This is a genomic window from Actinocorallia aurea, assembly GCF_054783995.1.
Genome location: NZ_BAAGPQ010000002.1, coordinates 562489 through 618883 on the forward strand (window position 1 = coordinate 562489; position 56395 = coordinate 618883).

Annotated in this window: 53 protein-coding genes (2 of these 53 running past the window's edge); 26 read left to right on the forward strand and 27 right to left on the reverse strand. The window is 70.2% G+C overall.

Going from position 1 to position 56395, the window contains the following annotated elements:
* The 3 genes from ACYVOM_RS02845 to ACYVOM_RS02855 form a co-directional block, all read left to right on the forward strand.
* Positions 1-606, forward strand: partial view of a DEAD/DEAH box helicase gene (locus ACYVOM_RS02845; RefSeq protein WP_460301602.1) — the 3' portion only. It extends 936 nt beyond the left edge of the window; the window shows 606 of its 1542 coding nt (coding positions 937-1542); the start codon falls outside the window, past its left edge; its stop codon occupies positions 604-606.
* Between the two features lie 249 nt (positions 607-855).
* Positions 856-1650, forward strand: a complete 795-nt coding sequence (locus ACYVOM_RS02850) for an alpha/beta fold hydrolase (RefSeq protein WP_460302338.1) — start codon at positions 856-858, stop codon at positions 1648-1650.
* A gap of 129 nt (positions 1651-1779) precedes the next feature.
* Positions 1780-2685, forward strand: a complete 906-nt coding sequence (locus ACYVOM_RS02855) for an oxygenase MpaB family protein (RefSeq protein WP_460301603.1) — start codon at positions 1780-1782, stop codon at positions 2683-2685.
* Here ACYVOM_RS02855 and ACYVOM_RS02860 read toward each other — a convergent pair.
* From ACYVOM_RS02860 to ACYVOM_RS02870, 3 genes are read right to left on the reverse strand one after another with little or no spacing between them, the layout of a single operon-like run.
* On the reverse strand, positions 2682-3569 hold the full coding sequence (locus ACYVOM_RS02860; RefSeq protein WP_460301604.1) for a RecB family exonuclease: 888 nt from the start codon (positions 3567-3569) through the stop codon (positions 2682-2684). The two genes, ACYVOM_RS02855 and ACYVOM_RS02860, sit on opposite strands and share 4 nt — an antisense overlap.
* Positions 3570-3572: 3 nt before the next feature.
* Positions 3573-4271, reverse strand: coding sequence for an MBL fold metallo-hydrolase (locus tag ACYVOM_RS02865; protein ID WP_460301605.1), 699 nt, complete (start codon positions 4269-4271; stop codon positions 3573-3575).
* Between the two features lie 60 nt (positions 4272-4331).
* Positions 4332-4982: a DUF6758 family protein gene (locus ACYVOM_RS02870; RefSeq protein WP_460301606.1), complete on the reverse strand. Its 651-nt coding sequence runs from the start codon at positions 4980-4982 to the stop codon at positions 4332-4334.
* 80 nt (positions 4983-5062) lie between these two features.
* Between ACYVOM_RS02870 and ACYVOM_RS02875 the strand changes: the two genes are divergently transcribed.
* Together ACYVOM_RS02875 and ACYVOM_RS02880 are read left to right on the forward strand one after the other, a co-directional pair.
* Complete coding sequence (locus tag ACYVOM_RS02875; protein WP_460301607.1) at positions 5063-5434, forward strand: NUDIX hydrolase; 372 nt, start codon at positions 5063-5065, stop codon at positions 5432-5434.
* 42 nt (positions 5435-5476) lie between these two features.
* Entirely contained in the window at positions 5477-6181 is a 705-nt protein-coding gene (locus ACYVOM_RS02880) for a hypothetical protein (RefSeq protein WP_460301608.1), read from the forward strand.
* 5 nt (positions 6182-6186) lie between these two features.
* Here ACYVOM_RS02880 and ACYVOM_RS02885 read toward each other — a convergent pair whose 3' ends face one another.
* Both ACYVOM_RS02885 and ACYVOM_RS02890 read right to left on the reverse strand, forming a co-directional pair.
* On the reverse strand, positions 6187-7818 hold the full coding sequence (locus ACYVOM_RS02885; protein WP_460301609.1) for a lysostaphin resistance A-like protein: 1632 nt from the start codon (positions 7816-7818) through the stop codon (positions 6187-6189).
* A gap of 34 nt (positions 7819-7852) precedes the next feature.
* Positions 7853-8797 carry an HpcH/HpaI aldolase/citrate lyase family protein gene (locus ACYVOM_RS02890; RefSeq protein WP_460301610.1) on the reverse strand — a complete coding sequence of 315 codons (945 nt, stop codon included), beginning with the start codon at positions 8795-8797 and terminating at the stop codon, positions 7853-7855.
* Between the two features lie 109 nt (positions 8798-8906).
* On the opposite strand from ACYVOM_RS02890, the gene ACYVOM_RS02895 reads away from it, so the two are divergent.
* The 3 genes from ACYVOM_RS02895 to ACYVOM_RS02905 are packed head-to-tail and all read left to right on the forward strand — an operon-like array spanning position 8907 to position 11222.
* Positions 8907-9422, forward strand: a complete 516-nt coding sequence (locus ACYVOM_RS02895) for a hypothetical protein (protein WP_460301611.1) — start codon at positions 8907-8909, stop codon at positions 9420-9422.
* 34 nt (positions 9423-9456) lie between these two features.
* Entirely contained in the window at positions 9457-10725 is a 1269-nt protein-coding gene (locus tag ACYVOM_RS02900) for a magnesium transporter MgtE N-terminal domain-containing protein (RefSeq protein WP_460301612.1), read from the forward strand.
* A complete protein-coding gene (locus ACYVOM_RS02905) occupies positions 10722-11222 on the forward strand; it encodes a DUF1003 domain-containing protein (RefSeq protein ID WP_460301613.1) in 501 nt (166 codons plus the stop codon). The genes ACYVOM_RS02900 and ACYVOM_RS02905 overlap by 4 nt, the downstream gene beginning before the upstream one ends.
* On the opposite strand, the gene ACYVOM_RS02910 is transcribed toward ACYVOM_RS02905, so the two are convergent.
* Complete coding sequence (locus ACYVOM_RS02910) at positions 11198-11680, reverse strand: MarR family winged helix-turn-helix transcriptional regulator (RefSeq protein WP_460301614.1); 483 nt, start codon at positions 11678-11680, stop codon at positions 11198-11200. The two genes, ACYVOM_RS02905 and ACYVOM_RS02910, sit on opposite strands and share 25 nt — an antisense overlap.
* Positions 11681-11794: 114 nt before the next feature.
* On the opposite strand from ACYVOM_RS02910, the gene ACYVOM_RS02915 reads away from it, so the two are divergent.
* Positions 11795-12931: an Mrp/NBP35 family ATP-binding protein gene (locus tag ACYVOM_RS02915; protein WP_460301615.1), complete on the forward strand. Its 1137-nt coding sequence runs from the start codon at positions 11795-11797 to the stop codon at positions 12929-12931.
* Positions 12932-13012: 81 nt separating this feature from the next.
* Here ACYVOM_RS02915 and ACYVOM_RS02920 read toward each other — a convergent pair whose 3' ends face one another.
* The 4 genes from ACYVOM_RS02920 to sigE form a co-directional block, all read right to left on the reverse strand.
* Positions 13013-13372 carry a sec-independent translocase gene (locus tag ACYVOM_RS02920; protein WP_460301616.1) on the reverse strand — a complete coding sequence of 120 codons (360 nt, stop codon included), beginning with the start codon at positions 13370-13372 and terminating at the stop codon, positions 13013-13015.
* A 106-nt stretch (positions 13373-13478) separates the two neighbouring features.
* Positions 13479-15047 (reverse strand): S1C family serine protease, encoded by a 1569-nt coding sequence (locus ACYVOM_RS02925; protein WP_460301617.1) that lies wholly within the window; start codon positions 15045-15047, stop codon positions 13479-13481.
* A gap of 87 nt (positions 15048-15134) precedes the next feature.
* A complete protein-coding gene (locus ACYVOM_RS02930; RefSeq protein ID WP_460301618.1) occupies positions 15135-15677 on the reverse strand; it encodes a zf-HC2 domain-containing protein in 543 nt (180 codons plus the stop codon).
* Positions 15674-16279 carry an RNA polymerase sigma factor SigE gene (sigE, locus tag ACYVOM_RS02935; protein WP_460301619.1) on the reverse strand — a complete coding sequence of 202 codons (606 nt, stop codon included), beginning with the start codon at positions 16277-16279 and terminating at the stop codon, positions 15674-15676. The genes ACYVOM_RS02930 and sigE overlap by 4 nt, the downstream gene beginning before the upstream one ends.
* Before the next feature lie 136 nt (positions 16280-16415).
* Here sigE and ACYVOM_RS02940 point away from each other — a divergent pair, with 136 nt between their 5' ends.
* Together ACYVOM_RS02940 and ACYVOM_RS02945 are read left to right on the forward strand one after the other, a co-directional pair.
* On the forward strand, positions 16416-17036 hold the full coding sequence (locus ACYVOM_RS02940) for an O-methyltransferase (RefSeq protein ID WP_460301620.1): 621 nt from the start codon (positions 16416-16418) through the stop codon (positions 17034-17036).
* Entirely contained in the window at positions 17029-17664 is a 636-nt protein-coding gene (locus tag ACYVOM_RS02945) for a hypothetical protein (protein WP_460301621.1), read from the forward strand. The genes ACYVOM_RS02940 and ACYVOM_RS02945 overlap by 8 nt, the downstream gene beginning before the upstream one ends.
* 38 nt (positions 17665-17702) lie before the next feature.
* On the opposite strand, the gene ACYVOM_RS02950 is transcribed toward ACYVOM_RS02945, so the two are convergent.
* The 4 genes from ACYVOM_RS02950 to ACYVOM_RS02965 form a co-directional block, all read right to left on the reverse strand.
* A complete protein-coding gene (locus ACYVOM_RS02950; RefSeq protein ID WP_460301622.1) occupies positions 17703-19088 on the reverse strand; it encodes a leucyl aminopeptidase family protein in 1386 nt (461 codons plus the stop codon).
* Positions 19089-19207: 119 nt separating this feature from the next.
* Positions 19208-19375, reverse strand: a complete 168-nt coding sequence (locus ACYVOM_RS02955) for a DUF3117 domain-containing protein (RefSeq protein WP_460301623.1) — start codon at positions 19373-19375, stop codon at positions 19208-19210.
* Between the two features lie 122 nt (positions 19376-19497).
* Positions 19498-20067, reverse strand: a complete 570-nt coding sequence (locus ACYVOM_RS02960; RefSeq protein ID WP_460301624.1) for a DNA-3-methyladenine glycosylase I — start codon at positions 20065-20067, stop codon at positions 19498-19500.
* On the reverse strand, positions 20064-20555 hold the full coding sequence (locus ACYVOM_RS02965) for a YciI family protein (RefSeq protein WP_460301625.1): 492 nt from the start codon (positions 20553-20555) through the stop codon (positions 20064-20066). Before ACYVOM_RS02965 ends, ACYVOM_RS02960 begins: the two co-directional genes overlap by 4 nt.
* Positions 20556-20594: 39 nt before the next feature.
* Between ACYVOM_RS02965 and ACYVOM_RS02970 the strand changes: the two genes are divergently transcribed.
* The gene (locus ACYVOM_RS02970) at positions 20595-20900 is read left to right on the forward strand and encodes a hypothetical protein (protein ID WP_460301626.1); all 306 of its coding nucleotides are present in this window, start codon (positions 20595-20597) and stop codon (positions 20898-20900) included.
* 9 nt (positions 20901-20909) lie between these two features.
* On the opposite strand, the gene ACYVOM_RS02975 is transcribed toward ACYVOM_RS02970, so the two are convergent.
* Positions 20910-22238, reverse strand: coding sequence for an alkaline phosphatase PhoX (locus tag ACYVOM_RS02975; protein WP_460301627.1), 1329 nt, complete (start codon positions 22236-22238; stop codon positions 20910-20912).
* Between the two features lie 85 nt (positions 22239-22323).
* Complete coding sequence (locus tag ACYVOM_RS02980; protein ID WP_460301628.1) at positions 22324-22896, reverse strand: LOG family protein; 573 nt, start codon at positions 22894-22896, stop codon at positions 22324-22326.
* Positions 22897-23149: 253 nt separating this feature from the next.
* On the opposite strand from ACYVOM_RS02980, the gene ACYVOM_RS02985 reads away from it, so the two are divergent.
* Together ACYVOM_RS02985 and ACYVOM_RS02990 are read left to right on the forward strand one after the other, a co-directional pair.
* The gene (locus ACYVOM_RS02985) at positions 23150-24226 is read left to right on the forward strand and encodes a class I SAM-dependent methyltransferase (protein ID WP_460301629.1); all 1077 of its coding nucleotides are present in this window, start codon (positions 23150-23152) and stop codon (positions 24224-24226) included.
* Between the two features lie 112 nt (positions 24227-24338).
* The gene (locus ACYVOM_RS02990; protein WP_460301630.1) at positions 24339-25535 is read left to right on the forward strand and encodes a homogentisate 1,2-dioxygenase domain-containing protein; all 1197 of its coding nucleotides are present in this window, start codon (positions 24339-24341) and stop codon (positions 25533-25535) included.
* A gap of 78 nt (positions 25536-25613) precedes the next feature.
* Here the strand turns inward: ACYVOM_RS02990 and ACYVOM_RS02995 are convergent, their stop codons facing one another.
* Positions 25614-26105, reverse strand: coding sequence for a MarR family winged helix-turn-helix transcriptional regulator (locus ACYVOM_RS02995; RefSeq protein WP_460301631.1), 492 nt, complete (start codon positions 26103-26105; stop codon positions 25614-25616).
* Positions 26106-26163: 58 nt separating this feature from the next.
* Positions 26164-27618: an MFS transporter gene (locus ACYVOM_RS03000; protein WP_460301632.1), complete on the reverse strand. Its 1455-nt coding sequence runs from the start codon at positions 27616-27618 to the stop codon at positions 26164-26166.
* A gap of 217 nt (positions 27619-27835) precedes the next feature.
* On the opposite strand from ACYVOM_RS03000, the gene ACYVOM_RS03005 reads away from it, so the two are divergent.
* Both ACYVOM_RS03005 and ACYVOM_RS03010 read left to right on the forward strand, forming a co-directional pair.
* A complete protein-coding gene (locus tag ACYVOM_RS03005; RefSeq protein WP_460301633.1) occupies positions 27836-28756 on the forward strand; it encodes a TY-Chap domain-containing protein in 921 nt (306 codons plus the stop codon).
* Between the two features lie 105 nt (positions 28757-28861).
* Positions 28862-29431 (forward strand): TetR/AcrR family transcriptional regulator, encoded by a 570-nt coding sequence (locus ACYVOM_RS03010; RefSeq protein WP_460301634.1) that lies wholly within the window; start codon positions 28862-28864, stop codon positions 29429-29431.
* 40 nt (positions 29432-29471) lie between these two features.
* Here the strand turns inward: ACYVOM_RS03010 and ACYVOM_RS03015 are convergent, their stop codons facing one another.
* Together ACYVOM_RS03015 and ACYVOM_RS03020 are read right to left on the reverse strand one after the other, a co-directional pair.
* Positions 29472-29807, reverse strand: coding sequence for a nucleotide pyrophosphohydrolase (locus tag ACYVOM_RS03015; protein WP_460302339.1), 336 nt, complete (start codon positions 29805-29807; stop codon positions 29472-29474).
* A gap of 59 nt (positions 29808-29866) precedes the next feature.
* On the reverse strand, positions 29867-30451 hold the full coding sequence (locus ACYVOM_RS03020; RefSeq protein ID WP_460301635.1) for a fasciclin domain-containing protein: 585 nt from the start codon (positions 30449-30451) through the stop codon (positions 29867-29869).
* A 376-nt stretch (positions 30452-30827) separates the two neighbouring features.
* Between ACYVOM_RS03020 and ACYVOM_RS03025 the strand changes: the two genes are divergently transcribed.
* A complete protein-coding gene (locus ACYVOM_RS03025) occupies positions 30828-31433 on the forward strand; it encodes a hypothetical protein (RefSeq protein ID WP_460301636.1) in 606 nt (201 codons plus the stop codon).
* Between the two features lie 72 nt (positions 31434-31505).
* Here the strand turns inward: ACYVOM_RS03025 and ACYVOM_RS03030 are convergent, their stop codons facing one another.
* The 4 genes from ACYVOM_RS03030 to ACYVOM_RS03045 all read right to left on the reverse strand — a co-directional run bounded on the left by ACYVOM_RS03030 (position 31506) and on the right by ACYVOM_RS03045 (position 39908).
* Complete coding sequence (locus ACYVOM_RS03030; protein ID WP_460301637.1) at positions 31506-35348, reverse strand: NACHT domain-containing protein; 3843 nt, start codon at positions 35346-35348, stop codon at positions 31506-31508.
* 185 nt (positions 35349-35533) lie between these two features.
* Entirely contained in the window at positions 35534-35881 is a 348-nt protein-coding gene (locus tag ACYVOM_RS03035; RefSeq protein ID WP_460301638.1) for a nucleotide pyrophosphohydrolase, read from the reverse strand.
* Between the two features lie 23 nt (positions 35882-35904).
* Positions 35905-37695, reverse strand: coding sequence for a DNA/RNA helicase domain-containing protein (locus ACYVOM_RS03040; RefSeq protein ID WP_460301639.1), 1791 nt, complete (start codon positions 37693-37695; stop codon positions 35905-35907).
* A gap of 218 nt (positions 37696-37913) precedes the next feature.
* Complete coding sequence (locus ACYVOM_RS03045) at positions 37914-39908, reverse strand: DNA/RNA helicase domain-containing protein (RefSeq protein WP_460301640.1); 1995 nt, start codon at positions 39906-39908, stop codon at positions 37914-37916.
* 361 nt (positions 39909-40269) lie between these two features.
* Between ACYVOM_RS03045 and ACYVOM_RS03050 the strand changes: the two genes are divergently transcribed.
* The 4 genes from ACYVOM_RS03050 (at position 40270) to ACYVOM_RS03065 (ending at position 45958) form a co-directional block, all read left to right on the forward strand.
* Positions 40270-41556: an AAA family ATPase gene (locus ACYVOM_RS03050; protein ID WP_460301641.1), complete on the forward strand. Its 1287-nt coding sequence runs from the start codon at positions 40270-40272 to the stop codon at positions 41554-41556.
* Positions 41553-42521, forward strand: coding sequence for a hypothetical protein (locus ACYVOM_RS03055; RefSeq protein WP_460301642.1), 969 nt, complete (start codon positions 41553-41555; stop codon positions 42519-42521). Before ACYVOM_RS03050 ends, ACYVOM_RS03055 begins: the two co-directional genes overlap by 4 nt.
* Positions 42522-42531: 10 nt before the next feature.
* Entirely contained in the window at positions 42532-44262 is a 1731-nt protein-coding gene (locus tag ACYVOM_RS03060) for a DUF262 domain-containing protein (RefSeq protein WP_460301643.1), read from the forward strand.
* A gap of 280 nt (positions 44263-44542) precedes the next feature.
* Complete coding sequence (locus tag ACYVOM_RS03065) at positions 44543-45958, forward strand: hypothetical protein (protein WP_460301644.1); 1416 nt, start codon at positions 44543-44545, stop codon at positions 45956-45958.
* 188 nt (positions 45959-46146) lie between these two features.
* On the opposite strand, the gene ACYVOM_RS03070 is transcribed toward ACYVOM_RS03065, so the two are convergent.
* Both ACYVOM_RS03070 and ACYVOM_RS03075 read right to left on the reverse strand, forming a co-directional pair.
* The gene (locus tag ACYVOM_RS03070) at positions 46147-46338 is read right to left on the reverse strand and encodes a hypothetical protein (RefSeq protein ID WP_460301645.1); all 192 of its coding nucleotides are present in this window, start codon (positions 46336-46338) and stop codon (positions 46147-46149) included.
* Positions 46335-46577 carry a hypothetical protein gene (locus ACYVOM_RS03075; RefSeq protein WP_460301646.1) on the reverse strand — a complete coding sequence of 81 codons (243 nt, stop codon included), beginning with the start codon at positions 46575-46577 and terminating at the stop codon, positions 46335-46337. Before ACYVOM_RS03075 ends, ACYVOM_RS03070 begins: the two co-directional genes overlap by 4 nt.
* A 320-nt stretch (positions 46578-46897) precedes the next feature.
* On the opposite strand from ACYVOM_RS03075, the gene ACYVOM_RS03080 reads away from it, so the two are divergent.
* Positions 46898-47923 carry a hypothetical protein gene (locus tag ACYVOM_RS03080; RefSeq protein ID WP_123661998.1) on the forward strand — a complete coding sequence of 342 codons (1026 nt, stop codon included), beginning with the start codon at positions 46898-46900 and terminating at the stop codon, positions 47921-47923.
* Positions 47924-48574: 651 nt separating this feature from the next.
* On the opposite strand, the gene ACYVOM_RS03085 is transcribed toward ACYVOM_RS03080, so the two are convergent.
* On the reverse strand, positions 48575-48805 hold the full coding sequence (locus ACYVOM_RS03085) for a hypothetical protein (protein ID WP_460301647.1): 231 nt from the start codon (positions 48803-48805) through the stop codon (positions 48575-48577).
* Between the two features lie 288 nt (positions 48806-49093).
* On the opposite strand from ACYVOM_RS03085, the gene ACYVOM_RS03090 reads away from it, so the two are divergent.
* The 4 genes from ACYVOM_RS03090 to pglX all read left to right on the forward strand — a co-directional run.
* Positions 49094-49918 (forward strand): helix-turn-helix domain-containing protein, encoded by an 825-nt coding sequence (locus ACYVOM_RS03090; RefSeq protein ID WP_460301648.1) that lies wholly within the window; start codon positions 49094-49096, stop codon positions 49916-49918.
* Positions 49915-50109: a DUF397 domain-containing protein gene (locus ACYVOM_RS03095; RefSeq protein ID WP_460301649.1), complete on the forward strand. Its 195-nt coding sequence runs from the start codon at positions 49915-49917 to the stop codon at positions 50107-50109. Before ACYVOM_RS03090 ends, ACYVOM_RS03095 begins: the two co-directional genes overlap by 4 nt.
* Positions 50110-50319: 210 nt before the next feature.
* Positions 50320-54609, forward strand: a complete 4290-nt coding sequence (gene pglW / locus ACYVOM_RS03100; RefSeq protein WP_460301650.1) for a BREX system serine/threonine kinase PglW — start codon at positions 50320-50322, stop codon at positions 54607-54609.
* A gap of 4 nt (positions 54610-54613) precedes the next feature.
* A protein-coding gene (gene pglX / locus ACYVOM_RS03105) for a BREX-2 system adenine-specific DNA-methyltransferase PglX (RefSeq protein WP_460301651.1) crosses the window boundary here: on the forward strand, positions 54614-56395 show its 5' portion. Its footprint extends 1863 nt past the window's final position; the window shows 1782 of its 3645 coding nt (coding positions 1-1782); it begins with the start codon at positions 54614-54616; the stop codon falls past the right edge of the window.

Genomic DNA, 56395 nt, shown 5'->3' on the forward strand with positions numbered 1-56395 from the left:
GCTGCGCGCGGCCTCGACATCGACGACGTCACCCACGTGGTCAACTACGAGTGCCCCGAGGACGACAAGACCCACGTCCACCGGATCGGCCGCACCGGCCGGGCCGGCAAGGAGGGCATCGCGGTGACCCTCGTGGACTGGAACGACCTCCAGCGCTGGAAGCTGATCAACAAGGCTCTCGGACTCGACTTCGCCGACCCGGTGGAGACCTACTCGACCTCCGACAACCTCTTCGAGGCGCTCTCCATCCCCACCACCGCCAAGGGCACGCTCCCGAAGGAGCAGCGCGAGCGGGAGGGGCTGAACGCCGAGAAACTCGAGGACATCGGCGAGACGGGCCGCCAGCGCAGCCCCAGGGCCAAGACCGAGCGCGAGCCCAGGCCGCGTCGGGAGCGCAGCCGTACCCGCACCCGCCGCGGTGTGGCGGTCGACGACGCGGTCGACCCGGCGGCGCCGACCGCCGCGGAGGCCGTGTCGGCTCCGGAGACGAAGGCCGAGGCGATCGAGCCGGTGCGCAACGAGTCGGCCGAGGCCAAGCGCCCACGCCGCCGCCGGACCCGCACCCGGCGCACCGCCGGTGAGGGCCAGGTGTCGGAGAACACCTGACCGGTCACTCGGTGGGTTCTTTAGGAATCCGCTTGATCCCCTTTCCGTATGGGATCAGGCGGATTCTTTGCATTTACTGACGCCTCAACGGACCCTTCGGACGTGCCCGACGCCAACCCCTTCCCTTTCGGGGACACGCAACGCGCCGCCCGGTTGGTAGGTTGAATCACCGTGAGCACGCCCCGGTTCCTGGAATTGCCCCCCGTCGTTCGCCGTACGACCCTGAGGACGACGCGCGGCGAGTTCGCCGTGCTCGAAGCCCTCCCGGTCGGAGAGCCCGAGCGTCAGCCGGCGCTTCTGGTACCCGGATACACCGGGAGTAAAGAGGATTTCCTCGGAATTCTGCAGACGCTGACGCGTGCGGGCCGGCGTGTCGTCGCCATGGACATGCGCGGGCAGTACGAGAGCCCAGGCACCCCCGACGACCCCGCGGCCTACCGGCTCGCCGCTCTGGGCGCCGACATCCGCGCGGTGGCCGAGCAGCTCGGCCCCGAACCCGTCCACCTCGTGGGCCACTCCTTCGGCGGCCTGGTGGCGCGGGAGGCCGTCCTGGCCGATCCGATGTCCGTCTCGTCGTTCACCCTGATGTCGTCGGGGCCCGGTGCGATCGGCGGCCAGTCGGCGGAGCGCGCGACCATGCTCCGCGAAGCCCTCGGCGCCCTCGGCATGAACGACATCTGGGAGATCAAGCTCGGCCCGGACGCGGTGGCCGCAGGCCGGCCGGGTCCGGTGATCTCGTTCCTGCGCGAGCGGGCGGTGCGCACCTGCCCGCGCGGCCTGATCGAGATGTCCCGGGAGCTGACCAGCGCGCCCGACAAGGTCGAGGACCTCTGCAAGGTCTGTGACGACGCCGACCTGCCGATCATGGTCCTGTTCGGCGAGGACGACGACGCCTGGGACCCGCGCGTCCAGGCGGCGATGGCCGACAGGCTGGACGCCGTCAGGGTCGTCATCCCGGGCGCGGCCCACTCCCCCGCCTGGGAGGCCCCGGAGACCACCGCGCACGCCCTCACGGACTTCTGGAACTCCGCCGAGCGCCACTGACGCTCCCGTGCCCGTCACGGCCCCGCGCCTCACGGTGCGGGGCCGTCGTCGTCTCCGGGAGGCACGTCCCCTGTCGCGGTCGTGGGCATAACGATACACTTACCTGACTTTGTCTCATGGAGGTGTGGGATGGCGGCTTCGGTGGCGGCTCCGGAGAGCGTGACGTGGCGAGTGCACATCGACCGGTCGATGTGGATCGGCGGAGTGCGGAGCCTCATGCTCCAGGCTCTGCACCCCATGGCCATGTGGGGTGTCTGGCAGAACTCGAACTTCCAGGAGGACCCCTTCGGACGGCTCCAGCGGACCGCCGACTTCGTCGGGGTGGCGACCTTCGGCAGCCCCGCGGAGATCGAGACGCTGGCGGCGCGGGTCCGGGGCATCCACCGCAGCCTGCGCATCCTCAACCACGACACCGGCAAGCGCGAACGGCTCGACCAGCCCGAACTGCTGCTGTGGGTGCACTGCGCGGAGGTCTACTCCTACCTGGAGACCGCCCGCAGGGCCGGACTTCCCCTTACTGACGCCATGGCCGACCGCTACCTCGACGAGCAGAGGCACACCGCCGAGCACGTCGGCCTGCACGCCGAGGACGTGCCGGGCAGCGTCAAGGAGATGGAGGCCTACTTCCGGGAGATGCGGCCCCAGCTCCGCGCCACCCGGGAGGCGCTGGAGACCGTGAAGTTCCTGGTCTGGCCGAACCTGCCGGAGAACCTCAGGTTCCTGGCGCCCGGCAAACCGGCCTACTTCCCCTTCGGCGCGCTCTGCTACTACACGCTGCCCAAGTGGGCGCGCGAGATGTACGGGACGCTCCCGGAGGTCCCGCAGCCCCTGGTGACGACGGCCCTGCGCTCGTTCCGGCTCGCCATGAACTCCGTGCCCGAGAACGTCCACGACTACGCGTTCATGAAGCCGACCCGCGAGATGCTGGAGCGCACCCGGCAGAACCTGGCGGCCGAAGGCTACGACCTGTCCAAGGGCCTCATCGGGCTGCGCGACCCGCGCCGCTGGCCCGCCGGGCGGCTCGCCCACGCCTAACGGGCGGCGGGCGCGTCCTCCAGAGCCGCCCAGGGCTGCTTGCGCGGCCCGGCGGCCTGCCCCTCGGGGCAGTGCCTGGCGTAGTCGCACCAGCCGCACAGCGGCCCGGGGCGGGGAGGGAAGACCTCGTCGTGACGGGCGTGCTCCACCCCGCCCTCCGGCGACCTGCGCGGCGCCGGTATGCGGGTCTTGTACGCCTCGTCGGCGTCGGCGCACTCCATGGCGAGCTGCTCCGCGCGCTGAAGGTGCCGGCCCAAGGACTCCTCGGTGTGGTCCCACGCCGCGACCGTGCCCGTGGGCAGGTGGTGGAGCTCGACCGTCCGGCAGGGCCGCCGCAGCACCCGGGAGGCCGCGATGGCGTACAGGGCGAGCGCCAGCGAGCCGCGGGCGTCGTCCGGGGTCAGGGGGCGGCGGCCGGTCTTGTAGTCGACGACGGCCAGGGCCGCGCCCCGGTGGTCGAGCCGGTCGATCCGGCCCGACACCGCGATCACCTCGGTGCGCGTGGCCACGGTCCGCTCGACCCCGGCCGGTTCCTGCGCCGGGTCCAGGCCCGCCGCGTAGTCCTCGACCATCGTGCGGGCCCGCGTGCGCCACTCCTGCGCCTGCGCGGCGTCACGGAAGCCGTCGGTGAGCCACCCGCGCGCCAGGAGGGCACCCGCCGCCTCGGGCGTGCGCTCGGCCTCAGGAAGCCGCCAGTAGGCGGCCAGCGCGTTGTGCACGGCCGCCCCGACGCTGTTGTGCGCCCAGGGCAGACCCTTGGCCGGTTGCGGCCGGTCCAGATACGTCATCCGGTAGCGGCGCGGGCAGTCCAGCCAGGTGTTCAGCCTGGACGGGGTGCACGGGTAGAGCCGCCGCGGCATGCCTTCCAGGCCGAGCTGCTCCACCCGTCAGGACTCGTCGGTCTCGGTGTCGGTGCGCGACAGCTCGTACCAGGACTCCCAGCGGTCGGCCTCGTCACCGACGGTGGTCTCCGCACCCTGGCCGGGCAGCACGCGGGTGTCGCGCGGAAGCTGGCCGTACTGGGCGCTGATGGAGTTCAGCTGGGTGTGCAGTTCGGCGTAGACGTCGCCGTACACGCCCGGACGGCCGCGCCACAGGGTGTTGCCCGAGAACAGCACGGACTCGCCCTCGCCGTACAGCGAGATGCTGCCGCCGGTGAAGCCCGGCGTGTGCAGGACCTCGAGCTGGACGTCGGCGATCTCGAACGCGCCACCCTCCTCGAGGTACTGGTCCGGCTCCAGCGAGCGGAGGTCGTCGTCCTCGGTCTCCTGCGCGAGCTTGCGGAAGTAGGTGCGCCACAGGGGGCGGTCGGCACGGTGCAGCATGATCGGCGCGTCGCCGCGCTCCTCGTCGGCGGAGACCTCCAGCACCGTGGACAGGACGTTGTCGCGTCCGTGCGTGCAGACCACGGCCATGACCTCACGCCCGTCGACGGCCTTGAGAATCGCCTCGGCGTCGTTGGCCGGGTCGATGACGATCACCGCCTCGTCGTCGCCGACGATCCATGTGTTCGCCTCGACGGTCAGGGTCTCGTCGTCGACCGTCACCGGTCCGCTGGTCACCACAGATTCAATGCGCGCAGTCACGGCGGAAGCCTATCCCGCCTTCGCCCGGAAAAGCACGGTCTCCGGGGGCTCTCGCGGGGGTCAGCCGCGGTCCTTTTTCTCCGGGGAACCGGTCAGACGCGGGCACGGGGCGCCGAAGGGCAGGTCTATCTCGATACCCGGCTCGCGCAGGTCGATGAGTTGGAGGCGATCAAGGATCATGACGCCCGCCTCGGCGGGCCACAGCACCGCCCAGAGCCATCGGCCCATGGCCTCTCCCGCGTACACGGCGCGGTCCGATGGGGCGTCCACGGCCCACAGAGCCACCGGACGGCCCTGCGCGGCCACCTTCGCCAGCGAAGGCCCCTCGTCGAAGGCGGGGCCCGGATCGGGCCCGTTGAGGCCCGCGCAGAAAGCGCCGAGTCCGACGCCCACCTCTTCAGCGATGAGGACCATGTCCGCCGGGCCGGCGGCGAGGCCGGGACCGGAGAGCGCCACCCCTGCCGCGCGGGTGCCGGAGTGCTCGTCTCCGGCCTTCAGGAAGCCTGTGACGAGCCAACCGGACGGCAGGGGCCAGGGGAGCCAGACCGGCACCTCCGCGTCCCTCCTGACCTCTGCCAGGCCCTCCTCGCTCGGCGGCAGCGGCGGGGCCAGCGGCAGGACCGGCCCGTGCGCGACGCAGGTCCACTCCCCGCCCGACCCGGGCGGGACCGCAGTTCCGCCGCAGCGGGGACAGAAGCGTTCAGATCCCACGACTACCCACGGTCGCCGTTCAGCGTCGGTAAGTCAAGAATGATTGCCTATCGAGTCCGGAAAGTCTTCTACTGGGGCGTATGCGATGCGTGGGGGCGGTGATCGTCCAGGACGGGAGGCTGCTGCTGGTGCGCCGGGGCCACCCGCCGGGCGAGGGCCTGTGGTCGATCCCCGGCGGACGGGTCGAACCGGGCGAGACCGACCACGACGCCGTCGTCAGGGAACTCGCCGAGGAGACCTCGCTCGTCGTGGAGCCCGGCGACCTGCTCGGATCCGTACGGATCGGCCCCTATGACGTCTTCGACTACCGGGCGCGGATCCTGGCCGGAGAGCCCCGGGCGGGCGACGACGCCGCCGATGTCCGGTGGATCCCCCTCGACCGCCTCGACGATCTTCCACTGACGGACGGATTGCGCGACGCGCTCCTGCTCTGGAAAGTCATCTCCGGGTAAAATCAGACGCCCACCGAAACGTTCCACAAGGGGGCACCGCCGATGCAGCGTCTGGAATTCCGGGCGGAACTGCCGCAGCGCAGGATCTACCTCGTTCTGGCCGGGGTTTATGTGATCCTCGGCCTTCTTCAGTTCACGGTCTCGGCCCCCGGCCTCGGCATCTTCTTCCTCCTGCTCGCCGGGGTGTTCGTCTTCTATTACTTCAAGTACGCGCAGTTCGGTCTCACCCTGACGCCCCAGGGCATCACCATGAACGGCTGGCAGACCCACACCTACGCCTGGCACGAGGTCGCCGCGGTCGACGGCGGCAAGTTCTGGTTCGCCGACCGCGTCACGCTGCGCCTGCACGACGGGACGAAGCGCCGCGCCTGGGCGCCGATGAGCGCCATCGGCATGGTCGACGCGCAGTTCCCGCTCAAGGTCCAGGGCATCCAGCAGTGGCACGCCCAGTTCGCCGGGGTCGCCCCGCAGGGGCCGCCCGCCGGGCAGCAGGGCCGGCCGCCGATCGCGCCGCAGCACGCGTTCGGGCAGCAGTTCGGCCAGCCGCAGCAGGCCCCCCAGGCGCAGCAGCCGCAGTACGGCCAGCAGCCCGGCCAGTTCGGCCAGCCGCAGCAGATCCCGCAGGGCCAGTACGGGCAGCAGCCCCAGTACGGACAGCCCGGCCCTCAGGCGCCGCAGCAGGCCCCCCAGCCCGCCGGCGAGTGGACCCAGGTGTTCGGCGTGCCAGGCCCCGACGAGCGCCGCTGAGCGCCTTACAGGCTCGGCTGAGGGGAGGTCGGCGCCCACACCGGCGGGGGAAGCTGCTTGCCGGGGGTGACCTCGGCGATGCCCATCCTGCGCCGCAGCCAGAGCACCGCCCCGACGAAGAAGACCAGCGAAGGGATGTCGGCGAGCAGGACGTACGCCGGCATCCCGCCCTGGACCAGCGCGTCGTCGAGTTCCCCCGCGAAGACCGGGGCGGCGAAGGCGACGAGGTTGTTGAGCACGTGCAGCGCGATCGTCGCCTCCAGGCCGCCCGTCTTGACCGCGAGCCAGCCGCAGGCGATCGCCCACAGCCCGATGTCGAGCATCGCCCAGCCGGTGTAGCCGTGGCCCGCGACGAAGAACGCGCTGCTGAGGACGATCGCGGGCCACGGTGTGGCGAACGCCTTGCCCAGCGCGCCGGTGAACCCGTTGCGGTAGGTGCCGTCAGGACGGGCGAGGGTGCAGCCGCCGATCGCCTGGAGCAGCCAGCCGCGGAAGACGAACTCCTCGGCCGTGGCCTGGAACGGCACGAGCAGCACGATGACCACGAGCGGCACCACGACGGCGGACCACCCTGGGAAGCCGGCGCCCTTCGCGGAGTCCTCGTCCCCGAAGGCCAGCGTCACGAACACCAGCAGGCCGTAGGAGATCACGACGTATCCGACCGCCACGACCGCGCACGCGCCGAGCCACTTCCAGCGCATCCGCCCGAGGACGGACACGACGGTGCCCGCGGGCCTCCGCGCGATCGCCCAGACGACGAAGGGGACCAGCGGCAGCCAGACGGCGATCATCACCAGCTGGGCGGCCAGGTCCTCGGTGGTGCTGCCGAACAGCTCGCTGCCGTCGCCCTCCCCGAACCTGGGCCCCTCGCCGGTGAGGACGAAGTGCCCGAGCATCCAGAACACCATGACGACCACGGAGGAGATCAAGAGCCCCGCGCCGAGGACGAGCGTGCCGACCAGCGGACGCCACCAGCTGTGCAGCCGCGTGCGGTCCATCCGATGGAAGGGCGTCCCCGGCTCCGGGCTCACGAGCCGGGGCCCGGCCTGCACATGGACGCCCGGCACGAAGTACCCGGGCCCAGGAGTCCCGTAGGCGCCGCCCCCGTAGGGCGCCCCCTGCGGCACGGCATGGGCGCCGGTCGCGTACGGCTGCCCCTGGGGCGGCCCGGAAGGCGCGTAGGGGCCCGCAGCGTACGGCTGGCCAGGAGGCGCGGGGTAGGAACCCGTCGCGTAGGGCTGGTTCTGAGGCGGGCCGGGAGGCGCGGCATACGGGCCCACCGCGTACGGCCGGCCCTGGGGTGCACCAGGGACGGGGCCGTAGGGCGGGCCCGGGTGAGGCTGCTGTGCGGGCGCGCCCGGACCGTGGGCGGGGCCCTGGCCGGGCAGGCGGTAGCCCGGGTTAGCGGGAGCGCCCTGCTCGGAGAGCAGGTAGCCCGGCGCCTCGGGACCGGATCCCGGCACGGGCGGGGGCTGCTCGGTGTGCTGCACCGGGTAGGTGTGCTCGGCCGGCCAGGAGGCCTGCGGCTCGGGCGGACCGAACGCGGGCCTCGGGTCCACCGGCGCCCAAGACGTGGCGGCCTGCTCGTCCTGCGTGCCCTCGCGCGCCGGGGGCGTCACGTCCTCGGGAGGCTCCATTGCAGCAGCGTAACCGGAGCCGCGAGGGCGGTGATCAGCTCCCCGGACGTTCGAACGACTTCGTGCGGGCCAGCCCCGCGGCCCGGCCCTTGGCCGCGATCACGAGGGCCATCTTGCGGGACGCCTCGTCGATCATCTCGTCGCCGAGCATGGCCGCGCCGCGCTTCTCGACGGTCGTGTAGTAGTCGTAGGCGTCGAGGATCAGCTCGGCGTGGTCGTAGTCCTCCTGTGCCGGGGAGAAGACCTCGTTGCCCGCCTCGATCTGCGAAGGGTGCAGCACCCACTTGCCGTCGTAGCCGAGTGCCGCGGTACGGCGGGCGGCCCTGGTGAACGCCTCGGTGTCCCGTACGTTGAAGTAAGGGCCGTCGATGGCTTGGAGGCCGAAGGCGCGGCACGCCATGAGGATGCGCATGTAGATGTAGTGGTAGGCGTCGCCCTCCGTGTATCCGGGCGGCTGCTCCCCCACGACGAGGGTCTTCATGTTGATCGACGCCATGAAGTCGCCGGGACCGAAGACGAGGGTCTCCAGCCGGGGCGAGGAGGCGGCGATCGCGTCGACGTCGATGAGGCCCCGCGCGTCCTCGATCTGGGCCTCGATGCCGATGCGGCCCGGCGCGAGCCCGTTGGCCCGCTCGATCTGGGTGAGCAGGGTGTCGAGCCACTGCACGTCGGCGGGGCGGGTCACCTTTGGCAGCATGACGCAGTCGAGAGAGTCGCCCGCGCCTTCGACGACTTCGATGACGTCCCGGTACGTCCACTCGGTGTCGAGTGCGTTCACGCGCACGACCTTGACCTTGTCGCCCCAGCCGCCCTCGCGCAGCGCCGCCACGACGAGTTTGCGCGCCTCGGCTTTGGCGCCGGGCGCGACGGCGTCCTCCAGGTCGAGGAAGATCTCGTCGGCGGCGAGCCCGCGGGCCTTCTCGATGAAGCGCGGGTTGCTTCCGGGGACGGCGAGGGTGGTGCGTCGCGATCGCTGCATGAGCCGGAGGCTACCGACCCGCCTCCTGCGCCGTCACGGCAGGTCGCCCTCCCGTCCGGGCGGTGCGCGCGATGCCTTGCGCGAGTGTGCCTTGCGCGATGATGAGGCCATGACGCAGAGCCCGGTGGACGCCGCCGCAACGCTGGACGAGGCGATGAAGAAGTCCGCGCTGGTCTGGATCGGACTGCCTCCCGCCCGGCCACGCCCCGCCTGGTACGTGTGGCTGAACGGCACGGCGTACGTGCTGACGGGCGGAGAGGGAGAGCAGCCTCTTCCGGGCCTTCCCGAAGCCTCCCGCGCGGAGGTGTCCGTGCGCAGCAAGGACAAGGGAGGCCGCCTGATCACCTGGACGGCCGACGTCGCCGAGGTGGAGCCGGGGTCCGAGGAGTGGGAGGAGCTGATGCCCCACCTGTTCAAGGCCCGGCTGAACGCCGCGCCGGACCGGGGCCCCGCCTACTGGGCGCGCGAGTCCTACCTGATGCGCCTCACCCCGAGCGGCGCCTATCCCGAGCTGCCCGGCGGCTACGCAGACTCCCCCGCCGTCAGGACCGTGGAGACCCCCGCGACGAACAAGACGGCCCGCCCGTTCATGGTCGGCGGACGACGCCGCGAGGTCGACCGATGATCGCCGGCTCGTTCCGCGGGGTAGGCACCACAGCATGAACTCCGGGCCTTCCAGGGTGTACCTCGCCCGTCTCGCGGGCATCGGCGTCTTCGACCCCATCGGCGACCAGGTCGGCCGGGTCCGGGACATCGTGGTGGCGCTGCGCCCCCTGGAACGCCCGCGGGTGCTCGGCCTCGTGGTGGACGTGCTGCCGGGCCGTCCGGTCTTCCTGCCGCTCACCCGCGTCACCACGTTCGACGCCAAGGCCGTCATCTTCAACGGCAGGCTCAACATGCGCCGGTTCGCACAGCGGCCCGCCGAGACGCTGGCGATCGCAGAGATGCTCGACCGACGGGTCTCCGTCGAAGGCGCCGAATACCTCCTGGTGGACCTGGCGATGGAGCGGATGCGCACCCGCGACTGGGAGATCACCAAGGTCGCGGTGCGCCGCGAGAAGGGGCCGCGCAGAGTGCGCGCCGAGACCCTGGTGTTCGAGTGGGAGGAGATCAGCGGGCTCGAGGTGCCCGCCGATCAGCAGGGCGCGGTCCAGCTCATCGCCGCGTTCGAGCGGATGAAGCCGGCCGACCTCGCGAACGTCATGCACGAGTTGCCCGCCAAGCGGCGCGGCGAGGTCGCCGCGGCCCTGGACGACGAGCGCCTCGCCGACGTGCTGGAGGAGCTGCCCGAGGACGACCAGATCGAGGTCCTCGGCAGCCTCGACGCGGACCGGGCCGCCGACGTCCTGGAGGCGATGGGGCCGGACGACGCGGCCGACCTGCTCGGAGAGCTGCCCGACGAGCAGCGCGAGCAGCTCCTGGCGCTGATGGAGCCGGAGGAGGCCGAGCCCGTCCGGCGCCTGCTGGAGTACGCCGACAACACCGCGGGCGGCCTGATGACGACCGAGGCGGTGATCCTGCCGCCGGACGCCACCGTGGCCGAGGCGCTCGCGCAGATCCGCAACCCCGATCTCAACCCCGCGCTCGCCGCGCAGGTGTACGTGGTGCGGCCGCCCACCGAGACGCCCACCGGCCGCTACCTGGGGACCGTCCACTTCCAGCGGCTCCTGCGCGACCCGCCTTCGACGATGGTCGGCGGCATCGTGGACACCGCGCTGTCTCCCCTGCGCCCGACGATGCCGCTTCTGGCGGTCTCAGGGCACCTGGCCACCTACAACCTCGTGTCCGCGGCGGTCGTCGACGAGGACGGCCACATGCTCGGCGCGGTCACGATCGACGACGTGCTGGACCACCTGCTGCCAGACGACTGGCGCGAGTCGCACATGGGCGACGAGCCCACCGACGACGACTCCCGGAGCACCCCGTGACGACGCCCCGCTTCCGCCTCGACCAGCCGCGCGACACCCGCAGGGGCCTGCGGACGCCGCGCTACGACGCCGAGGCCTTCGGCATCGCGGCCGAGAAGATCGCCAGGTTCCTGGGGACGGCGAAGTTCCTCGTCTACATGACGGTCTTCGTGGCCCTGTGGATCGCCTGGAACTTCCTCATGCCGGTGTCCTGGCGGTTCGACCCGTACCCGTTCATCTTCCTCACCCTGATGCTGTCGCTCCAGGCGTCGTACGCGGCCCCGCTGATCCTGCTCGCGCAGAACCGCCAGGACGACCGGGACCGCGTCCAGGGCGAGCAGGACAGGGCGCAGGCCGAGCGGACGATGGCCGACACCGAGTACCTGTCCCGGGAGATCGCCGGGCTGCGGCTGGGCCTCGGCGAGGTCGCCACCCGCGACTTCATCCGCTCCGAACTCCAGCAGCTGCTCAGGGACATGCGGGCCGAGGAGCGTCAGGCCGACAGCGCCACAGGGTGATCCGAGGCCAGCTTGCGCAGGATCGTCTCGAACTGGGCCATCTCGGCGGCGTCGAGGCGGCCGAGGAGGAGTTCGCGCACGCCGCGGTGGTGGGTGACCGTCGCCTGGTGCAGCCGCTCCCGTCCGGCGAGGGTGATCACCGCGAACAGGCCGCGGGCGTCGCTGGTGCAGGACTCGCGGCGGACCAGGCCGTCGCGCTGGAGCCGGTCGACGAGCCGGGTCAGGCCGCTGCGCGACAGCAGGACGCGGTCGGCGAGGTCGTTCATGCGCAGCCTCCCGTCGTGCTGCTCGCTCAGATGCTGGAGCACGTCGTAGGAGCCCAGCGCGAGATCGTGCTCACCGACGAGGTCCTGGTGCAGATGCCGCGAGATGCGCACCTGGGCGCGCAGAAGGGTGCGCCACACGGCGAGTTCTCGGGAGGTGATCGTCGAGCCGGGGAGGGTGCTCACGTCTGTCACGGGACCGATGCTAGGCGGCGGGCGGTTCCGCAAAGTGGTCCTTCGGTTGCGGTTGCGACACGGTCGGCTCGCCCCGCGTTCGCCCGCACTCCCCGCGTTCCATACCATGGACGCATGGCCTCCCCTTTGACGACCGAACAGGTGACCGCGGTCCTCGCCACGGTCCAGGACCCGGAGATCCGTCGTCCTATCACCGAGCTCGGCATGGTGAAGAACATCGAGATCGCCCCGGACGGCGCGGTGAGCGTCGGCGTCTACCTGACGGTCGCCGGCTGCCCCATGCGGGACAGGATCACCAAGGACGTGACGGACGCCGTCACCAAGATCGGCGCTTCTTCCGTCAAGGTCGAACTCGACGTGATGAGCGACGAGCAGCGCAAGGAACTCCAGACGATGCTGCGCGGCGGCCAGCCCGCCAAGGAGATCCCGTTCGCCAAGCCCAGCTCGCTGACCAAGGTCTACGCGGTCGCCAGCGGCAAGGGCGGCGTCGGAAAGTCCTCGGTGACGGTGAACCTCGCCGCGGCCTTCGCGGCGCTGGGCCGGAAGGTCGGCGTCGTGGACGCCGACATCTACGGCCACTCGGTGCCGCGCATGCTCGGCGTGGACGACCGCCCCACCAAGGTCGAGGACATGATCATGCCGCCGTCGGCGCATGACGTGAAGGTGATCTCGGTCGGCATGTTCACCCCGGGCAACCAGCCGGTGGTGTGGCGCGGCCCGATGCTGCACCGCGCGCTCCAGCAGTTCCTCGCCGACGTGTACTGGGGCGACCTCGACATCCTGCTCATGGACCTGCCGCCCGGCACCGGCGACATCGCGATCTCGGTGGCCCAGCTGCTGCCGAACGCGGAGATCCTCGTGGTGACCACGCCGCAGCAGGCCGCCGCCGAGGTGGCCGAGCGGGCCGGCGCGATCGCCGCGCAGACCCACCAGCAGGTCGCGGGCGTCATCGAGAACATGTCCTATCTCGTGTGCGACCACTGCGGCGAGCGGCAGAACGTGTTCGGCGAGGGCGGCGGCCAGACCGTCGCCGACGAGCTGACCAAGACCCTCGGCGCGCGGGTGCCGCTCCTCGGCCAGGTGCCGCTGGACGTGCGGCTGCGCGAGGGCGGCGACGAGGGCAAGCCGCTCGTCCTGTCCGACCCGGACGCCCCGGCCGCGGCCGAACTGCGCAAGATCGCCGAGAACCTGGCGGGCCGCAGCCGCGGTCTGCTCGGCCGCCAGCTCAGCGTCACGCCCGCCGGGCGCTGACCCCACAGCGAGACAAGACCGCCCGCTCCCTGGGAAGGGAAGCGGGCGGTCTCTTCGTTTTCGGGGTGTCCGCGGGGCGGATCAGGTGGCTTCGGAGTCGAACGGCGGGCGCTCGTCGGAGCCGAGCCGCCGCTCCGCGGCCAGCGCCGCGTACGACGGCAGGTCGTCGTCCTTGTCGAGGTCCTTGAGGCCCAAGGGGTCGTTCTCGCCCTCGAACAGATGCTTGCGCACGAAGTTCTTGGGGTTCAGGTCGCGCGGATCGAAGTCCTTGAACTCCGGACCCAGACCGTCCTTCAGATCGCTCTGGGCGGACTGCGCCATCTGCCTCAGCTGACGCAGCGCGCGCCCCGCCTGCTGGGCGTAGGAGGGCAGCTTGTCCCCGAAGATCACCAGCGCGAGAACACCGAGGACCAGCGCCTCGGGCAGACCCACATCGAACAACTGCGCCTCCATGCCGCGGGGGGCCGGGATCTGCGCCCGGCCCCCTTAGAGTATCCGCGCCGCACCGCCCCGCGGACAGGGCCCGGCGGCTGCCGCTCGGTCCCGGTCAGCCCTGGCCGAGGGTGACCTTGACCGTGCTCTCCTGGGTGCCGCGCCGGTAGGTGACGTTGACGGTGTCGCCCGGGGCGTGCGAGGAGATGATCACCATCAGGGCGCTCGTCGAGCTCACCGTGCGGTCGTCCACCTTGAGGATCAGGTCGTTGGGCTTGAGCCCCGCCTTGTCCGCCGGCCCGTTCTTGACGATCCCCTGGTCGTTGTTGATGATCCGGACGCCGTCACCCTGGTACTTGGTGTCCATGCTGATGCCGATCAGCGTTTTCCGGACCGTCTTGCCCTGGATCAGCGCGTCGGCGACCTGGCTCACCTTGTTGATCGGGATGGCGAAGCCGAGGCCGATGCTGCCGCTCTCGCCGCTTCCGTCGCTCAGGCTGGCGATGGCGGTGTTCATGCCGATGACCTTGCCGTCGGCCGCGTTGACCAGTGGCCCGCCCGAGTTGCCGGGGTTGATCGCGGCGTCGGTCTGCAGCGCGATGATCATGGCGCCGTCGTTGCCGTTCTCGTCGCCGGTCGGCACGACCCTGTCCTTGGCCGAGATGATGCCCGTGGTCACCGAGCCGTCGAGGCCGAGCGGAGAGCCGATCGCGATCACCGGGTCGCCCTGCGCGAGGGCGTCGGAGTCGCCGAGTTCGAGCTCGGGGAGGTCGTGCTGGCCCTGCAGCTTCAGGACGGCCACGTCGTTCTCCGGAGAGGTGCCCACGACCGTGGCGGCCATCTCCTTGCCGTCGCTGAACAGGGCGCTGATGGACGCGACGTCGCCGCTGCCACCGGCCTCCACCACGTGGTTGTTGGTGACGATGTAGCCGCCGCGGACGATGAATCCGGTGCCCGTGCCGCCTTCGCCGTTGCCGAGTTCCACCTTGATCGTCACGACGCTGGGCAGCACCCGCTGCGCGATGCCCGCGACGGACTGCGGGTCCCGGGCCTGCTCGGTCGAGCCGCTGTTCCCGCCGCCGATCGAGACCGGGGAGGAAGCGGTTCCGCCGTCCGTGGCCACCACCGCGACCCCGGCGCCGACCGCGCCGGCCACCAGCGCGATGACGAGCGCGCCGATCGCGAACACCCCGACGCCGGGCGAGCGGCGCGGCGCGGACGCGGGCGGCGGCACAGGCGCCCAGTTCGGCGCGCCGGGACCACCCGGCCCGCCGGGCGGCATCCCCATCGGCGGAGGCGGCGGAGGCGCCATCCCCGGGATGATCGGCGGTGCCTGCTGCGGTGCCGCGGGCTGGGTACCCGGCCAGTAGGCGCCCTGCTGAGCGGGCGCGAAGCCCGGACGCGGCTCGCCGTAGGCGGGCGGCGCGTCCTGGTAGGGCGGCGGGTTGTCCTGGTACCGCGGCGGCGCGGCCTCCGGCAGCCGCTGCGCGCCCGAGGCCCAGGGAGACTCCTGGGCCTGCATGATCGCGCCGTCGACCATCGTCGGCTGAGGCGCGTTGGCAGCTGCGGCAGCACGCGAGACCACGAGCTTGTCGGACGGGGCGGAGAGAGCGTCCGGAGGAGAGAACGCCGGCCCCGCGGGGCTCTCCTCGACCGCCTCGTGCGACCCCTTGTCGTCCGTCATGACCCAACTCCTCGACGAGCCTGAGATGTAACGGTTTCATGGTCGCCGACCGACCGTGTGTTTGCCGTAAGACAACCTAAACCGTACTCAGCGCTTGGCCTCGTCGAGACGTCGCGGAAGCCGCACCTGGGTGAGGCCGTTACTGCCGGAGACCTGCTGGGTGAAGGACGGAGTGACGTTCGGCACGCGGGCCGCCGTCGGGGCCACGCTGGAGGCGGTCCCCGCCCCTAGCGCGGCGAGCGCCGCCGCCCCCACGACGAACGTGCGCGCGCGCGGAACGCGCCGCCGGGGCATGTTGAAGGCTCCGGGGCTGCCGGCCGGGCGGTTGTCGCGCGGCCTCCGGTAGCGGTCGGGCAGGTCCGCCTGGCCCGTCACCATCAGCGCCTGGAAGAAATCAGGCGCCGGGACGGGTGCCGGGGGCGTCCGGCCGAGGTTGTACAGGCCGATCATCAGATCGGTGCTCGGCATCGCTCCGCCGAGCGCGCCCAGGCGCCGCTTGACCGACCGCAGCGCTTCGGCCTCGGCACGGCATTCGGCGCACAGCACGAGGTGCGCTTGAGCGCGATCGCGCTCGGCGTGGTCGAGTTCCCCGTCGACCAGCGCGGTAAGACGTTCCCCGAGGCAGCTCACAGAGTGGACCCCTTCTTCTCTGCGGGAGCGCGGTGGGCGAGGGCGGCGCGCAACTGAGCGCGGCCCCGGTGGATGCGACTGCGCACGGTGCCGATCTTGACCCCGAGCGTCGCGGCGATCTCCTCGTACGACAGCCCCTCGATGTCGCAGAGCACGACGGCGGCGCGGTAGTCCGGGGACAGCGCGTCGAGCGCGGCCTGGATGTCGCCGTCGAAGTTGGTGTCCTCATAGACCTGGGCCGGGGACTTCTCGCGTCCGGGCAGCCTGTCGGCCGCGTCCTCGGCGAGGCCCTCGAACCTGATGCGCTGCTTGCGCCGCGCCTGGTCGAGGAAGAGGTTCGTCGTGATCCGGTGCAGCCAGCCCTCGAACGTGCCGGGGGTGTAGTTGGCGAGGGAGCGGAAGACACGGACGAAGACCTCCTGGGTGAGGTCCTCCGCGTCGTGCTGGTTGCCGGTGAGCCGGTAGGCGAGCCGGTAGACGCGCAGGGAGTGGTCCTTCACGACCTGCTCCCACGAGGGCGGAGACCATTCGGCTGCGGGAGCGTTCTCCCGGCCCACGTCCCTCCCCGCGGCGCCCTGATATGGAATAGCTGAGACCGCCATGGTGTCTCAGATCACCCTTTCCCCTGCTTCGCCAAGGAACCGTGCTCCCTTGGACCGGTGATTTTTAGAACGCCTCGGAACGCGCCTTCGTTCCCCGACGGCGCTATCGTCTTGACCGCGGAGTCGATGTCAGGGCATGGAGGCGGCCATCAACGAGGTGCAGGCCTACGGGGAGTGGTTGTCCCCGGAGGATGAGCCGCTGCGCGAGGCGAGACGGCTCGGCGAGGAGTTCTCGGCCGATCCCATCGGCCCCGGCGGCGGAGCGGCCCTTCGCCTTCTGGCGTCCCTGGTCAATGCCCGGACGGTCGTGGAGATCGGCTCGGGGTGCGGCGTGTCGGGGATCTGGCTGCTGCGGGGGATGCATCCCCAGGGCGTCCTCACCAGTGTGGACGTGGAGCCGGAGAACCAGCGCCTGGCCAAGATGGCCTACGCCGACGCCGGATTCGCCGCCGGACGCACCCGGATGATCAGCGGCCGCGCCCTCGACGTGCTCCCCCGGCTCACCGACGCCGCCTACGACCTCATCTTCTGCGATGCGGTCCGGCGCGAGTACCCCGCCTACCTGGCGGCCGCGCAGCGGCTGCTGCGCCCCGGCGGGGTCGTCGTGTTCGACGACGCGCTCCGCCCCTGCTCCGACGAGGCCGACGCGCTCGGGGTGGAGAACACCGCCCGGCTCATCGCCGAGGACGAGTCCCTCATCCCCCTGCTGCTCCCCATCGGGGACGGCCTCCTGATTGCGCAGAAGCAGCGTGGCTGACACTTCCCCGGTCGAGGTAAGGCTCCGTCCGTCCTTCCAGGGCTCCGGCCAGGTCATCGGGGTGACGATCCTGCTGGTCTGCTCCGTCCTGTTCGTCATCGGCGGGCTGGCCGATCCCGCCAGCGTCGGCGGGGTCGTGTTCCTGCTCCTCGGCGGGACCGGCACCCTCGCGTTCGGCGCCGTCCTGCTGGTGCTGCTGGGCCATCTGCTGGGCCGCCGCCCGCTGCTGGTGCTGGAGGACGAGGGCGTCCGGATCCCGGCGAAGTGGCCGATGCCGCGCGACGGCGACCGGGTGCTGCCCTGGGCGGAGGTCGCCTCGGTGTGCGCGTGGAGTCAGGGCGTCCCGACCGGCAAGGGCCTCGCCCACCAGCTCGCGTTCCTCCCGGTGCCGGAGAGCGCGCAGGCGGCGAAGGTGTCGGGCGCGGAGATCCTGCGGGTCAAGACGCAGGGACTGCCCGGGGTCGCGGTGCTGCGCTGGAACGTCGCGACGCTGCCGGGCTGGACGGTCAAGGCCGATGACGTGATCCGCGAGGTGCGCAAGCGGACGGACGCCCCGTTCGAGGACCGGCGTGTCGGGCTGCCGAAGAAGCGGCGCGTCGTGCGCAAGACCGCCGAAAAGGGCGCCTGAGCCCCGGATCACCAGGATCCGGGGCCCTCGGGACAGGATCAGGCGGTGAGCCAGTCCAGGAAGAGCCGGACGCCGTACGCGGTGGCCGACGAACCGGCGCGGGCCGGGCCCGCCACGTCCAGGTGCGCCCAGGGGCGGGAGCCGGCGAACTTCTCCAGGAACAGCGCCGCCATGATCGCGCCGCCGCCGAAGCCGCGCTTCTCGATGTTGGCGACGTCGGCGACGTCCGAGACGATCGCAGGCCGGTAGTCGTCGATCAGCGGCATCCGCCAGACGGGCTCCTCGGCGGTCTTCGCGGCGGCCTCCAGCTCGGCGGCGAGGCCCTCGTCGGTGGCGAAGAGCGCGCCGTGCTTGAGCCCGAGCGCGACCTTGGCGGCGCCGGTGAGGGTGGCGATGTCGACGACGGCGTCGGGTGCGAGCTCGGCGTCGGCGTAGGCGAGCGCGTCGGCCAGCACGAGGCGGCCTTCGGCGTCGGTGTTCAGGACCTCGGAGGTCAGGCCGCCGAAGTGCGTGATCACGTCGGAGGGGCGCATGGCCGAGCCGGACGGCATGTTCTCGGCCGCCGCGATCAGCCCGGTGACCTTGACGGGCACCTGGAGGTCGCGCAGCGCGGACAGGACGCCGATGACGACGGCGCCGCCTGCCATGTCGGTCTTCATGGTGGTCATCCCGGCAGCGGGCTTGATCGAGATGCCGCCGGTGTCGAAGGTGATGCCCTTGCCGACCAGCACGATGTGCCGGGTGGCGCCTTCGGGCTCGTAGGAGAGCTGGATGAGGCGGGGCGGGCGGGGCGAGCCGGAGCCCACCGCGAGGAGGCCGCCGAAGCCCTGGGCCTTCAGCTCGTCCTCGTCCCAGACCTTCACGCCCAGGCCCTTGCCCTCGGCGACGGTGCGGGCCTGCTCGGCGAGCCAGGACGGGCCCTTCTCGTTCGAGGGGGTGTTCGTGAGGTCCCGGGCGAGGGCCGCCGCGCGCGCGTAGACCGCGCCGCGCTGGGACGGCTCCGCGCCGACCAGGACGATCTCGGCCGCGGGCTTCTTCGACTCGCCGGTCTTGAGGTGGTAGTCGTACCCGGCCAGCAGCGCGGCCTCGGTGAAGGTCGCGAGGTCGCCCTCGGGCGGGACCACCGCGAGCACGTCCTTGCCCTTGGCCCGCGCGGCGACCGCGGCCCCTGCCTTGCGGAGGTCGGCCGGGGTGCCCTTGCCGATCCCGTAGAACAGCAGTTCCCGGTACACGCCGTCCACCAGCGCGGGGACGGAGACGATCTCGCCGGCCTCGCCCTTGGCCTCCCGGTACTCCAGCAGGTCGGCGGGCACGAACCCGGTGTCGAAACCGGGATCGACGCCCTGGGGCACGGCGAGCACCTGCGCGCCGGGCACCTCGGACAGCGGACCCTCGACGGCGCGGACACCGGTCAGGACTGGCAAGGCGTTCCTCCGATGAAGAAGACGGATGAAAGGGATGATCATCCCGGAAAAGCAAAAGGGTCCCGGGCGGCCCCAGGGGGACGCGGCCGGGACCGCAAAGGCGAGAGGGGGACCGTCGGCTAACCGACGACGGCACCGAGAGCTGCGCCCAGCTCCCTGGCCTCATCGGGGGTCAGCTCCACCACGAGCCGGCCGCCGCCCTCCAGCGGCACACGCATGACGATGCCGCGACCCTCCTTGGTAACTTCGAGCGGACCGTCACCTGTCCGCGGCTTCATCGCCGCCATGCGTGCATCCCCTTCCTTCCCGGCCCAGAGGCCGTTCGGGCCTTGGGAGGCCCGGGCCGCTCCAGCTCCGCGTCTTTCAGTAGTTGACATTATCCCGTGTTCCGGGCGCGAAGTGGTAACGATCAGAAGGGGGAGATCGCTCCCGGGCCCGAGAAAGGTCTTACCGGACAGCCCAGAACATGGTCGTTGACCAGGCCGCAAGCCTGCATGAGCGCATAGGCCGTGGTCGGTCCGACGAAGCGGAAACCGGCTTTCTTCAGGGCTTTGGCGAGGCGCTTCGATCCCTCGGTGACGGCGGGCACGTCGGCCGGGGTCTTGGGGACCGGAGCGCCGGGATCGGCGAATCCCCAGATCAGCCGGGAGATCCCGCCGGGCAGGTCGAGGGCCGCGCGGGCGTTGGCGACGGCCGCCTCGATCTTGCTGCGGTTGCGCACGATGGAGGCGTCGGCCATCAGCCGGGCCACATCACGCTCGGTGTAGCCGGCCACCTTGGCGGGATCGAATCCGTCGAAGGCACGCCGGAAATTCTCCCGCTTGCGCAAGATCGTCAACCAGGACAGACCCGACTGGAACGCCTCCAAGGAAAGACGCTCGTACAGGGCCGCGTCGCCGGTGACCGGACGGCCCCATTCCTGGTCGTGGTAGAGCACGTACTCAGGCGTGGTGGCGGCCCAGGCGCACTCCGCCGTCACCGGCCCTCCTGCTCCTCCCAGTGCCAGCCCGGCTTCTCCCCGCTCTTCCATGGCTCCTCCTGCCTCTCCCACCAACCGACCGGCCCGGATCCGCCCTGGGGGTCCTCCCATGGCTCCGAGGCCGTGCTCCCGGCGTCTGCGGCGAACTCAGCGCCTTCCGCAGGCTTGGGCTCGGCCTCGACCGAGCGCCTGGCCTCGTCGCGCAGGAACACGATCTCCCGCTCGAGCCGCTCCACCTGCTGCTCGCGCACCGCGAGCGCCTGGGTGAGCTTGCCCAGCGCGTCGTTGGTGACGGGAACGTTGTACCCCCACGGGCTCTTGGGGAGCCACAGCGATCTCACGTCCGCCGACGCCGCCGCCCTGCCGTCCGGAAGGCTGCTGGGCGGGTTGTCGCCGACGGGCTCGGCGAGTTCACCGCCGCGCCCGGACGCGAGGACGACGGTGGCGGCCACCACGGCGAGCGCGGCCAGCAGGAGCACTACGGGCATCGGGGTCCCCTCCGATCGGCGTCGTCCTCAGATCGTGCCATGCTCTCAGGCATGGAGGAGCACCTGCTGTGGACGACAGGCCCGGACGATCCCGCCACGCTGATCGACGCCGGGACCGATCCGTCCGCCGATGAGGTGCGCGCCCTGCTGACGCGCGGCCCCGTGCGGGTGAGGCTCTCCGGAACGGGCAGCGGGCCGCTCGCCGCGGCGGCGGTCTACGCCTTCCTCGGGGTCGGCGCGATCGAGACCGAGGCCGACCCGCGGGAGGTGCGCCAGGTCCTCGACATGGTCGCCGCGATCAAGGGCGCCCGCCCCCCGGCGATCGGGAAGCGGGCACTGGCCTGACCGGGACGCCTAGTGGCGGTCGTCCTTGCCGTGGCGCTCGATGCGCTGCCACGGGCCGGTGATCGCGAAGGTGCAGCCCGGGCCGTCCTGCCGGTTGGCGAAGAGGGTGCGGCCGTCGGGCGAGAAGTTGACGCCGGTGAACTCGACGTCGTTGAGGGCGTTGCGGGCGACCGCGAAGGGGTCGCCCTTCGCGGTGGTGCCGATCAGGTACTGCTCGCCGTCGCCGTCCTCGGCGATGATGACGCCGCCGCCGTAGGGGGAGACGGTGATGTTGTCCGGCGAGTCGAACCGGCCGCCGGGCGCGAAGATCAGTTCGAGCTCCAGCTCGTTGCGCTTGGGGTCGTAGGTCCAGACCTGGCCCGCGTGGTCGCCGACCGCGCCGGACGACTTACGCGCGTAGGAGGCCACGAAGTAGGCCTTGTTGCGGCCCCACCAGGCGCCTTCGAGCTTCTGCGCGCGGGTGATGTCGGTGAACTGCTTGCGGGTCGAGGTGATCTTGGCCGACGGGTCCGGCACGTCCACCCACTGGACGCCCTTGAGCACGGTGCCCGCCTCGGTGATGGCGGAGAGGTCCGCGACGCCGGGGACGCGCATCGCCTGGAGGGTGCCGCCCTTGCGGTAGGAGTGGTAGCCGCCGCGGCGGGCGTCGGGGAGGAACCGGTAGAACAGGCCGAAGGGGCCGCTGGCGTCCTCGGTCAGGTAGATGACGTCGTTGCGCGGGTCGATGCACACGGCCTCGTGGGCGAAGCGGCCCAGCGGCTCGATGGGCTCGGCGACGGTCTGGCGGCCCGTCGGGTCGACCTCGAAGACCCAGCCGTGGGACTTGGTCTGGGCGGCGAAGCCCTCGGTCTCCTCGCAGCTGAGCCAGGTGCCCCACGGGGTGGCGCCGCCCGCGCAGTTGGTGGCGGTGCCGGCGAGGCTGACGTACTGGTCGATGACGTCGTTGTGCCGGTTCAGGTGCACGGTCGAGGTGCCACCGAAGGCCGCGGGGTCGTACGTCCACTCGGGGCGGGCGACGGCCTTGGTGCCGCTGCCGCCCTGCTCGTGGTTGCGGACCAGGCGCAGGTCGTCGTGGCGGCGGCCGGGGAAGGTCGCGCTGCCGTCGTGCTTGCCGGGGACGACGCCGCCGTCGGGCAGCGGGTCGCCCTGCACCGAGAGGATCTTGTACTCGAAGCCCTTCGGGAGGTCCAGGATGCCCGCGGGGTCCGGGACGAGGGGGCCATAGCCCTCGACGGGGCCGCCGGCGCCTGCGGAGGTCGCGAAGACGGAGTCGATGCTTCCGGCGAGCGCGATGGACACCGCACTCCCGGCCACGAAACCGCGGCGGGAAACACTCATGGGGTCAGAACTCCTAGATCGGGGGAGGATCCCCAGGAGCCTCGCCGATCCGGTTGAACGAACGATGTCCGGCGGCCATCCGGCCTCAGAACTCCAGCAGCTCCTCGGCCTTGCGCCCGTGCTCGGCCTCCAGGTGGTCCAGGGCCTCGCCGACCTCCGTCGCGAACCGGACGGCCTCGGCCGCGGCGGGCCGGTTGAAGCCCTCGGCGAGCAGGTGGTCCATGAGCGTGCGCAGCGGGCCGTAGACCCCGTGCGGGTCGAGGATCACGATGGGCTTCGCGTGGAAGTCGAGGCTGCGCGCGACCCAGATCTCCAGCAGTTCCTCCAGCGTGCCGATGCCGCCGGGGAGCACGAGGAAGCCGTCGGCGCGGCGGTCCATCTCGGCCTTGCGCGTGCGCATGTCGGCGACGATGACGAGTTCGTCGTTGTCGCCGTCGGGCGTCTCCTGGGCCCCGGGCATGCCCGCGGGGACGACGCCGACGGTCCTGGCGCCCCCGGCGCGGGCCGCTTCGGCGACGGCGCCCATGCACGACTGGATCCCGCCGCCCGTCACCAGGGCGTGCCCGCGGCGCGCCAGCTCGGCGCCGACCTCGCGCGCGACCTCGACGTGCTTGGTGTCGATCCGGGTGCTGGAAGCGCAGAACACCGTCACCGTCATGCCCACCGTTTTCCGCCCTCTTTCACGGTTTCGCCAGATTGATATCTGGATTCTTCCTGTTCGCGGGGTGTGCCGGAACCACCCGGCGCGGCGAGATCCCCGTGTCGCCGCCCTGGCCTGGGGTTCCGCGGGTTGTCCACAGGGCGTCCAGCGGATTTCGGGGAAAGCGGCGATGATCTGGAGTCCGGGCCCCTGGCGGGGTCCGCGCCGGCGGCGGGGGCCGCCGGAACGGGGAACCGAGGAGGGGACTTCGATGGCCGAGGTGGAGGAGCTCGTCGACCGGATGATCGGCGACACGGTGGTGGGGCTCGAACTGCTCAACATGTGGCTCGGCACGCGGCTCGGGCTGTACCGGGCGCTGGAGGAGGGACCGATGGACGCCCGCGGGCTCGCCGACGCCACGGGCATCCATCCGCGTTACGCGCGCGAATGGCTGGAGCAGCAGGGGGTCGCGGGCTGGCTGAAGGTCGCCGAGGAGGATCCGCAGGGCGATCCGTACCTCCGCGCGTTCCGCCTGCCCGAAGAGGCGCGCGAGGTCCTGCTGGACACCGACAGCCCGTTCTACCTGGGCGCGCTGCCGGAGTTCTTCACCTCGATCGCCTGGACCCTGCCCGAGGTCTCCGACGCCTACCGGCACGGCGGCGGCGTGCCCTTCTCCTCCTACGGGGCGGGCACCAGGCATGGGATCGGCGGGCTGAACCGGCCCATGTACCTGGCCTCCGTCGCGCGCTGGGTGCGGGCGCTGCCCGGGGTCGCCGAGCGGCTGAGCCGTCCCGGCGCCCGGATCCTCGATCTGGGCTGCGGCACCGGCTGGTCCACGATCGCCCTCGCGGAGGCGTTCCCCGAGGCCGAGGTCACGGGCGTCGACCTCGACCGGGCGTCGGTCGACGAGGCCAAGGGCAACGCGGCCGAACGCGGCCTGACCGACCGTGCGGTGTTCGCCTGCGCGGACGCCGCGGCGTACGAGGCCGAGGACGACCGCTTCGAGCTGGTGTGCGTCTTCGAGGCGCTGCACGACATGGCCGATCCGGTGGGGGTGCTGCGTCAGGTGCGCGGGCTCCTGGTCCCCGGAGGCTCGGTCCTCATCGGAGACGAGCGGGTCGCCGAGTCCTACACGGCGCCCGGCGATCTCCTGGAGCGGCTCAACTACGGCTTCAGCACCCTGCACTGCCTGCCCGCGACCCGGGCGGAGGAGCCGCAGGTCGAGGCGGGCACCGTCCTGCGTCCGTCGATGGTGCACGACTACGCGCTGCGGGCCGGCTTCCCCGAAGGATCGAGTGAGGCGGCCATCGAGCACGACCTGTGGCGCTTCTACCACCTGCGGGCTTGAAGAGCCGTCGCCCGGCGGGTCCTCTCACCCGTCATGGGTGATCTGGATCACAAGGCCATCGAATACAGTGAGGTCAAGGCCCGCGGCGGAGCGATCAGGGGGAGGCGAGGTCGTGGCCCACTACCGCAGTGTCGGGAACGTGCCTCCCAAACGGCACACGCAGCACCGCAACGCCGAAGGCGGCCTCTACTACGAGGAGCTGATGGGCGAGGAGGGCTTCTTCAGCGATTCCTCGCTGCTGTATCACCGCGGGCTGCCCTCCGCGCTCTCCGACGCGCGGCCCTGGACACCGCCGGGCGGGCCCGTCCGGGCGAACCTGCCCCTGCTCCCCCGGCACCTGAGGCCGCACGAGCTGTTCGGCTCCGAGGACTGGCGGGAGACCGACGTGGTGACCGGCCGCCGCGTCCTGCTCAGCAACGCCGACGTCCGGATCTGCTACGCGGTGGCGGGCAGCCCGTCCCCGCTGTTCCGCGACGCCGTGGGCGACGAGTGCGTCTACATCGAGTCGGGTGCGGGCATCCTGGAGACGGTGTTCGGGGTGCTGCCCTTCCGGCAGGGCGACTACGTCCTGATCCCGCGCGGCACCGCCCACCGCTGGGTGCCCGGGGGCGGGCAGCCTGTGCGGGCCTACTGCGTCGAGGCGTCCTCGCACATCACGCCGGTCCGGCGGTACCTGTCGAAGTACGGGCAGTTCCTGGAGCACTCGCCCTACTGCGAGCGCGATCTGCACGGCCCGTCGGAGCCCCTGCTGGCCGAGGAGACCGGCGAGGTGGAACTACTGGTGAAGCACCGGGGGCCGGAGGGCGTCGACGGCACCTCCTACCTGCTGCCGCACCACCCCTTCGACGTGGTCGGGTGGGACGGCTGCCTGTACCCGTACACCTTCAACATCGCCGACTTCGAGCCGATCACCGGGCGGATCCACCAGCCACCGCCCGTGCACCAGGTGTTCGAGGGCACGGGCTTCGTCATCTGCAACTTCGTCCCGCGGAAGGTCGACTACCACCCGCTGTCGATCCCCGTGCCCTACTACCACTCCAACGTCGACTCCGACGAGGTGATGTTCTACTGCGGCGGCGATTACGCGGCCCGCAAGGGCTCGGGCATCGGGCAGGGCTCGATCTCGCTCCACCCGGGCGGCCACACCCACGGCCCTCAGCCGGGGGCCTACGAGCGCAGCATCGGCGCCGAGTCCTTCGACGAGCTCGCCGTCATGGTCGACACCTTCCGCCCCCTCGACCTCGGCGAGGCCGCGTTCTCCTGCCAGGACCCCGCCTACCCCTGGACCTGGACCCGCCCGCCTTCCTGACCACCTCGACCCTCCCCCGCCGATCTTGGGCGGCGCAGGGCCGCAGGGCGCCGGGAGGGTGAAAGGGCGCGCCCCGGGTCAGGCGGTGGGGTCGTCCAGGTGGGCGAGGACGCGCTCCAGGGCGGCCAGGTCGTCGGCGGACAGGGCGCGCAGGACGTCCGGCGGGTTGTCGAGGATGGCCCTGGCGGTGGCGGCGGCCTCGCGGCCTTCCGGGGTGGGGCGAACGAGTTTGCGGCGGCGGTCGGCCGGATCGGGGGTGCGGGTGACGTAGCCGCGCTTGACCAGGCCCTCGACGACGAGGGAGGTGTACGGGAGGTCGGTGATGAGGCGGGTGGCGAGCAGGCTCATGCTCAGCTCGCCCTCCTCGGCCACCAGGCGCAGCGCCTTGGCCATGGCGAAGCTGATGCCGAGGGCCTCGGAGACCTCGCGGCGGCGGTCGGCCCGGTCCAGCACGAGGGAGCGCAGCCCGCGCCACACGCGGACCGCGGTCTCCTCGTTCACGGCGTCTTCTCCGGCGTCGTACTCCACCGCGCCACCGTAGCCCGCCGCGGGGGCCTGGCCGCTTCCCACTGCGCTCTCACTTTCCTGCTGCGTTCTCCACTGCATCGCGATCTCCTGGCACGGGCCGTCAGGGCTTGGCGGTGAGGGCGGGTTCGCGCGACTCCGCGGGCAGGCCCAGGCGGGCGGCGTTGCGGGTCGCGGCGGCGCGGGCGCGGGAGCCCGTGGTGAGGGCGCCGAGGAGGAAGACCGCGGCGCCGCAGCCGACGATGATCCAGTAGGCGGCCCGCTGGGCGGTGGCGAAGCCCGCGGACGACAGCTGGGCGTGGGCGACCACGGAGCCGATGACGGCGACGCCGATGGCGGTGCCCACCTGGCGGCTCGTGGAGGCGAGGGCGCCGGCGACGCCCGCCTGCTCGCGGGGCATGCCGGACACCGCGGCGTCGGTGATCGGCGAGTTCACCGTGCCGAAGCCGATGCCGAACAGGAGGAACCCCACGAGCAGCGCCCAGATCGGCAGGGTGCCGTGGGCGGTGAGGGCGAGGAGGAGGCCCGAGGCCGTCAGGCAGACCCCGGCGACGAGCAGGGGAAGGCGCGGCCCGTGCCCGCCGACGAGGCGGCCCGAGATCGGCGCGCACACGAGGGTCATCAGCGCCATCGGCAGCATGAACAGGCCCGCCTCCAGCGCGCTGTATCCGCGCACGTCCTGGAGGTAGAGGGTGTTGACGAAGAGGAACCCGCCGAGCGCGGCGCAGGCGAAGACGGCGATGAGCGCCGCCCCGGTGAAGGGCGGGCTGCGGAAGAAGCGCAGGTCGATGAAGGGGTCGGTGCGGCGCGGCTCGTACCAGAGCAGCGCGCCGAGGCAGACGACGGCGAAGGCCGCCGACCCGAGGACGACGGGACTGGTCAGCCCGTGCAGGGGTCCTTCGATGATCCCGTAGGCGGTGGCGCCGAGCAGTCCGGCGACGAGGAGCTGGCCGACGGGGTCGAAGCGCCGGGCCCGCGCGGCCTTGGACTCGGGCACGTACCGGGTGGCGAGGTAGATGGCGAGGAGGCCGACGGGGACGTTGAGCCAGAAGATGGCCCGCCAGCTCGACACCTGGACGAGCGTGCCGCCGATGAGCGGCCCGGCGGCCATGCTGATCCCGACGACGCCGCCCCAGATGCCGATGGCGCGGCCCCGCTCGCGCGGGTCGGTGAACGTGTTGGTGATGATGGCCATCGCGACGGGGTTGAGCATCGACCCGCCGACGGCCTGGAGCACCCGCGCGGCGATGAGCCAGCCGAGCCCCGGTGCGAGGCTGCACAGCAGCGACGCGGCGGTGAAGATCGCGAGCCCGATCCGGAAGACACGGCGCCTTCCGATCCTGTCGGCGAGCGCCCCGGCCGGCATGAGGAACACCGCGAGGACGAGCGTGTAGGCGTCGAGCGCCCACTGCAGCCCGGTGACCGAGGAGCCGAACTCCGTCTTGATGGACGGGAGCGCCACGTTCAGCACCGTGTTGTCCAGGCTGACGATCAGCAGGGACATGCAGCAGGCGACCAGGATGAGCATCCTGCGCCGTTTGTCCGGTGAGGATGTCACCGGCCACCCCCAGGGATAGTTACTTGTATTTCTACAAACATTATGAGAGTACAACTATTCCGGGAGCGGTCGGCGAGACGAGGTCCCGAATCGGCCGAAAAGAGTCAGGGATCACCTCCAGCAGCCGGACATCCTTGTGCGATCGCGGGGACGGGTGTCCGGATTCGGACGGACACGTTCGTTGACACCGGGTCAAGCGCTTACAGAGGGTCGTGGGATGAGTGGTTGGGATGAGTACGCGACGGTCCTCGGGGAGGTGCTGCGCACCGCGCCCGCAGACACCGAAGTGTTCTTGCGCGCCCCCGGCGGACGGCACCTTGCGCTGCACAAGCGGCCCACCCGATGGGCCGTGCACCTCTCCTCGCGTGCCTACGGAACCGACGGCGCGGCCGAAGGACTCGGCTGGGTCGGCACTCCGCAGGGTTACGCGCTCCCGCCGCCCGACCCGGCCGACGCCGTCACCGGCCTGGTGGGGACCGCCGTCCGCACGCTGCGGGAGATCCTTCTCGTCGGCGTGCCGGGCGAGGTGACGGCCACCGCCCGCCGGACCGGCGGCCCCGCCCCGGACCTCGCCGCGCTGCGCTTCCCGCTGCCCCCGGCCGCCGAACTCGACACCGCGGGCTGGCGGCGCGACCCCCGCTCGCCCTTCTGGACGGACGAGCGCACCGGCGCCCGCGTCCTCTTCCAGCCCGTCGCGAAGCCCCCGCCCGGCCCGTGGGACGACCTCCCGGCCCTGCGCCGCGCGCTGGCCCGCGATCACGCGACGGCCGGCTGCCTCATCTCGGCCGACCCCGTCACCGTCGCCGACGAGGCGGGGCTGGCCCACCTCGCCAAGGTCACCCATGCAGGCAGTCCAGGAGTCTCCTACGTCCTCACGGTCTGGTTCCTGCGCTCCACCCGCGCCGTCTGCGTCCAGCACCTCATCGACGCCCCGCCCGCGCCCGACCCCCGCTCGTCGGCCCCCTCCCCCCACCCTTACGACCCGGCCCTCACCACGGCCCTCCCCTACCTCCCCTCCGATGAGAAATCCCTCGACGCCTCCTACCCCGACCACCCCCTGACGCTCTCCCGGGTCTGGCTCCACTCACTCCCCTTGCGTCTCAAGTTCGACCCGTCCTTCGCGGCCTCACCCCGCTGAGCCTTCTGCCCGGCGCCCCCGTGCCGCGGCCATGGGTCGCGAGTCTACCGATCGGTCGGTAGACTCCCTTTCCCGCACCTTCACCCCGTTCGAGAGGAAACACCCATGGCCGCTCCCACCGGGACCGACACCCGCGCCCGCGCCCTCACCGTCTTCGCCGTCCACTTCGCCGCCGCCGGATACCACGGCACCTCGCTCGACGCGGTCGCCCGCGACGTCGGCGTCAAGAAGCCCACCCTGTACCACCACTTCCCCGGCGGAAAGGAGACGCTCTACCGCGAAACCGCCCTCGACTTCATCGCCAAGCGCGGCAGCCTCCTCGCCGAGGCCCTCGCCACCGAAGGCGCCCTCGCCGAGCGCCTGAAAGCCGTCATCCTCGCCTTCGCCGACCCCGGGGGCATCGCCACGTCCTTCGACCAGCGCGTCTTCGACGCCCTCGACCTCGTCGACGCCGACGTCCGCGACGAGATCCGCACCACCTACGTCCGCACCCTCCTCACCCCCGCCGAGGACTTCTTCGCCGCCGCCATCGCCGCCCGCTCCCTCGCCCCCGCCGACCCGCCCTTCCTCGCCAACGCCTTCCTCCATCTGGCCCGAGCCATCGACCTCACCGACGCCCCCACCCCCACCGCCGAAGCCCTCGTCACCCTCTTCCTCAAGGGCGCCCAGCCCTGACCACCCGGAGCGGGCCGCGTCAGAACCCGGCCACTCCCCCTCAGTCTTCTTCGCCGACGCGCCCGTAATACCCCGCCTCGTACCGCTCCCGCACGACGTCCGCCTTCTCCTGCGCCGCCCCCACGAGGTCGACTCCCAGCACGTCGGCCAGGCGCACGAGGTAGGAGAACACGTCGGCCATCTCCGACCGCACCGCCGCCGCCTTCTCCGGGTCTTCCATCACCCGTGCCGACTCCTGCGGCGTCAGCCATTGGAACTCCGCCAGCAACTCCCCCGCCTCCCCCGCGAGCGCCATCGCGAGGTTCTTGGGCGTGTGGAACTCCGTCCACCGCCGCCTCTCCGTCTCGGCCCGCAACCGCGCAGCCAGCTCGTTCATCCGATCCACGCGCCCAGCGTAGGACGCGCCACGCCGGGCTGCGGGAACGGCCGCGAGGCTCACGACTTGGGCAGGAGCACCGTGTCGATCACGTAGACGGTCGCGTTGGCGGTGGGCACGTTGCCGCAGACGACCTTGGCGCCGTTGACCGTGTAGGTGTCGCCGCTGCCCTCGGTGGTGAGCGCGGAACCCTGGAGCGTCTTGAAGTCGCCCTTCTGAAGGTCCGCAGGCGTCTTCTTCCCCTCGACGACGTGGTACTGGAGCACCTTGGCCAGGGCGTCCTTGTCACCGAGGAGCTTGTCCAGATCGGCCTTGGGCACCTTGGCGAACGCGTCGTTCGTCGGAGCGAAGACGGTGAGCGCCTCGGCGCTGTTCAGCGTGTCGGCGAGCCCGGCGGTGTTGATCGCGGTCGTCAGCGTCGATAGGAAGGGCACCTGCGACGCCGCCGTCGCGACCGGCTGGTCGGCGATCTCGGCGAGGCTGCCCGCCCCGCTCTGCGGCACCGCCGAACACCCGTCCCCGAACGGTTCGGCCACGACCGCCCCCGGCGCCGCGACCGCCGCCGACGCCGCTCCCGCTCCGGCCAGGCCGATCCCCAGCACGACGGCCGCCCCTGCCCCCAAGATCCCTCGCTTCATCACCATGCCCCCTTGTCCGGCGAATCCTTCGTTTCCCGACCTTCGCCGCGCCCCCACCGGCCAGATGCCGCACCAACCCACATTTGCCCCGTCTCCACCCATCCCTTGACCACCCAGCGGTGAGGGCGGGCTAGGAGGACCTGCCGTCGACGACGTCGACGCCCGCGAGACGAAGCCCCTCAGCGGGCGAGCCCGCAGCCCGCTCCGGGAACGGCCGGGACACGGCGAAGGCCGTACGCTCGGGCATCTCGGTCCTGACCGCGACCACCAACGACGCGATCGCAAGGACCGCCCCGAAGCCCCCTTGAGCACAGGACGACACCGCTCGCAACCCGACCGGAGCCCGGCGCACTCCCGGGCGAGCGGCGGCGTGCCATCTGCGATGTCCGCATCGGGCTCCCCTTTCGTTCCCCGGACCCCGCCGCGCTGCGCTTCCCGCTGCCGCCCGCCGCCGAACTTCGACACCGCGGGCTGGCGGCGCGACCCCCGCTCGCCCTTCTGGACGGACGAGCGCATAGGCGCCCGCGTCCTCTTCCAGGCCGACGCGAAGCCCCCGCCCGGCCCGTGGGACGACCTCCCGGCCCTCCGCCGCGCGCTGGCCCGCGATCACGCGACGGCCGGCTGCCTCATCTCGGCCGACCCCGTCACCGTCGCCGACGTGAAGGGCCTGGCCCACCTCGCCAAGGTCACCCAATCAGGCCGGCCGGGAGTCCCCTACGTCCTCACCGTCTGGTTCCCACGAACCACCCGCGCCGTCTGCGTCCAGCACCTCATCGACGCCCCGCCCGCGCCCGACCCCCGCTCGTCGGCCCCCTCCCCCCACCCTTACGACCCGGCCCTCACCACGGCCCTCCCCTACCTGCCTTCGGACGAGGAACCCCACGATGCCGCCCACCCTGACCAACCCCTGGCCCTCTCCCGCGCCTGGCTCCGGTCACTCCCCCTACGCCTCAAGTTCGACCCGTCCTTCGCCGCTTCACCCCGCTGAACCCTGTGCCAGGTCTACTAGTCGGTGGGGAGGGCCCGTTCCGCGGGTTGCGGGAGCCGTCGGACAGGTGCCTCAGTACTCCAGGCTGCGCAGGAGCGAGGTGTCGGGTCTGCCCAGGCGTTCTTGCGGGTTCCGGGCGAGTGCGGCGCGGAGAACGTCGAGAACGTCGGGGTCGCGGGGGGCGCTTACAGCCAGCAGCCGCATGGCCGTTCCGCGCACGGTGCGGGCAGCCTCGTCATCGGCTAGGTCGAGTAGCAAAGCCCGCGTTTCGGGCGCCTGCGGCCAGCGGGACGCGAGAGCCTCCAGCGCGGCCGTCCGCACGATGTCGTCCTCATCCGCGACGGCGCGGTCTCGGAGCAGATCGAAGGTCTCGGGCTGCTCGGGCCACCGAGAGGCCGCCTCGCTCACTGCTTTCGACCGGACGAGCGGGGCGGCGTCGGTGCAGGCGAGGCCGAAGACCCGGCTTCGGGCGCGGTCCTCGGCGGGCCATCCGTCGGCGATCGCCTCCAGGATCACCAGACGGATGCGCGAGTCCTCGGCGGCGTCCAGCACCTCCTCGAACAGGAGGAGGCGGTCCGAGGTCGGGCCCGGGGTCTGCGCCAGCGCTTCCACCGCCATCTGCACAGCCGTGTAGTCGGGCGAACGGACCAGGTCCGCCAGTTCCGACAGCACCCGTGAATGGTCCGATCGCTCCTTCTCGATCACGCGGAGCACGCGGATCCGCGCTGAGCCGCTGAGCCCGTACGGGGGGTCCTCCGCGGTCTCGTCGAGCAGCCGGCAGAGCAGACCCTCGGTACCCGGGTCACCGGGCCAGTGTTCGGCGCAAGCCATCGCCGCGCTCCGGCGGACTTCCGTGCTCGGGTCCGTCGAGGCTATGTCGCGCACGAGCGGACGGACCGCGGGGTGGTGCCGCCAGCCCTTGGCGAAATCGTCCACCGCGAGCAGGCGCACTCGGGCGGAGGGATGGCGCAGGACGTCGCGGAACCAGGCGAACCCCTCAGGGCTGCCGCCCCAAGTCTCGGCGAGGAGCATGAACGCGATGCCGTCGATCAGCGAGGAATCGTCGTTCAGGGCCAGATGGCGGAGCAGTGCACGGGTCGTCTCGGCATCGGGCGAACACATCTTCAGAGCCACGAGCGCCGCCAGGCGCCGGGGCATCTCCCCCTCGACCGCGATCCTGCGGAGCAGGGCGTCGAGATCCGGGTGACCTGGCCAGCGGCGCACCGCCTCTCGCATAAGGAAGTTCTGCGCATCGGGGTGTTCCTGCCCGGCGATGCGCGAGCACAGCCACGCGAGGAGGCCCGGCGAGTCCCGGCCGCGCAGCACATCCTCCATCAGCCCCTCCCGCACCAGGAAGTGTGGGTCGGCCGCGGCACGGTCGCGGACGAACTCCGCCGCCGGATCCTCGCGATGCCAGACCGCGAGGGTCTTGAGCGCGGCGAGTCGGGCGAAGGGACTCCAGGAGGATGTCGCCCACACGCGCAGTTCCTCAGCGGTCGTCTCCGTGCACCGGACGCGCACGGTCTCGGCGGCGAGCCCGACGTCCAGGCGCCAGTCCTGCGAGAAGGCCGTGTACCAAGCGTCGAAGCGGTCGGCCTCAAGCCAGCCGAGACCGGTGCCCGGCTCCAGCTCCATGCAGAACTTCTGGACCTCGGGCACCAGCGGGTCGACCCCGGGCAACGTGCGGTATTCAGCCGCGCGCAGAAGGTCGATCAGGGTATCGGTGAGAAGGCGGGCGTGAGGGGCGAGGGAAGACTGCTTGCGGAGGTGGCGGGCCGCGCGGAGGGAGAGGAGAACAGGACGCGGCAGGCCCGCGCGCACCCGCCAGTGCGGATCGAGGGCGATCAGGTGCAGGATCACCGCGACGGCCTGCCGCTCGGGGAGCATGGCGGTCAGCAGGAGCAGCGGTTCGGCCCACTCCGGATCGTGCGCGTGCTCGGTGTAGACGGCGAGGACGTCGTCGGGGCCGAGCAGATGCGCACGCAAGCGGTGGGCGAGGTCGTCGGCCACGAGATACTCCAGGAACGCCCGGTGAACGAAGCCATAGAGGTTCGCGCCGATCGAGGCGAGGATGAAGTTCCGCTCGCGCAGCCGCTTGAGGAGTTCCCGGGACGCCGCGACGGCCTCGGGCCTGGATGATCCGAACCTCTCGGTCAGGTGGTCGGTGAAGATCTGGACGAGTGCCGAGCCGGGCAGATGATTGCCCGGGGGACCGTCGGAGCCGCTCTGCATCCTCCTGGCGGCGGTGTGCAGCATCTCCAGTTTGTCCTCGGCCTCGACGGCCATGGCGCCCGGCAGCCCCGGGAGGAACTTGTCCATGTCCCACTGGTCGACCAGGACCGTCACGGCGTGCCGGTACACCGCGAGACGGTCGCGCGGCAGTTCCCTGCGGCGGGCAATGATCGCGAGGATCGTCAGCAGAAGCGGGTTCCCCGCGATCTCGGCCACCGCGGGAGAGGATTCGACGGCCGTGATGACCCTGGCGCGCAGGGACGCCGCCTTGACCGGATCCTCCGGGTGGCTCCGCTCGAACCAGGCCCCGGTGAAGGCGGCGATCTGGTCCGCGGTGAAGTCCTGCAGCATCGAGGTGGTGAAACCCGCGGCGTCCAGGAGCGCGCGCCGGTATCCCATCACCCGGGAGGTGACGACGACCTTCACGGCGGGATGGCGGGCTGCGAAGCCCTCGATCTCCTTGGTGACATCGGTGCGGACGGCCGGATCGAAGATCTCGTCGAGTCCGTCGAACACGACGAGGGCGCGCCCGTCCGTGCTGAGGAACTCTTCCAGGACGCGCTTGGGCAGCCCGAGGTGCTGGGTCCGCTCCATCTCGTCGATGAGGTCGAGGAACGTCCTGCCCCGGTAGCGCGGATCGGCGTAGGCGCGCAGTTCCACCAGCAGCGGGAGCCTTGTGGCGAGGTCGCCGGGCAGCGGCGGTGCGGCGTCGGGATCGGTCTGCGCCGCGGCGGAGGCGACCATGAGATAGCGGGCCAGCGTCGACTTGCCTGAGCCGGGATCTCCGAGGATCACCGTTCTCTGCGCGGCGGCGACCGCGTCGAGGACCCCGCGCAGTTCGCGGGCCCGATAGGAGTCGCGTGCCGCGGCGAACCACTCGGGGTCCAGGCCCTCCGGCACGTCGCAGGCCGCCAGTTCCTCGTCCCCCAGGAGCCTGCGCAGCAGCGCGCGGGGCAGACCGAGCAGCTCCGGAGGGGGCGGATCGGCCTTGACGTGCTGGGGGACGAAGATGCCGTCAAGAGTCATCGGCGGGTGGTCGCCCCTCCCGTCCAGGGGGGTGAGGATCTCCAGGTCGATGCGGTGGTAGCGGCGGCGCAGGCTGTGCAGATAGGTGAGACGGATTACGGACGGGTCCTCGGCGTCTCCTGGTGGGGCGACCAGCGCGCGCAAGAGTTCGCGGAGGTCGTCCAGGCTTCCGGCCAGCCGGGAGGCCACAAGATCGGGGATCTCCCCGATCAGCCCCTCCTGGCGTTCGGCGCGCAGCGCGTGGACCAGCTCCGCCGGCCCGCTCGCCGCGACGGCCCGTTCGACCGCCTCGGCGAAGGCGTCGGCCAGGTCCCGTGCCAGCGCGTCGGGATCCACCGGCACGGTGTCGAAGAAGAGCGCGCCGTGCTCGTCGGCCATCGCACGCAGCGAATCGAGCTGTGCGGCCACCGCGGCTTTCAGGCCCCCGGAGGCGGTGGCCTCGGGCACCGCCTCCGGGGGCCGGGTGAAGACCAGGCTCAGCGCGCTGCGGAGCCGGTCCTGCGCGTCGGGAGCGATGCCCGAGACGACCTTTTCCGCGGCCGTCCCCATCGCCTCGCGGATGAGCCGTTCCTCGGGGCTTCCCCGGAGCAGCCCGAGCCACGTGTCACCCGCAAGGGCCCCCAGCCAACCCATCAGCGGATCGGTCAGTACCGACACTCTCGGCCTCCCGCCTCGCCGTGATTTTTGTGGGACGAGACAAGCGCGTGGGCGCCCCGTTTCCAGCCGGTTCCGGCGGATCGGCCAGGTCCGGACACTCCTCCGGCGTGACGATCGTCGCCCGCGAGTTCGCCGAACATGTCACGACCGGTGCCGCCCGGCTGCCGGCGCCCTCCCCTCACATTTCACCCTTCGTCGCCGACCCGCCCGTAATGCCCGGCGGCATACCTCTCCTCCACCACATCCGCCTTCTCATGCGCCGCCTGCACAAGATCCACCCCCAGCACGTCGGCGAGCCGCACCAGATGCGAAAACACGTCGGCCATCTCCGATCGCACCGCCGCCGCCTTCTCCGCCTCGTCCATCACCCGCGCCGACTCCTTGGCGCTGAGCCACTGAAACTCCGCCAGCAACTCCCCCGCCTCCCCCGCAAGGGCCATCACAAGGTTCTTGGGCGCGTGGAACCTCTCCCACCCGCGCTCCCGGGTGCTCTCCCGCAACCGCGCCGCCAGCCCCGCCAACTCATCAGCCATCCGCCCAGCGTAGGGCTCTGAACTCAGCCGACGAGCCCGACCAGGAACGCCTGGGTCTCCTCATCCGTCGAGTACAGGACCGTGCCCATCATTCCCCGCGTGAGCAGCACCTTGTAGGTGTGCCGGATCAGCCGGTCGTACTCCTGCGGAGTGGTCGCCTTCTTGAACGCCGGGTCCTTCGTCGCCTCCCGGACCGCCAAGAACCTGCCTCCCCGGACCACGAGATCGGGCCCGAGGATCACGCCGCTCCAGTCGTACTCGAATCCCTGCGCGGTGTAGACGCAGCCCACCTGCCCGAACCCTCCGGGAGCCGTCGCCCACATCGGGCTGGGCGGCGCCATCCCGACCGCCCTGTCCCCCTTGACGTTCCAGGGCCTCTCCCAACCGCCGACACGCACGTCCGGGACGAGTTCGCCGTCGGCGGGGTCGCTCCACGGCCAGCAGTACCCGGCGGTCATCCGCGCCGAGTACCCGGAGTCCAGCTCCCCCTGGAGCCTCTTCTCCATCGCGCCGGGGCTCTCGGCGACCTCGACGTGGAAGTGGTCGTCGCCCTGCCACGGGACCGGCCCGTCGCCGCGCAGCCCGAGCAGCCGCAGCACCCAGTCCTCGTACGCCGCGCTGCCCCCGCAGCGGAACTGCGCGTCCAGCGAGACCTCGTGGACCGTGAACCCCCGTGCCTCCGCGTAGGCCCGGATCTCGGCGGGGCTGCCCAGCTCGCCCGGACGCACGACCTGGTTCTCGTCGAGCAGGAACACCGGGACCCGCGCGACGGCGATCAGCTCGTCGATCTGCGGCCGGTCCGTCCGCAGCGCCGCCTTCGTGTACCGGTTGACCGAGGTCTCCCGGATCCGGTGCGCCTCGTCACAGATGAGCACGTCCAGGGAGTTCTTCTCCGCCGACATGAAGCTGTTGAAGTACTTGAACAGGTCCTTGACCCGCTTCGTCCCCTTCCCGACGTGGTTGCGCAGCGTTGTGGTGAAGGCCGAGGAGCCCGTCGCGTGCAGTGCGGTCCTCCCCTGCCGGAACAGCTCGCCGAGCACCGAGAGCGCGATGACGCTCTTGCCGCTGCCCGGCCCGCCCGTGACCAGCACGACGCGCTTGCTGTCCGCCTGGTGAGCGGCCTTCACGGCGTGCATCACCAGGTCGTAGGCGAGCCGCTGCTCATCCAGCAGAACGAACTGCTCCTGCTTCTTGATCTCCTCCGCCCCGAGCCTCATCAGCTGCTTGGACGGCCGGATGGCGCTCTCCAGCAGGCGGTCTCCCGCACCCGCTCCAGGCGCCTCCGAGAACCGCGTCCTCAGGTACTCCTGGAACGCGCCGCGCCGCGTCTTGGTGAACAGCCGCCCTTCTTCGGACGTGACCTGCCCGAGCAGGTCGAGCACGTCCCCGTCCTCGGCGTTGTGCAGGTAGGCGACGCCCCCCAGCGGCCTGCCCTCGAGCGCCGCGACGAAGCCCCGCAGGTACTCGCAGTACTGCCCCACCTGACGCGAGGGATGCAGCTTCGGCCCGCCCGGCATGCTCTCCACGAGCACGAGCTCATCGTCGCCCTCATAGCACTCGGCACGGCTCCACTGTTTCAGCTCGACCACGACATACGCGTCGTTCCCGTCATGGTCGAGACCAGCCAGCACCACGTCCGCCCGCTTGCTCGTCAGCGGAAGCTGGTACTCCACCAGCATCTCCACCTGCCCGAGCCCCGCGTCCACGAGATCCCGCGCCAGCACCGGCAGGCTCCGATCCCACGACCGCCGCTCCGGCTCCCCCGGATTCACCCGCATCGTCACCCTGAGATGCTCGGTGATCCGCTCACTCAACGCCCGCTCCACCGGAGACGCCAACGCCGCAAGACTCGACGCGGAATGACGGAACGCCGCCACCCGACCCACCCCCGGACAGCACGAATCAACGCGCGGGTGGGGGCATCTCCGGGATCAGGAGATCACACGAAAGCCCGTCGGGCCGCTTGAACGCAGATCAGCCTAGCCCTCTCCCGCCCGGGACCGTCGCGGAAGCTCAGTCGTGGGCTCCCGCCTTAATCCAGCGTTTCGCCGATCAGCTCACGGAGGTACTCACGAGTCTCCCTATCCGTCGAATAGACGACCACCCCACGCAACCCCCTGGTCAGCAGGACGTAGTAGGTGTTGCGGATCAGCTGGTCGAAACGCTCGTCGGACACCTTTTTGGAGCGCACGGTCTTATCCGCGCTCTTCGACCTGTCCGTGACCAGGCAGCCATCACGGGCCACCAGATCGTCGCCGACGATGACTCCGGCCCAGTCGTATTCGAGGCCCTGAGCAGTGTAGACGCATCCGATCTGTTCGAAGCCGCCGTCTGCGCTGGCCCACAGCTGCGAGCGCGGAGCGCTTCCCAGGGTTGCGCCGAGGGGATTGTTCCAGGGACGTCTCCAGTCCCCGATGACGATGTCTTTCGTGAGTTCTCCAACTGGGTTCTTGTCCCAGTCCCAGCAGTAGCCGGCGGCTATACGCGCAGACCTCCCTTCCTCGATCCTCGCGATGAGGAATTTTTCCATCGCATCTGGTGAGGGAGCGAGTTTCACTTCGAAGGATGGGTCGGAACCCCACTTCGTGACGCCCTTACCCGTGCGGGACTCGTGATCCTCATCGCCGAGACCGAGGAGGGCACGGAGCCAATCTTCGAAGGCGCCGCTGCCTCCGCATCTCCACTGATCCCTCAGCTCCATGACCGGATAGAAGCACACGTCCAGAGTCTGTGCGGCATTCTTGATGGCGGTGACGGTACCGTTCTCGTTCGGCCGGATGCTCTGATGATGATCTGTCAGGAAGACCACGACGCGGGCTGCCTTGATAAGCGTCCTGAGCTGGTGCTCATCACTGTTGTAACGGCTCTGGAACTGTATTCGTGTCTTACTTCTCGCGCGGTGGGCCTCATCGACGATGAGCACGTCCAGACGATGGTCTGGATCCACGTACCGATGAAACTTGTTGACAAGCTTCGCATGCCCCTTACGGTTCTTCGCGAGTTCCTTCCGAACGGTCTCGGCCATCGCGCCCGAGCCCGCCGCGAACTCGACGGCGATTCCGCTCCGGGCAAGATTTCCTAGGAGTTCCAGGGCTATCGCCGTCTTCCCCGATCCGGCCCGCCCCACGATGACGACGACGCGGCCGACTCCGTCATCCCCGGCGTTCTGCACCGCTTGCTCCACAGCCTTGTATGCGTCCACCTGCCCGTCGAGCAGGGTGAAGTGGCGCCGATCCGCAATGATGTCGGCCACCATGTCCAGCAGGGAAGGGCTCGGTACAATAGCGCTGTTCAAAAAGCGGTCTCCGACCCTCCACCCCGGGCCCGGCGCGAAAACCTGTCGGAGATAATCGATGAACTCCCCGCGCGTGCTTCCCGTGAAGATGCGCCTGCGCGGCTCCTGAGGACGCCGCAGCAGTGCGTCGACGGTCGAGTTCTGCGCGTTGTGCAGGTAGACCACGCCGTGGACGATCTCCGGCCTCCCGCGAGCCATCTCCACGTAGTTGATGATCGTCTCGCAGTAGCCCTCCAGCTGGTCCAAGGGATGTGCCTTCGGCCTCGGCATCCCCGGTACGACGAAAAGCTCCGACGTGCGGGGGTATGCGTCGGCCTGCACACCGGCAGGGGTCTCAGCTTCCCCTACGTCCTCGGAGACACCCGGAAGGTCGCCCTCTTCCCAGTCGCCCTCTTCGAGGAGAGCGTCGTCCTCATACGCGGTGGCGGCACTCCACTGCTTCAGCTCCACGATCATCAGTACGTCGTTTCCTTGCGCATCGGTGCCCGCGAGCACCACATCCGCCTGGCTGCCCTTGTTCGTGGGCATCACGTACTCGACGATCATCTCGAGGTCGCTCAGACCAGCATCCATCAGCTCTCGTGCGAGGGCCGACAGACTCGAGACCCAGGTCTCCCTCTGCTTGTCGGTGGCGGTCTTCCCCGTCGCCTCCTTGTAGTGGTCGGCCAGCTCTTGCTTGAAACCCGTCTTCGATATCGAGGAGCTGGTCAGCTCCTCCCTGAGCGTTCGCACGGTGCTTCGCCGTGCACAACGAGGGGTCTGGGACACCAACACCTCACAAAGGAAGCCTGCATTCACCCTGATCCAAGTAGATCACGACATATCGTGCATGTTCCATTTGTGCCCGCCTCGATACCACCGAAGCCACTCCACCCACAAATACGGATGAGCCATAGTTTGCGTTAATAACGAGCGAATCGACAGCTATCGTGCGAAACACGCCCGCAGTCTGGTGACGACCGCGTATATCGCCGCTCTGAGGTTCGGCAACCTCCTTGGCAGAGCGCTACACGCACCGAACTGAGCCCTGCCACCTGTCCGGAACGTCGGCAAACGCAATACAGCCGAGGTTCTCTCGCGTTACGGTGGCGGGATGGCGCTGTTGCGGATGGCCGTCGAGAACTACCGGTGCTTCAAGGAGAGGCAGGAGCTCGACCTGCGGCCGATCACCCTGATCCTGGGGAAGAACAACTCGGGCAAGAGCGCGCTGACCCGGCTGCCGCTGCTGCTGGAGACCGGTCTTCGCACTGACTCGACGTTGCCGCTGGACCTCGATCAGCTCGGGGACGATCCACCCGATTTCCTCGACCTCGTCTACGGGCGGAACCCGCACCGGTCTCTGAACCTGGGCTTCACGTCCTCCTATGGCGACTCCGTCTTCGACGTACGGGCGACGGTTCAGAACATCGATGAGAAGCGGACTCAGTTCGTCAAGAACCTCTCCGTAAGCGACGGTGCGCAGATGATGGCCCTCTCCTGGACCGGGGACTTCACGCCGCGTAAGTACGCGGTCTCCGGAGGGGGTATCCGTGCCGGAGCCGAAATGGAGATCGGCTTTCGGGGGCTGCTCCCGGCAGCGCAGGTCTTTCCCGACCTCGATGAGACGGTCTCGCGAGCGAGAAGGCCCGACCGAAGGATCGGCGTCCAGGCGATGATCCGCGGGACACGGATGTCCGTGGGGGCCGCACAGTATCTCGGCCCCTATCGGGCGCGGCCCTCCCGGCTCACGCGCCTGCCGTCGCGCTTGGCCGCGCAGGTGGGCACGGCGGGGGAGAACGCGGCCGGGATGCTGGTCAATGACCATGTCAGGCGTGACGGCAGCCTGCTGCACGAGGTGAACGAACTGCTGCGCGGCGGACTCGGCGAATGGCGCGTCGAGGTCGAACCGCAGGGTCCGCTCTATGCGGTGGTCTTGCAGTCAACGGTCAATCCGGAGGTGACGGTCAACCTGGTCGACTCGGGCACGGGAGTCGCCCAGGTGCTGCCGCTGGTCGTCCAGCAGGCACAGCACTCGCTTCGTTCGGACGGCGAGGGGCCGCTCCAGATCATCGAGGAACCAGAACTCCATCTGCATCCGGCCTTCCACGCCCTGCTCGGCGACCTGTTCCTCGAGGGGATACAGCGCGGCGGACGCTTCCTGGTCGAGACGCACAGCGAGACGCTGCTCCTGCGGTTGCGCCGCCGCATCGCGGAAGGCCTGCTGGCCTCCAGCGACCTGGCCGTCTACTTCGTGGAACACGACGACGGATCGTCACGCGCACGGCGCATCCACGTGGACGAGTACGGCGATCTCGACTACTGGCCGGATGATGTCTTCTCCGAGGACTTCACCGAAACGAAGAAACTGGTCCAGGCCCAGTTGAAGCGGGAGGAGGCATGAGAGTCGAGGTCGCCTCGGACGCCTTCGCGGGCGGAGGCTTCGAGGACGTCATCACCCTGATGCGTTATTTCTCTGAAGACCGCCACACCTGGGTCGTCGATCCGGACCAGCTTCCAGCGGTGGAGCGGTTCTTCCGCGAGCACACCCCCTCGAAAGCGCAGACCTACACGCGGTTGGCGCGCGGAGCCTCCGTTTCCGGACGTGCGTGGACGTCGAGGCGTCGGACGAGGTCGGAGACGGTCCAGGTCACCGGCTCCGACCTTGCCGAGCACACGGCGGATCTGGGCCGATCCGCCAAAGTGGTGGTCGAGAACGGCGACGCGGACAGGGCGTTCATCATGGCCGTCGCCCGGGTCTTCGGGCACGAGCGGGTGACCGAGGCGTTCGAGCGCGCATGGCTGGAGTTCACGCACAGCGGCGGTGGCGGAGATCTGCCCAAGCGCGCCGTCCATGAGGCGAGCAGGTTCCACCTCCTGCACAGGGTCGTATTCGTTCTGGACGGCGACCGAATGACCCCCGAGGAGCATTCGAAGCACGAGGCGGTCGCCAAGAGACTCCGCAGGAGAAAGATCGAGGGACACATCTTGAACCGCCGTGAGGTGGAGAACTACATCCCGACGAAGGTGCTCGCGGCGGTGAACGGGCGGCGTCCGGCGGTCACGGCGAAGGTCGCCCACCTGAAAACTCTCATCCCCAAGCAGCGGGCGCACTTCGACATCAAGAACGGCTTCACTGACAAGAGAACGAAGGAGGCCGTAGTCCCCACCGTCCAAGCCGAACTCTTCGCAGCGCTCTCGCCCGCGACGGTCAAGGGACTCAAGGAGGGCTTCGGGGAGGGGCTGCCGCAGCTTCTCGAACGTGAGGCGGAGGCCGGGAACGTGAAAGAGTCGGATTTCGCGGCGCTCGGCCCCGAGGTGTGCGAAGAGCTGAAGGCGCTGCTTGCCCTGATCGACCAGATCATCTAGGAAAGACGCTATGACCACCGACGCGGACGAGCACGGCCTCACCGGTCCGGAGAACCTCACTTCCAGCGGCGGCGGCCAGCTTCGCGTTCAGCCCGAGGTGAATCTGCTCGAGGCCTTCCTCGACGAGGTGCACGCCGGCCAGTTGCGGGTCCCGAAGTTCCAGCGGCCGTTCGTGTGGCGGCCCGAGCAGATGCTCGACCTCTTCGACAGCATCGAGCGCGGCTACCCGATCGGCAGCGTCCTGCTGTGGAAGACGAACCTTGAGCTGGAGAGCCTGAAGCAGGTCGGCGGCCTGCGCGTCCCGGAGTCCTCGGGCTCCGACCTGACCTACGTCCTCGACGGCCACCAGCGCCTCTCGACGATGTACTCCTGCCTCTACCGCCGCGGCGACGACGGCGAGGAGGGCCCGGACGACTGGAAGTGGCGCGTGTACCGGGTGCTCGGCGCGGGCGACACCCGCGCGAACCGCTACGTCCACTGGCGCAAGGCCGCCGCACCGCCGGACAACTACCTGCCGATGCGCTCGGTCCTGAAGACCCTGGACTTCCTGTCCTACGCGCGGCGCCTCGGCGACAGCCGCAAGGGCCCGGCGTTCGACGCGCTCATCGAGGAGGCCGAGCAGGTCGCGCAGCGGATCAAGTCGTACAAGATCTCGGTGGTGAAGCTGCTCGGCGGTGATCTCTCGCAGGCCGTCGAGGTGTTCTCCCGGGTCAACAGCAAGGGCCAGGAGATGAGCCCGGACCAGATGGTCTCGGCTCTCACCTACGCGGGAGGCTCGACCACGCTGGCCGACAGCATCGACGGCATCCTGGAGCGGATCGAGGGCGAGGGCTTCGGCCGGATCAACTCGACGACCGGGTTCCGGGCGCTGCTGGCGGTCGCGGGAGAGGAGGAGGTGACAGGCGCTCGCTGGGACGTCTTGGCCCGCCGCGTCGAGGGCAAGATCGAGCGCGCCGTGCGCGACACGGACGAGGCCCTGTCCCGGGCCGTCGCCTTCCTGCGGACCGATGTGGGCGTTCCGCTCGCGCGGCTCGTCCCGTATCCGAACGCGCAGCTCATGCTGCTCGCCCAGTTCTTCCACCTGTGCCCGGAGCCGACGACGGAGCAGCGCGACATCCTCGTCCGCTGGTTCTGGATCACCTCGTGGTCGGGCCACTTCGCGAGCGTGAACTCCACGACGAGCCGCCAGTCCATCCAGGACATGTGGGCGTTCGCCGAGGGCCAGATGCGCTTGGCGGACTTCGAGGGCTCCCAAGGCATGTTCGACTTCGCCGACCAGCGCCCCCGTCCGTTCCCTGAACGGTTCGACCTGCGCAGCGCCCGCGTCCGCGCGTACGTGGTGTGGGAGATGAACACCTACCCGATCCGCCGTTCCCTCAACGGCCGTGAGTACTCGGCCGTGGACGTCATCCGCGACCACGACACCGCCGGCTTCCGCAAGCTCGTCTCCGTCTCCGGACTGACGAACGGCCCCAGCCCCGGCAACCGCGCCATCCTTGAGACCAACACGTTCGCCGTCCCGACCGGTCAGTTCCTCCAGCGGAGCCTGCGCCTGGCCGCCGAAGACGGCATCGTCGGCATGTCCCCCGACGCCCTGGCCCTCTACGAGTCCGGCGCGATCGAGGAGTTCGTCTCCCTGCGCGCCTCCCGCCTCGCCGAGCAGGAACTCGCGTTCATCAACCGGATGGGCGTCGTGATCCCCGCCCAACGCGCTGCAGAACCCGACATCGACACCGAGTGATCCGCTGTCTCTCACCCCGACACGCTTCGCAATTCTCCGTATAAGCCCGCAGAAGGACCGGTCTGCGCTTGAATCACGGGACGGGCGAACGAGGGAGAGGGCACATATGCGGGACGCTTCGGACTCTATGGTCTTGGTGGAGGTGGTCCCCGGGGTCGTCGTGCCCTTCGGCGAGCTCCCTGCGGAACTCGAACTCGACCTGCTCGACTCCTGGCTCGCGCCGACCTCCGATCGTGCTCGGATCTCCGCTGTCCTGTCCTCGATCGGGAACACGGCAGCCGTGGCCGGAAACCTCGCGACGGCGGTCGCCAGCGCGCAGGGTCTGTACAGGATCGGCGGCGTGACCCAATCGCTGCTGAACTCCGGCGCGACGCTCGCCGTCAAGGACGGCGCGAACCTCGGCGCGGTGATGCTCAACGGCCGAGTCATCGCGCAGGCCCGCTTCGTCCCGGTGACCGCGGTGAGCGCCGCACAGGCCGCGACCGCGCTCGGGCCCGCGCTGGCCATGGTCGCCCTGCAGATGCAGTTGAGTGAGATCACCGGCCTGGTCAAGACCAACATCGCGCTGACGAGCCGGGTGCTCGCCGAGATCCGTATCGGGCAATGGGCCGAGCTCATGGCGCTCGTGACCACAATCGACCAGGCCATCGACAGGGCTCGGGAGATCGAATCGGTCACGACGTCCGAGTGGGAGAAGATAGCGGGCAGCGAAACGGCACTGATCGCGCAGCGCAAGCAGTATCGGCTGAAAGTCGGTGAGCACCTCCGGCAGATCCACGGGGTCGACGCGGCCGGCCGCCGTGTGTATCTCGAGGCCAACGCCGAGGCGATCGTCTTCGACGCGAACGCTCTTCTGTCCTCCCTCAAGGCGTGGATCGGCTACCAGGCGCTCCACGCCGCAAGGGCACGAGACTCCGTGGACGTCAAGGAGGCTCGACTCGTCGACGTCATCCTGCGCGACACTCGTGCGGAGTTCGAGGTCGCCCTGCCCGAGACGAAGAGACTCGTCAACTCCTTGACCAGGGAGCTGCGCATCATCGCCGAGCTCTCCGGACGCGACACGCTCTCCATGCCGAGCAAGCGGAAGGACTCGGCGGCTGCCCGTCATGCCGCGGCCCGTCTCCTCGAGGCCATCGAGCCCCTTTCCGATGTCCTCCGTCCTCCGGCGTCACCACTCGAGGCGCCGGACGTCGTCTGCGCGCCGGAATCCCTGGGTCTTGAGCCGTACCTGCGCGTCCTGCGCTGGTTCCTCGACGACGGTGAGACCGTTCGCGTCCTCGGATTCCCCGAGCAACTCGACGCACTCGGCCCCGTCTCGGCGATCCTCAGCGGCGCGAAGGAGAAGGTGGCGGCGGCGCGGGACAAGGGAGCGGCGAGGACGCTGGTCGCCATCACCGATCGCCGCATCATCACGGCCAAGGCGAGCGCGTTCCTCGAGCAGGGCGAACTCCGCGAGGACATCCCGCTCGACCAGGTGCGCTACGTCAGATCAGCCGCCGCGCAGGACAAAGGCGGGCGTCGCACGATCGACCCCATCACACGGGACGAGAACATCCGTTGGCTCTTCCCCACCGACGTCGAGGGCACCCAGGTGGACGCATTCGCCGCCGTGCTCGCCGAGTCGATGATGATCCCGGAGGTCGAGCGCAAGGCGCTCCAACAGCGGCATCTCGCTTCCATCGAAGCCGGAGGGTAGGACGAGGTCGGGCGAGATCGGGAGGAAGCCGACCTCGCCAAGTGAGCCTAAGCCGCAACTGACGTAGGAGCCGGCATCGGGCGTCGGCTGCCCAGCGGGCCTTGCGCGGAGCAGCCGAGCTGAGATGAGCGGGTCGGGCACTCGCTGGATCGCCGCTGTCCTGTAAGGCTGGCGTGGGTTGCCTCGGGTCAGGGCTGCGGCGGTGCTCCGCCTTGGTCATTGTCGTCGCGGCGGGCGGCGAGGGGGATACAGATGAAGGGTGTGGCGACCGTGATGGTCGTCAGGAGCGCTTCGGGCCAGGTGGCGCCGTTCATCAGGGCGAGGAAGAAGCCGCCGGCAGTGGCGGCCGTGCCGATCGCGGTGAAGGCGCGGCCGTTCATCGCGTGGCCGCGTCGGGTTCGAGGTGCGGGTCGGCCCAGAAAGCGATGAGCTGTTCCTCGGTGAGGTCCTCACACGGGCCGGGCGGCAGGGTCCGGCCGGTACGGACCTCGCGGTCGGCGATGAGCAGCATCAGCAGGTTGTGGTCGGGGCCGTCGGCCGGCCGGGGTCGGCGCACGGGCGGCTCGGCTCGTCGGTGTGCTCGGCCCAGGGCCGCGCACAGCGTGGACATGGTGGTCATGGCCCCAACCTTTGCCCGCCTCAGGCTCAGGCCACCATGCCCTCGGCAGCGTCCGGCAGATCCCGGCAGATCCTTCGCGCATGCGAGCAGCGGCGAACATGAAGGCGTTTTCACGGGATCTGCCGGGATCTGCTGGAGTTTGCCGGGATCGGCCATCCGGCCCTGACGGCTTGATCCGCGATGGTGAAATGCCTGTTACGGGGCGACGTCACCGGAAGCGCGCACTATGCGCAGTTCTCCGGGGCCGCCTCTGTCAGGAAGGGCCGGTGGCCGTGGCCCCGTCCTTCTCGGGTGGCCGTTGATCAAGACAGGTGGGGGCCTTGTATGAAGGTGATCGCGCGGGAGAAGCCGATCCCGTCGCCGCGTTCGTCGCCCGGCTGAACCGCGCGCTGCTGTCCGCGGACATCTCCAATACCTCCGAGCTCGCCCGGCTCGCCGCCCGCCTCCTGGCCAAAGGCGAAATCAGCACTTCGCTGGCGCGCTCCACCGTCGACGACCACCTCAAGGGCAATCGGGCGGGCCTGCCCGACTGGAAGCTGGTCCGGGCGATCGTCCGGGTCTGCCGCGCCACCGCAACCCCAGAAGGGCTCGCCGAGATCGGCACCGAGCGTCAGTGGGGTGACTGGTACGCCGCCGCCCAGCAGGACCTCCAGCGAGCCCGCCGCGCGCCCCGTCCCGGATCCCCGCCCAGGCCCGTGCATGACGTGCTGCCGGCGCCGGTCACCGAGTCCGGCCCGCTCGACGGCGACGCCCTCGATGACGCCTTCGCCATCTACGCCGGTGGCGACGGTGAACACGACGACCGCCTTCTCGCCGCCTGGCCCCAGGGCGCCTCGACATGGCCACCCGACGACCAGCTCCAGCCTCCGCCCGGACCCTCCCTGGCGGAGTACATCGTCATGTCCCCGGCCCGCTTCGAACGCGAGGTCGCCGAACTGTACGGAGACGAAGACCTGCGCTACGGGCTCGTCCCCCTGCCCACCGCCGACTTCGACCAGATCGCCGCGGACTGGATGACCGCCCAGTACGGCCGTACCGGCGGACGCCTCTACCGCCAAGCCGTCGCCACTTCCCCGGAACGGCCCCGCAGCGCCTACCTCATCGCCGTCCTGCTCGGCTGCGACGGCTTCACCCGACATTCCACCGCCTGGCTCTCGATCGCAGCACGAGCGGGCTACCAGCGCGCCATCGAACTCGCCACCTACCCCGACCTCACCCTCGGATGCAGCATCACCGCCCACCTCATCGGCAACGAGTACGAGCGACGCCCCCAGACCGCCCGTATCTCCCACGTCTTCTTCCAAGCCTCCAGCCGCGCAGCGTCGACGGCCCAGAAGACCTCATAGCCGGTCTTGGCACCGACACGGCGGTCAATGCGCGGACGCCGGCGATCGTCCGATCCACTAGCGATCATGACGCTGACAAGGTGACTGAACCTGCGGACTGGAGGAAGCCGGAGTTCCGGGCTTCAGCCGCCGCCTGTCGCCGAGGCCGCCCCGCCGGGAGTCGGGGGTGCGGCCTAGGCTTTGCGGCGTGTCAGGCGGCCAGGGTTCGGCGTCGGCCGGGGCCGGGAGCGGTGGACGGGTGGGGGGCCGGGTGCGCGGGGCAGACGGGCCTGGGCGAGCTGCTTGAGCAGGGCGGGGACGTCAGGTCGGGTCGGGTGATCAGGGGTGATGGGGCCCGGGTGGGTGGGACGGTCCGCGTGGTCGCGGGTGCCGGGAGCGAGCGGCTCCGGAGTGTCGGGGCGACCAGACGATCTCCCGGGTGTGGTGGGCGGGCGGGAACGGGCGGGACGAGGGCGGGTGGAGATTCCTCAGGATGTGCTGGTGCGGACCGGGGGGTCTCGGCGGTGGGGGCGAGGAGTTTCGGTGCTTCGGGAAGGTGGTGGTGGCGGCCCTTGGGGGTGAGGCGGTCACGGATCGCGCAGGTGATCAGGAGGAGGGCCAGGACGAGGACGTAGGAGGTGAGGAGGAAGGTGCCGAGGAGGCCGTAGGGGATCACAGGGTGTCCTCGATGGCGTGCTGGGCGGTGAGGGCGGCGGTGAGTTCGTCGGGGGTGTCTTCGATGAGGGTCATGTGGAGGCCTGCAACGAGTTCGGCGTCGGTGAGGCCGAATCTGTCCCAGCGGGTCGCCATGAGGGAGGTGCCCTCGGCCGTGGGACGGATTCTCCAGGTGGGGTAGTTCTTGCGCAGAATGTCCCAATCAATGGGCGGCAGCGGCTTGGACATTTCCATCTCCCTATCGGCTGGATTCGATGGAGACCAGACTGCACACATACGACTACGCATCGCATTCAACCTGGCGAAGGAGTTTTCCTCCCGAACTACACCCAGACCCGGTTTCATTCAGCCTCGACGAAACCGGGCCCGGGTTTCATCTGACGGTGGAGGAGCGCATGGTAGCGAGATGTCGGAATTCTCGGTAATCACTGCACGGGCCGCGCTACGTTTGACCAGCGAGCCAGAAACCCTGCTCCGAACTGGCGGATCGTCAAGATAAGAACTTCGGGAGACCCCATGCCCGCGCAGAGCCAGAGCATCTCGTCGCCTACCATCCGTGCGTTCTCCAACGAACTGCGAGCAAGGCGGGAGGCCGCTGCCCTGTCGAAGACCGAGCTGGCCCGTCTACTTTCCTACAGCCCCCAGTACATCGGCCAGGTAGAGGAGAGCAAGAACTGGCCTTCTCGCAAGTTCTCGGAGGTATGCGACAGTCAATTTGGGACCGATGGACTGTTCCTACGCCTATGGAATATTCTGGACGAGACACGCAATGCCGTGGCTCTGCCGCCGGGCTTCCCCGAGTACCTGGAGCGGGAGCGCCAGGCCAACACCATCCGAATCTACAGCGCCCTTCTGATAGCAGGCCTGTTCCAAACCCAGAAGACCATCGAGGGCATCGTGCGCGGCACGGCAGATGAGAAGACCGCCGACGAACTCGTGCAACGACGACTCCAGCGGCAGCGGGACATCTTCGAACAGCAGGACGTGCCAGAAATCTTCTTGTTGCTCCACGGGTCTGCACTTGAGCAGAACATCGGCGACAGAGGCGCTCAGCGGGAGCAACTCCACCACCTGATCACCATGGCGGCTCATCCCCACATCATGATCCAGCTCATCCCTCGTGGGAGCGGCTACCACCCTGGCCTGGCCGGCAGCTTCACTCTCCTCGGCTTCGGGGATGGGTCCCAAGCGGCCTATATCGAATCAGCGGGTATGGGCATATTTGTTGAGGATCAAGCACGTACTGCCACTTTCGCCACGAGGTACGACAAGATCAGAGGGCACGCTTACACCGAGCGCGAATCACTGTCGCGGCTCCAGAAGCTGATGGAGGAACTGTGAAGGGCGAGATCGTTGCCACCCAGTGGCGCAAGAGCAGCTACAGCGCGCACGAGGGTGGCGAGTGCATCGAGGTCGCCACCTCCGCTTCGGGCGTCGCGGTCCGCGACTCCAAGAACCCCGCCAGACATGCGCACCGATTCTCCAGGACAGCCTTCGCCGACCTGCTAGAGGGCATCAGGGAGCGCTACTGAGGCAAGCCACCTCGGCTTACGGCCGGGTCGGTGGGTGGTCTGCGGGCCGCCGTTTATAACGATCTCCAGAGAATTTCCCTATGATCTTGATCTCTTTCCTCTACTCACCCGCATGAGGGGTAGCCTGCTCGTTCGGGCAGAAGGACGGGGCGAGGAGAGACGCGGGTGGCATCCGGTGGTCGTAGGCCTGTTCCCCAGCCGCCGCGGGAAGTGCGGCGGTGGTTCCAGGAGCGGCCTTCGGAGCATCCGCATGAGCAGGAGGCCCTGGACTACGTCCGTGGGCTGATGCCCAAGAACGAGCCGTACCGGGCCTGGGCGACGTTCACCTTCACCGCCCGGTCCGGCCGGGTCAACGAGTGCGATCTCCTTCTCGCCTCTCCCAGCGGCCTGCACCTTGTGGAGTTCAAGGCGCACCCCGGCCGGGTGGTCAACTCGGGGCAGACCTGGCGGTTCCACACCCGGGACCGCCGCATCCTGACCCTTACCAACCCGCTGCACCTGACCGACCGCAAGTCCAAGGAGCTGCGCAGCCAGCTCCAGTGGGCGGCCCGTGAGCTGGGTCTCAACGTGCCGATTCCGCGGGTCGAGCCGTCGGTGTTCCTCACCGACGACCGCCTCGTGTGCGAGCTGGACGCCGCCCAGCGCCCCGCCGTCTACGGTCGGTATGCCGAGTCCGGCCTTCCCTCGTTCGAGCAGGGCATCCTGCTCGCCTCCAAGCCGCAGCCGCTCGACGCCCGGTTCTCCCAGCATCTGCCGAAGCTCCTGGAGAAGATCGGCATCTCCCAGTCGCAGCGGCACCTGCGCTACGGCGACGCCGACGACTGGAAGCTGGAGCCCACCCCGCTCGACTCCGGCCCCACCTGGGAGGACAGGCTCGCCCGCAAGTCCGGCCTCGTTGAAGAAGAAGGCCGCGTCCGGATCTACCTGGTCCCGCAGAGTTCCTCCGATGAGGCGCGGGCCTCGGTGCACCGTGCGGCGCTGCGCGAGTACCAGGTGCTCCAGGGGATCACCCACCCCGGCATCGCCCAGGCCGTCGACCTGCGCGAGCACCTCGGCGGGTCCGCCATCCTCTTCCGTCACGGGTCCGATGACCTCCGCCTGGACACCTACCTCGACGTGCACGGCGCGAACCTGGCGCCTGAGACGCGGATCGGCATGATCCACCAGCTCGCAGAGGCCCTCCGGTACGCGCACGGCCGCTCCCTCTACCACCGCGCCCTGTCCGCCCGCTCCGTCTACGTCTCGGCCAAGGCCGACGGCACCAGGCCGCAGCTCCGGATCATCGACTGGCAGACCGCGGCCCGCGACTTCGACACCTCCTCCGGCCGGAGCCTGGGCAACAGCCCGGCCGCCGCCGACCACATCGAGGACTCCGCCCAGCTCTACCTCGCCCCGGAGTTCGACGGCCGCTACCCCGACCCTGTCGAACTCGACATGTTCGGCCTCGGCGCCCTCTCCTACCTGATCCTCACCGGCCTTCCCCCTGCCCACGACCGGGCGACCCTCCTGGACCTGCTCAAGGACGGCGGCCTGCGCCCGTCCGGCGTGGCCGACGGCGTGTCCACCGAGCTCGACCAGCTCGTCCACGACGCCACGCTCGGCGACGTCACCAAGCGGATCGAGTCCGCCGACAGGTTCCTCAAGCAGCTCGACGCCGCGACCCGGCGGGCCGAGGAAGAGGCTCCGGTCCAGGCAGACCCGCTGAGCGCGGTCCCCGGCAACGTGATCCGGATCGACGGGCACAAGGCGTGGACGGTCGAGCGCGTCCTCGGCACGGGATCGACCGGGCGCGCCCTCCTCGTCTCCTGCGAGACCGAGGACGAGGAAGGGGAGCGCGACACCGACCGGCGCGTGCTCAAGGTCGCCGTCGACGAGAACGTCGCGGCCGACCAGCTCCGCAAGGAGGCGCAGATCCTCGCCAAGGTCGGCGGCGGACCGATCATCCGGCTCCTGGACGGGCCGCAGACCCTCGCCGGCCGTACCGTCCTCGACCTGGAGTACGCCGGCGAGCAGTCGCTGCGCGCCTGGCTCGACACCGACGGCAAGCTCTCCTACCACTACCTGTCGCGCTTCGGCGAGGACCTGTTCCGGGCCCTCGACCAGCTCGCCGGCAAGGGCGTGCGGCACCGCGACCTGAAGCCCGAGAACCTCGGCGTGTTCCAGCGGGTCGACCGCAACCGCGAGCTGAAGCTCTTCGACTTCTCCCACGCCGCGGCCTCCGACCAGGACACCCGTACCGGCACCCGCGGCTACCTCGACCCGTTCCTCGGCACGATCAGCCGCCCGGCGTTCGACGACCACGCCGAACGGTACGCCGCCGCCGTCACACTGCACGAGATGGCCACCAAGGAGCGCCCGGTCTGGGGCGACGGCCAGACCAGCCCGGCCGTCACCGGCGACGACCACCCCAAGGTCGCCGCCGAGCTGTTCGAGCCCGCGCTGCGCGACGGGCTCACCGCCTTCTTCCAGCGGGCCATGCACCGGGACGTCGCCCAGCGGTTCGACACGCTGCGCATGATGGAGGACGCCTGGCGCGAGGTGTTCCGGGCCGCGGACGCGATGGCCCCGATCGGCTCCGAGGCCTCCGGCGCCACCCTCGAGGACCAGCGCGAGGCCGCCGCCGAGGCCGCGACCCTCGACACGAACCTCCGGGCGTCCGGGCTGTCGCCCAGGGCGGTGTCCCTCGCCGACTCCTTCGGCGCCTCGACCGTCCGGGAACTGCTGGCCATCCCGCCGCACGAACTGTCCCGGGCCCGAGGCGCGGGCCGCAACATGCGGCGCGAGCTGCTCCAGCGCCGCCGCCAGTGGGAGCCTCTGCTCACCGGCCCCGTCGAACCGCCTCCTGCCCCTGAGGGTGCGACCGATCAGCTCACCGGGTACGAGGGGCGCCTGGGGATCGACGTGCTCGCGCGGCTCGTCGCCCCGCCCGCCGGGAGGCGCGGCGCGAAGGGGTACAAGGCCGTCCTGTGGACCCTCGGCCTTCCCGCCGACGACGAGCCCGCTCCCCCGGTCTGGCCCGCCGCCCGGCTGCTCGCCGACCGGTTCGAGATGACCACCCAGGCCGTTTACAACGCCCTGTCCAAGAGCGCCGGGACTTGGTTTGCAGCACCGTGGCTGGCGAACGTCCGCGACGAACTCGTCGCGGTCCTCGCCAGGAACGGCGGCGTGATGACCGCCGGACAGCTCACCGCGGCGTTCCGGGCGGCCCGCGGCGGTGTAGAGGGCACCCAGGAGCAGGCGCTCGCCCGCGCCACGACCGTGATGCGGGCCGCGATCCTCGCCGAGACGTGGAACGGGCGGCCCGAGGAGGACGAGCCCCGGCTCACCTACACACGGGCCCGCGACGAGATCTTCGTGAGCCTGGAGTCCCTGCCGGGCACCGACGACCCGACCCCGAGCGAACTGGTCGAGTACGCGCTCGCCCTCGGCGCGGCCGCCGACCTGCTCGCCGACGCCGATCCGCTGCCGGGACGCTCGGAGGTCATGGCCGCGCTGCGCCTGGTCGACCCGCCCGAGGGTCTCGACGCCTTCCCGGACGAGCGCCTGCTGGCGCTGGCCGCCTCCGCCTCGCGCTCCGCCGTCGCCTCCCCCCGGCTCGACCTGTACCCGCGCGACCTCGACCTGGTGCGGGCGCTGCGGATCTCGCAGGCCGCCGCCGGCGCGGCCCACGACCGCGGCATCGGGGTGGCCGTGCTGCTGGAGCGGCTGCGCGCCAGGTTCCCCGACCTCGCCGCCCTGGAGCCCGCCCCCACCTACGTCGAGCTGCAGGACGCGCTCCGCGACGCGGGCTTCCCCTACACCTACGACGCGAGCACCAAGGAGTTCCGGCCGCCCGCGCCGGCGCCGCACCCGTCGTCCACCGCGACGGGCATGTTCACCTTCACGCCCGGCGACGGCACGGCCGAGCAGCCCGCGCACCGCAGCGAGCTGAACCTCAGGCGAGCGCTCGACGAGGGCGGGTTCGTGGCGCTGACCATCGCGCAGAAGAAGGTGCCCGGCACGGTCGAGCGGCTCGGGCTCACCCACCCGGTGCGCGTGGTGGACGTCACCGCGGTCTTCCTGCGGGAGCTGCGCGGACTCGCGGCCGAGCAGGGGACCGACTTTGCCGGCCTGCTGCGCGCCGACGACAAGTACGGGCGCACTCGCACGATGCCTCCCGGCCTGGCCTCGTACGTGAAGCTCGCCTGGGAGCGTGCCGTGACGACTATCACTGAGCTGGGCGCGGACCCGAAGACCGTCCTGCTGCTGCACAACGCGGGCCTCCTCGCCCGGTACGCGGCCGACGGCGGCCATTCGGCTCTCGTAACGCTTCAGCAGGCCGCTCGCCGTCCGGAGACGGCACCTCACGGAATGTGGCTGCTGTGCCCCTCACAGGCGCCCAAGAACAGCCCTACGCTGGACGGAATGACGGTCGAGGCCATCGGCTCGGCCGAATGGTCGGTCCTCGACACCTCCTACCTCGACGCCCTCGCATCCCGCGACTCCCTCGGAAAGGCCTGAGCCCGTGGCCCGCCGCAAGAACGCCGAGCGCACCCTCGTCTCCGACCTGCGCAAGCAGGTGACCGCCCTCGTGGACGACCTGCGCACGACCTCGGACACCGACGAGTCGCTGCGGAGCAGGCTGACGACCGAGCACCAGCGGGCCCGCACCGCCCAGCGCATCGCGGTGAACTACACCGACTGGCGCGAGGACCGCCTGACCCAGATCGCCGTCGCCTGGGTGCTCGGCACGGTCTTCGTCCGGTACTGCGAGGACAACGAGCTGATCGACCAGCCGTGGATCTCCGGCCCCGGCGACCGCCTGGCCGACGCCGAAGACCACCACGCCCAGTACTTCCGCGAGAACCCCTCCCACAACGACCGCGACTGGCTGAAGGCCTCCTTCACCGCCCTGGCCTCTTCCCACCCCACGGTCGCCGGCCTCTTCGACGAGGCCCACAACCCCCTCTGGGAAGCCGACCCCTCCTACGAGGCCGCCGCCGCCCTCCTCAAGTTCTGGCGCACCCCCGACGCCGAAGGCCAGATCCCCTGGACCTTCAAGGGCCACGACACCCGCTTCCTCGGCGACCTCTACCAGGACCTCAGCGAACACGCCCAGAAGACCTACGCCCTCCTCCAGACCCCGGAGTTCGTAGAGGAATTCATCCTCGACCTCACCCTGACCCCGGCCCTGGAGGAATTCGGCCTCCAGCCCGTCTGGCCCCACACCCCCGCCGCCTGGTCCGGCCCGGTCGACGACGAGGGCCGCGCCCTGGGCCTCCGCACCATCGACCCCGCCTGCGGCTCCGGCCACTTCCTCCTCGGCCTCTTCCACCGCATCCTCGCCGCCTGGGACAAGCAGGCCCCCGCCCTCCCGAAGTGGGACCGCATCCGCCTAGCCCTGGACTCCGTCCACGGCTGCGACAAGAACCCCTTCGCCGCCGCCATCGCCCGCTTCCGCCTACTGGTCGCCGCCCTCAACGCCGCCGAAGAACCCAGCCTCGCCTCCGCCCCCGTCTTCCCTCTCAACCTAGCCGTAGGCGACTCCCTCCTACACGGCCGAGAAGCCCCCGGAATCCAGACGGACCTTCTCGCCTCCGATGAGGAGTTCTACTACCGCGCCGAGGACATCGACTCCTACGTTCGCTCGGCAGACGTCCTAGGCCGAGGCAGCTACCACGTAGTTGTGGGGAACCCTCCGTACATCACCGTCAAGGATAAGAAAGAGAACGAGAACTACCGGAACGCCTACAGCTCATGCGCCGGAACGTATGCCCTCTCCGTCCCTTTCGCACAGCGCATCTTCGAACTCGCAATTAGAGCTACCGGCTCAGCTAGAAATTCCGGCCGCACCGGCCAGATCACTGCCAACTCCTTCATGAAGCGAGAGTTCGGGAAAAATCTTGTAGAAAGATATCTTCCGACTGTCGATCTGACCCATATCATAGATACGTCAGGTGCCTTCATTCCAGGACACGGCACTCCGACTGTAATTCTTGTCGGCGCCAACCGCGTTGGATATCAGAGAACGCCCATCCGAGCAGTACTCGGCAAGCGCGGCGAGCCGAAGCAGCCGGAGATCGCAGCCGAGGGGTCAGTCTGGACGGCAATTACCAGGCATTTCAATCAGCCTGGTAGCGAGTCCAACTGGCTTAGCGTCGTCGATGCCGATCGGATTGCCTTCGCAGCACACCCTTGGTCGCTTAGCGGCGGTGGCGCGAGTGACCTCACACAAATGATCGCCAGTGAGTGCGTCGAACTCTCCGAGGTGATTATTCTCCCTATCGGACGGGCAATCCGAGCGGGT

Excerpts from the sequence above, each read along its gene's own strand:
- ACYVOM_RS02855 (WP_460301603.1), top strand. The coding sequence starts at position 1,780 with ATGGCGGCTTCGGTGGCGGCTCCGGAGAGCGTGACGTGGCGAGTGCAC.
- ACYVOM_RS02875 (WP_460301607.1), top strand. The coding sequence starts at position 5,063 with ATGCGATGCGTGGGGGCGGTGATCGTCCAGGACGGGAGGCTGCTGCTG.
- ACYVOM_RS02880 (WP_460301608.1), top strand. The coding sequence starts at position 5,477 with ATGCAGCGTCTGGAATTCCGGGCGGAACTGCCGCAGCGCAGGATCTAC.
- ACYVOM_RS02885 (WP_460301609.1), bottom strand. The coding sequence starts at position 7,818 with ATGGAGCCTCCCGAGGACGTGACGCCCCCGGCGCGCGAGGGCACGCAG.
- ACYVOM_RS02890 (WP_460301610.1), bottom strand. The coding sequence starts at position 8,797 with ATGCAGCGATCGCGACGCACCACCCTCGCCGTCCCCGGAAGCAACCCG.
- ACYVOM_RS02895 (WP_460301611.1), top strand. The coding sequence starts at position 8,907 with ATGACGCAGAGCCCGGTGGACGCCGCCGCAACGCTGGACGAGGCGATG.
- ACYVOM_RS02900 (WP_460301612.1), top strand. The coding sequence starts at position 9,457 with ATGAACTCCGGGCCTTCCAGGGTGTACCTCGCCCGTCTCGCGGGCATC.
- ACYVOM_RS02915 (WP_460301615.1), top strand. The coding sequence starts at position 11,795 with ATGGCCTCCCCTTTGACGACCGAACAGGTGACCGCGGTCCTCGCCACG.
- ACYVOM_RS02925 (WP_460301617.1), bottom strand. The coding sequence starts at position 15,047 with ATGACGGACGACAAGGGGTCGCACGAGGCGGTCGAGGAGAGCCCCGCG.
- sigE (WP_460301619.1), bottom strand. The coding sequence starts at position 16,279 with ATGGCGGTCTCAGCTATTCCATATCAGGGCGCCGCGGGGAGGGACGTG.
- ACYVOM_RS02940 (WP_460301620.1), top strand. The coding sequence starts at position 16,416 with ATGGAGGCGGCCATCAACGAGGTGCAGGCCTACGGGGAGTGGTTGTCC.
- ACYVOM_RS02955 (WP_460301623.1), bottom strand. The coding sequence starts at position 19,375 with ATGGCGGCGATGAAGCCGCGGACAGGTGACGGTCCGCTCGAAGTTACC.
- ACYVOM_RS02965 (WP_460301625.1), bottom strand. The coding sequence starts at position 20,555 with ATGCCCGTAGTGCTCCTGCTGGCCGCGCTCGCCGTGGTGGCCGCCACC.
- ACYVOM_RS02970 (WP_460301626.1), top strand. The coding sequence starts at position 20,595 with ATGCTCTCAGGCATGGAGGAGCACCTGCTGTGGACGACAGGCCCGGAC.
- ACYVOM_RS02975 (WP_460301627.1), bottom strand. The coding sequence starts at position 22,238 with ATGAGTGTTTCCCGCCGCGGTTTCGTGGCCGGGAGTGCGGTGTCCATC.
- ACYVOM_RS02980 (WP_460301628.1), bottom strand. The coding sequence starts at position 22,896 with ATGACGGTGACGGTGTTCTGCGCTTCCAGCACCCGGATCGACACCAAG.
- ACYVOM_RS02985 (WP_460301629.1), top strand. The coding sequence starts at position 23,150 with ATGGCCGAGGTGGAGGAGCTCGTCGACCGGATGATCGGCGACACGGTG.
- ACYVOM_RS03005 (WP_460301633.1), top strand. The coding sequence starts at position 27,836 with ATGAGTGGTTGGGATGAGTACGCGACGGTCCTCGGGGAGGTGCTGCGC.
- ACYVOM_RS03010 (WP_460301634.1), top strand. The coding sequence starts at position 28,862 with ATGGCCGCTCCCACCGGGACCGACACCCGCGCCCGCGCCCTCACCGTC.
- ACYVOM_RS03015 (WP_460302339.1), bottom strand. The coding sequence starts at position 29,807 with ATGAACGAGCTGGCTGCGCGGTTGCGGGCCGAGACGGAGAGGCGGCGG.
- ACYVOM_RS03020 (WP_460301635.1), bottom strand. The coding sequence starts at position 30,451 with ATGGTGATGAAGCGAGGGATCTTGGGGGCAGGGGCGGCCGTCGTGCTG.
- ACYVOM_RS03025 (WP_460301636.1), top strand. The coding sequence starts at position 30,828 with ATGTCCGCATCGGGCTCCCCTTTCGTTCCCCGGACCCCGCCGCGCTGC.
- ACYVOM_RS03035 (WP_460301638.1), bottom strand. The coding sequence starts at position 35,881 with ATGGCTGATGAGTTGGCGGGGCTGGCGGCGCGGTTGCGGGAGAGCACC.
- ACYVOM_RS03050 (WP_460301641.1), top strand. The coding sequence starts at position 40,270 with ATGGCGCTGTTGCGGATGGCCGTCGAGAACTACCGGTGCTTCAAGGAG.
- ACYVOM_RS03055 (WP_460301642.1), top strand. The coding sequence starts at position 41,553 with ATGAGAGTCGAGGTCGCCTCGGACGCCTTCGCGGGCGGAGGCTTCGAG.
- ACYVOM_RS03060 (WP_460301643.1), top strand. The coding sequence starts at position 42,532 with ATGACCACCGACGCGGACGAGCACGGCCTCACCGGTCCGGAGAACCTC.
- ACYVOM_RS03070 (WP_460301645.1), bottom strand. The coding sequence starts at position 46,338 with ATGAACGGCCGCGCCTTCACCGCGATCGGCACGGCCGCCACTGCCGGC.
- ACYVOM_RS03075 (WP_460301646.1), bottom strand. The coding sequence starts at position 46,577 with ATGACCACCATGTCCACGCTGTGCGCGGCCCTGGGCCGAGCACACCGA.
- ACYVOM_RS03085 (WP_460301647.1), bottom strand. The coding sequence starts at position 48,805 with ATGTCCAAGCCGCTGCCGCCCATTGATTGGGACATTCTGCGCAAGAAC.
- ACYVOM_RS03090 (WP_460301648.1), top strand. The coding sequence starts at position 49,094 with ATGCCCGCGCAGAGCCAGAGCATCTCGTCGCCTACCATCCGTGCGTTC.